Origin of the sequence: Pseudomonas sp. R9.37 (genome assembly GCF_963878885.1) — a bacterium.
Taxonomy (GTDB): Bacteria; Pseudomonadota; Gammaproteobacteria; order Pseudomonadales; family Pseudomonadaceae; genus Aquipseudomonas.
In genome coordinates, this window is sequence record NZ_CAWNZA010000003.1 from 113,762 (window position 1) to 171,432 (window position 57,671).

42 protein-coding genes and 1 pseudogene (2 of these 43 running past the window's edge) are annotated in these 57,671 nt (G+C 59.3%); 20 read left to right on the forward strand and 23 right to left on the reverse strand.

Annotation, left to right across the window (positions count from 1 at the left end; translation table 11 throughout):
- Window positions 1-334, forward strand: the 3' portion of a protein-coding gene (locus tag AACU78_RS02640) for an HNH endonuclease (RefSeq protein ID WP_146151457.1). It extends 398 nt beyond the left edge of the window; 334 of the gene's 732 nt are visible here — the last part of the coding sequence; its start codon lies off the left edge, out of view; its stop codon occupies window positions 332-334.
- A gap of 113 nt (window positions 335-447) precedes the next feature.
- Here AACU78_RS02640 and AACU78_RS02645 read toward each other — a convergent pair whose 3' ends face one another.
- The 10 genes from AACU78_RS02645 to AACU78_RS02690 all read right to left on the reverse strand — a co-directional run bounded on the left by AACU78_RS02645 (window position 448) and on the right by AACU78_RS02690 (window position 10,964).
- A complete protein-coding gene (locus AACU78_RS02645; RefSeq protein WP_106579682.1) occupies window positions 448-639 on the reverse strand; it encodes a hypothetical protein in 192 nt (63 codons plus the stop codon).
- A gap of 221 nt (window positions 640-860) precedes the next feature.
- Complete coding sequence (locus AACU78_RS02650) at window positions 861-1,463, reverse strand: hypothetical protein (protein WP_106579683.1); 603 nt, start codon at window positions 1,461-1,463, stop codon at window positions 861-863.
- Window positions 1,460-1,795 carry a hypothetical protein gene (locus tag AACU78_RS02655; RefSeq protein ID WP_256587031.1) on the reverse strand — a complete coding sequence of 112 codons (336 nt, stop codon included), beginning with the start codon at window positions 1,793-1,795 and terminating at the stop codon, window positions 1,460-1,462. Before AACU78_RS02655 ends, AACU78_RS02650 begins: the two co-directional genes overlap by 4 nt.
- Before the next feature lie 754 nt (window positions 1,796-2,549).
- On the reverse strand, window positions 2,550-3,536 hold the full coding sequence (locus AACU78_RS02660; protein ID WP_106579686.1) for a tyrosine-type recombinase/integrase: 987 nt from the start codon (window positions 3,534-3,536) through the stop codon (window positions 2,550-2,552).
- Window positions 3,537-4,180: 644 nt separating this feature from the next.
- The gene (locus AACU78_RS02665) at window positions 4,181-4,633 is read right to left on the reverse strand and encodes a hypothetical protein (protein ID WP_106579687.1); all 453 of its coding nucleotides are present in this window, start codon (window positions 4,631-4,633) and stop codon (window positions 4,181-4,183) included.
- Window positions 4,634-5,128: 495 nt separating this feature from the next.
- On the reverse strand, window positions 5,129-5,521 hold the full coding sequence (locus tag AACU78_RS02670) for a hypothetical protein (RefSeq protein ID WP_106579689.1): 393 nt from the start codon (window positions 5,519-5,521) through the stop codon (window positions 5,129-5,131).
- Window positions 5,518-5,733 (reverse strand): hypothetical protein, encoded by a 216-nt coding sequence (locus AACU78_RS02675; RefSeq protein WP_146151458.1) that lies wholly within the window; start codon window positions 5,731-5,733, stop codon window positions 5,518-5,520. The genes AACU78_RS02670 and AACU78_RS02675 overlap by 4 nt, the downstream gene beginning before the upstream one ends.
- The gene (locus AACU78_RS02680) at window positions 5,730-7,658 is read right to left on the reverse strand and encodes an integrase (RefSeq protein ID WP_106579690.1); all 1,929 of its coding nucleotides are present in this window, start codon (window positions 7,656-7,658) and stop codon (window positions 5,730-5,732) included. Before AACU78_RS02680 ends, AACU78_RS02675 begins: the two co-directional genes overlap by 4 nt.
- Window positions 7,655-9,556 (reverse strand): integrase, encoded by a 1,902-nt coding sequence (locus AACU78_RS02685; RefSeq protein ID WP_106579691.1) that lies wholly within the window; start codon window positions 9,554-9,556, stop codon window positions 7,655-7,657. Before AACU78_RS02685 ends, AACU78_RS02680 begins: the two co-directional genes overlap by 4 nt.
- A complete protein-coding gene (locus AACU78_RS02690) occupies window positions 9,543-10,964 on the reverse strand; it encodes a site-specific integrase (protein WP_106579692.1) in 1,422 nt (473 codons plus the stop codon). Before AACU78_RS02690 ends, AACU78_RS02685 begins: the two co-directional genes overlap by 14 nt.
- Window positions 10,965-11,989: 1,025 nt before the next feature.
- On the opposite strand from AACU78_RS02690, the gene pncB reads away from it, so the two are divergent.
- Entirely contained in the window at window positions 11,990-13,189 is a 1,200-nt protein-coding gene (pncB, locus tag AACU78_RS02695) for a nicotinate phosphoribosyltransferase (RefSeq protein WP_256587032.1), read from the forward strand.
- 77 nt (window positions 13,190-13,266) lie between these two features.
- A complete protein-coding gene (gene nadE, locus AACU78_RS02700; RefSeq protein WP_106579693.1) occupies window positions 13,267-14,082 on the forward strand; it encodes an ammonia-dependent NAD(+) synthetase in 816 nt (271 codons plus the stop codon).
- 19 nt (window positions 14,083-14,101) lie between these two features.
- Here the strand turns inward: nadE and AACU78_RS02705 are convergent, their stop codons facing one another.
- Complete coding sequence (locus AACU78_RS02705; protein ID WP_106579694.1) at window positions 14,102-14,590, reverse strand: Hcp family type VI secretion system effector; 489 nt, start codon at window positions 14,588-14,590, stop codon at window positions 14,102-14,104.
- Between the two features lie 176 nt (window positions 14,591-14,766).
- Between AACU78_RS02705 and AACU78_RS02710 the strand changes: the two genes are divergently transcribed.
- Together AACU78_RS02710 and AACU78_RS02715 are read left to right on the forward strand one after the other, a co-directional pair.
- A complete protein-coding gene (locus AACU78_RS02710; protein WP_106579695.1) occupies window positions 14,767-15,690 on the forward strand; it encodes an NAD synthetase in 924 nt (307 codons plus the stop codon).
- Window positions 15,687-16,166 carry a hypothetical protein gene (locus tag AACU78_RS02715; RefSeq protein ID WP_256587033.1) on the forward strand — a complete coding sequence of 160 codons (480 nt, stop codon included), beginning with the start codon at window positions 15,687-15,689 and terminating at the stop codon, window positions 16,164-16,166. The genes AACU78_RS02710 and AACU78_RS02715 overlap by 4 nt, the downstream gene beginning before the upstream one ends.
- A gap of 44 nt (window positions 16,167-16,210) precedes the next feature.
- Here AACU78_RS02715 and AACU78_RS02720 read toward each other — a convergent pair whose 3' ends face one another.
- Genes AACU78_RS02720 through AACU78_RS02750 form a run of 7 tightly spaced genes read right to left on the reverse strand, consistent with a single transcriptional unit; the run spans window position 16,211 to window position 22,650 of the window.
- On the reverse strand, window positions 16,211-17,242 hold the full coding sequence (locus AACU78_RS02720) for an ABC transporter substrate-binding protein (protein ID WP_106579696.1): 1,032 nt from the start codon (window positions 17,240-17,242) through the stop codon (window positions 16,211-16,213).
- Between the two features lie 14 nt (window positions 17,243-17,256).
- Entirely contained in the window at window positions 17,257-18,354 is a 1,098-nt protein-coding gene (locus tag AACU78_RS02725; RefSeq protein ID WP_106579697.1) for an NAD(P)/FAD-dependent oxidoreductase, read from the reverse strand.
- On the reverse strand, window positions 18,351-19,694 hold the full coding sequence (locus tag AACU78_RS02730; protein WP_106579698.1) for an FAD/NAD(P)-dependent oxidoreductase: 1,344 nt from the start codon (window positions 19,692-19,694) through the stop codon (window positions 18,351-18,353). The genes AACU78_RS02725 and AACU78_RS02730 overlap by 4 nt, the downstream gene beginning before the upstream one ends.
- Window positions 19,691-19,981: a (2Fe-2S)-binding protein gene (locus tag AACU78_RS02735; protein ID WP_106579699.1), complete on the reverse strand. Its 291-nt coding sequence runs from the start codon at window positions 19,979-19,981 to the stop codon at window positions 19,691-19,693. The genes AACU78_RS02730 and AACU78_RS02735 overlap by 4 nt, the downstream gene beginning before the upstream one ends.
- On the reverse strand, window positions 19,981-20,775 hold the full coding sequence (locus AACU78_RS02740) for an ABC transporter permease (protein ID WP_106579700.1): 795 nt from the start codon (window positions 20,773-20,775) through the stop codon (window positions 19,981-19,983). Before AACU78_RS02740 ends, AACU78_RS02735 begins: the two co-directional genes overlap by 1 nt.
- Window positions 20,776-20,779: 4 nt before the next feature.
- Window positions 20,780-21,625 (reverse strand): ABC transporter permease, encoded by an 846-nt coding sequence (locus AACU78_RS02745; RefSeq protein ID WP_106579701.1) that lies wholly within the window; start codon window positions 21,623-21,625, stop codon window positions 20,780-20,782.
- Window positions 21,622-22,650 (reverse strand): ABC transporter ATP-binding protein, encoded by a 1,029-nt coding sequence (locus AACU78_RS02750; protein WP_106579702.1) that lies wholly within the window; start codon window positions 22,648-22,650, stop codon window positions 21,622-21,624. The genes AACU78_RS02745 and AACU78_RS02750 overlap by 4 nt, the downstream gene beginning before the upstream one ends.
- 241 nt (window positions 22,651-22,891) lie before the next feature.
- Here AACU78_RS02750 and AACU78_RS02755 point away from each other — a divergent pair, with 241 nt between their 5' ends.
- A complete protein-coding gene (locus AACU78_RS02755; RefSeq protein ID WP_106579703.1) occupies window positions 22,892-23,722 on the forward strand; it encodes an IclR family transcriptional regulator in 831 nt (276 codons plus the stop codon).
- A 1,800-nt stretch (window positions 23,723-25,522) separates the two neighbouring features.
- On the opposite strand, the gene AACU78_RS02760 is transcribed toward AACU78_RS02755, so the two are convergent.
- Window positions 25,523-26,188, reverse strand: coding sequence for a response regulator (locus AACU78_RS02760; protein ID WP_106579706.1), 666 nt, complete (start codon window positions 26,186-26,188; stop codon window positions 25,523-25,525).
- Window positions 26,163-29,546 carry an ATP-binding protein gene (locus AACU78_RS02765; protein ID WP_106579707.1) on the reverse strand — a complete coding sequence of 1,128 codons (3,384 nt, stop codon included), beginning with the start codon at window positions 29,544-29,546 and terminating at the stop codon, window positions 26,163-26,165. The genes AACU78_RS02760 and AACU78_RS02765 overlap by 26 nt, the downstream gene beginning before the upstream one ends.
- 311 nt (window positions 29,547-29,857) lie before the next feature.
- Between AACU78_RS02765 and urtA the strand changes: the two genes are divergently transcribed.
- The 11 genes from urtA to AACU78_RS02820 all read left to right on the forward strand — a co-directional run bounded on the left by urtA (window position 29,858) and on the right by AACU78_RS02820 (window position 40,619).
- Window positions 29,858-31,066, forward strand: a complete 1,209-nt coding sequence (gene urtA / locus AACU78_RS02770) for an urea ABC transporter substrate-binding protein (RefSeq protein ID WP_106579708.1) — start codon at window positions 29,858-29,860, stop codon at window positions 31,064-31,066.
- A 167-nt stretch (window positions 31,067-31,233) separates the two neighbouring features.
- A complete protein-coding gene (gene urtB / locus AACU78_RS02775; protein ID WP_177410123.1) occupies window positions 31,234-32,151 on the forward strand; it encodes an urea ABC transporter permease subunit UrtB in 918 nt (305 codons plus the stop codon).
- Window positions 32,152-32,161: 10 nt separating this feature from the next.
- Window positions 32,162-33,325: an urea ABC transporter permease subunit UrtC gene (gene urtC / locus AACU78_RS02780; protein WP_106579709.1), complete on the forward strand. Its 1,164-nt coding sequence runs from the start codon at window positions 32,162-32,164 to the stop codon at window positions 33,323-33,325.
- Window positions 33,322-34,080: an urea ABC transporter ATP-binding protein UrtD gene (gene urtD, locus AACU78_RS02785; protein WP_106579710.1), complete on the forward strand. Its 759-nt coding sequence runs from the start codon at window positions 33,322-33,324 to the stop codon at window positions 34,078-34,080. Before urtC ends, urtD begins: the two co-directional genes overlap by 4 nt.
- 10 nt (window positions 34,081-34,090) lie before the next feature.
- Complete coding sequence (urtE, locus tag AACU78_RS02790) at window positions 34,091-34,780, forward strand: urea ABC transporter ATP-binding subunit UrtE (RefSeq protein WP_106579711.1); 690 nt, start codon at window positions 34,091-34,093, stop codon at window positions 34,778-34,780.
- A gap of 219 nt (window positions 34,781-34,999) precedes the next feature.
- Window positions 35,000-36,229, forward strand: coding sequence for a formamidase (gene fmdA, locus AACU78_RS02795; RefSeq protein WP_106579713.1), 1,230 nt, complete (start codon window positions 35,000-35,002; stop codon window positions 36,227-36,229).
- A 2-nt stretch (window positions 36,230-36,231) separates the two neighbouring features.
- The gene (locus tag AACU78_RS02800; RefSeq protein WP_106579714.1) at window positions 36,232-36,579 is read left to right on the forward strand and encodes an FmdB family zinc ribbon protein; all 348 of its coding nucleotides are present in this window, start codon (window positions 36,232-36,234) and stop codon (window positions 36,577-36,579) included.
- A 15-nt stretch (window positions 36,580-36,594) separates the two neighbouring features.
- Complete coding sequence (locus AACU78_RS02805; RefSeq protein ID WP_106579715.1) at window positions 36,595-37,638, forward strand: aliphatic amidase; 1,044 nt, start codon at window positions 36,595-36,597, stop codon at window positions 37,636-37,638.
- A gap of 3 nt (window positions 37,639-37,641) precedes the next feature.
- Window positions 37,642-38,598 (forward strand): AAA family ATPase, encoded by a 957-nt coding sequence (locus AACU78_RS02810; RefSeq protein WP_106579716.1) that lies wholly within the window; start codon window positions 37,642-37,644, stop codon window positions 38,596-38,598.
- Window positions 38,599-38,665: 67 nt separating this feature from the next.
- The gene (locus tag AACU78_RS02815) at window positions 38,666-39,238 is read left to right on the forward strand and encodes a DUF2239 family protein (protein WP_106579717.1); all 573 of its coding nucleotides are present in this window, start codon (window positions 38,666-38,668) and stop codon (window positions 39,236-39,238) included.
- A 25-nt stretch (window positions 39,239-39,263) separates the two neighbouring features.
- A complete protein-coding gene (locus AACU78_RS02820) occupies window positions 39,264-40,619 on the forward strand; it encodes an MATE family efflux transporter (protein ID WP_106579718.1) in 1,356 nt (451 codons plus the stop codon).
- On the opposite strand, the gene AACU78_RS02825 is transcribed toward AACU78_RS02820, so the two are convergent.
- Window positions 40,603-41,202, reverse strand: coding sequence for a TetR/AcrR family transcriptional regulator (locus AACU78_RS02825; protein WP_106579719.1), 600 nt, complete (start codon window positions 41,200-41,202; stop codon window positions 40,603-40,605). The genes AACU78_RS02820 and AACU78_RS02825 overlap by 17 nt on opposite strands.
- A gap of 141 nt (window positions 41,203-41,343) precedes the next feature.
- Between AACU78_RS02825 and AACU78_RS02830 the strand changes: the two are divergent.
- Window positions 41,344-42,515, forward strand: a pseudogene (locus AACU78_RS02830) (MFS transporter).
- Here the strand turns inward: AACU78_RS02830 and AACU78_RS02835 are convergent.
- Window positions 42,516-42,881: a type II toxin-antitoxin system HicB family antitoxin gene (locus AACU78_RS02835; RefSeq protein ID WP_106579720.1), complete on the reverse strand. Its 366-nt coding sequence runs from the start codon at window positions 42,879-42,881 to the stop codon at window positions 42,516-42,518. It lies immediately after the preceding pseudogene.
- Window positions 42,878-43,129: a type II toxin-antitoxin system HicA family toxin gene (locus tag AACU78_RS02840; RefSeq protein WP_106579721.1), complete on the reverse strand. Its 252-nt coding sequence runs from the start codon at window positions 43,127-43,129 to the stop codon at window positions 42,878-42,880. Before AACU78_RS02840 ends, AACU78_RS02835 begins: the two co-directional genes overlap by 4 nt.
- A gap of 210 nt (window positions 43,130-43,339) precedes the next feature.
- On the opposite strand from AACU78_RS02840, the gene AACU78_RS02845 reads away from it, so the two are divergent.
- Both AACU78_RS02845 and AACU78_RS02850 read left to right on the forward strand, forming a co-directional pair.
- Window positions 43,340-57,388 (forward strand): non-ribosomal peptide synthase/polyketide synthase, encoded by a 14,049-nt coding sequence (locus AACU78_RS02845; protein ID WP_106579722.1) that lies wholly within the window; start codon window positions 43,340-43,342, stop codon window positions 57,386-57,388.
- A 3-nt stretch (window positions 57,389-57,391) separates the two neighbouring features.
- Window positions 57,392-57,671, forward strand: partial view of a non-ribosomal peptide synthetase gene (locus AACU78_RS02850; protein ID WP_106579723.1) — the 5' end (the start) only. It continues 11,573 nt past the right edge of the window; the window shows 280 of its 11,853 coding nt (coding positions 1-280); the start codon lies at window positions 57,392-57,394; the stop codon falls past the right edge of the window.

The following is a 57,671-nucleotide window of genomic DNA, read 5'->3' on the forward strand; positions in this document are numbered from 1 at the left end:
TGATAGGCATCTGGTAGGCAAGATACTGCCGATAATCAATCCATCACTTCCAGGTTTTACTTACTCTGCTCATTTGACGTACGTACAGATCAGCACAGACTCACTTAGCTTTGCAAAATATTCACATTGTTCGCCTGAGGGTGCTAAGACCTACGAAAAACTCTCATTCGAGATGCTTGAAAGGTCTTATGCTATTAATGGAATGCATCCACCTTTAGCTTCGCTGCATGAGAAGATTGAAAGAGCTATCGGAGTTGGGCTTTCGGCGATGGAGGGACAGGGCCTGGCAGAACTGCTATTTGAACTAAAAAAAAGCATATACAAAATTAATTAGTTTTTTGGTTTTTTCGCATATATTGCAAATATTCTATGAAGGAGGTTTGTGGTCTTCAGTTTTTTAGCTGAACTACGCACTTATAGCTCATAGCGGAAGGCCGTTTAGTAAAATTATTTCTCAACCAAATCTTTGTACATTTCTCGTGACTCCAGGATCTGATCCCTGAGCTCTTCAGGATCAATCCTCATCCCGCCACCAGGAGTTGTCTGCAGCGTTTGCAGGCTGTTCACCGCTTTGATGAACTCTCGCTCTTCAGCCTGTACCCAGGCAGGGCGTTTATCTTTCCAAAAGAGCCATGACATAGCCGGCCTCATCTCCGATTGGTGCGAGATCAGTATGTGGGAGGTGCCGGCAATGTCCAAGCAGGGAAGTGATTTCGACCATCATGCAAGCAGAGCGCGCAGACCATGATGGTCGAAGAGCGTAAGGATGGAAGCCCGGAGGGCCGAGACCCGTCATCACGGGGCTCGGTTTACGACAGCCGTCCCCGGAGGGGTACGCCCGACTATTGGAAATGCAAAGATTACCGAACAGTTTGTTGATCAAATGACCGAGGCCCTACTCCCTGCGCGCAAAGATCGTATGTTCTGCGCAATGCCACCTCGTCACCAGACGACACCCGGACATGGGTAAAGATCGTCGACAGAAAGCGCTTCCTTTCGCCGTTGCCGAGCTCAGACCAGATCCTTGGCTGTCCTTGTGCATCAGGGATCGCCAGACGGTCGAGGAAATACTCTTCCAGACTGTGAAGCCGTTGCTGGCCATCAAACAAAATTTCACTGTTTTCGGCCAATGCCCTGCCACCGCTCTCTGATTCGTACCAGTCATTCGTGAGGTAGCTCCCCAGATCCCCGCCCGACCATACTGCAGAGATGAAGCGAGACTTCTGACCGAGGTTCCACTCCAATCCACGCGCCCACGATGGAACGGGCATGCCCATAACGAATCGCGCCGCCCACGGAAACTGCTCACGAACGGAGGAGGGGTCTACCAGATACTTTTCCCAATGGCCGACCAAGACCTCGAGGGGACAATGACTGACGGTCGTGGGCAGAAGACGCTGCGGCATATGGATGTGCCGGTCTGATGTTCCGCCGTCGGCGTAGCGTTTAAAAAAAGAAGTCATGGTTTTCCTGGGTGGTTCAGATAAGGCGAAGCGTTCGATTCAACACGGGCGCATCGCCAGGCGTCGACAGTCTCGATGATCAACACATCTCGTTCGATGGAAATGTCGATCTGGTCGCTGTCGACCAGCGCATGTGCGTAGCCCTCAATATAGGCTGCTGCTTTATCAAATGCAGAAAGGGTTTCTGAAGACTTGATGACGCTGATCAGACGTTGCCAGGCACCGTGCTGGCGGTTGCCCAGGATCGTCTTGGGAAACGGAATGGCGGCACTCAAACGCTGTGCGTAGTCATTGGTTGGTGGGATCAAAGCGATTTGCTCGAAGGGGTACATACCTATGACAAACGGTTGGTTTTGGAAAACCTTGAGCTGGTGCGGAAGATTTTGTCTGCAGTCCAGGTCGAAGGCTCATCGCACCAGCAAGCTGAGCGCGCTGGCGTAAGGATGAAAGTCCGGCAGAGTTAGGACAACGGCGAGCATCGACGGGCCAGGTTCAAGATAGTTGGCGTTACTAGCGCACGGGCTCGGGCACCATCCCGATTACACCGCGCTTAGTACCTACAATCCAAAATTCAGGTGCATCTGCTCTGGCAGGCCTTCCTGACTTGGGATCAAGTCTCTCCAGTGGGGCCTGGTAATACGAGGATCGGGTTTGGCAGCGCCGATCTCGAAGCTGAATGCTTGGTTATTCATGCTCGGGAAAAGCTGCTCCACCGCCGCGCGATAGGGCTTGGCAAGGTTGCTACTGATACCGAGAGCAACGTCACGCCCCCGGAGCATAGCGAACGCCTCAATTGCATTGGGGGTATGCCTCAATGGAGTTGAGCTCGGCCCGCAGAGCGCACTCCATCTCAACTCGCCGAGATTCTGAAAGCAGGATGCCGACGTGCTCGGCGAGCTCATGCAGCTCCAAGTTCAGCGTCATGATGGCGTGTGCATCACCAGGGTGAGGGCGCCGGCCTTGCTTGATGCCTTCCCGCAGCAATTGGCGGTATGGGTTCGTTCTTCGACCTATCCGCACAACCGTCCCGAACGCGTCAAAAATTGCCGTCTTGGTCACCGTCACTCCCACCCTGAACGTCTCGTCTCAATCGCTGAGTTTGGAGTCCAAGCCGCTACTCAGGTAATACTTCGTCATCGACTCCGTTGGCCAGTGGCCCATTTGTTTTGCCACGATTGGGAGCGGACTACTCACAGTGGCCATCTGCATAGCCGCGTTCAACTTTAAGGACATGCGAATCGTGAGTGGACTGACTTTGGCAGGATCAATCCCAGCTTTGTGTGCCCAAGCCTCGCATAGTTTATTAAGCGCCGAAGGCGACATAGGAATTTCTGGGCTCCTTTTGGATTGGAACAGAATGGCGTTTCCCGCCAGATTCGCGGTGATGATGAAGCGGCTGATGGGTGTCCAGTATTTGGGAGGCAATGTGACTCGCGCTTTTTTGGGGCCCCGAGAAACAAAGAGGGTGCGTTCATCATCTTCAGAAAAATCGCTGGGCCTCGCGCTCAAGTATTCCCCTTTTCGAAGGCCGGCCATCATGCAGCTCATCAGTGCCTGATCTCGCAGGCTCTCCGTGTTCTCAACGGCCCGACTGAGAGACTCAAGTTCTTCGTCTGATAACTGGGAGGAGAGCTTCCGTGCAGACTTCGCCATCTGAGTTCTCAAAGCTGACATGTTCGACTCAGTGGACTGTTCCCCATGACGTGGCGGTTGATGAACCTTTTTCGGCATCTTGAATGCTGAGAGAGCGTTAAGGTGCAGCGAGTCGATCATCTGCGCCAGTGCCGCCTGGTCTGAGGCAAACCACTCGCTGGGTGTCATCGCCGCTTTGATTGCGAGCATCAGTGCCTGCCTCACCGCAGACTGGCTTGAGAAGGCACCTGCTGGCATCTGCTCACTCGTGGAAACTGCCAGATCCTTGTAGTCCTTGTAACCAAGTCCCTGGGCAAGAAGCTCCAGGGCTGATGTGTGGGTGAGAGGGCTTGGGCCACACCACTGCTTCTGCAGATTCTTTGCGAGCTTCTTCAGGCTACTGTTGCGGATGAGATCTTTTGGATGTACTGGAACGCGCATTGGCAGTTCTCCAATATCGTCGAGGCGTCGGCTGCCCGCTGACTATTGTCGAAATGCGTGCGTGAAGAAGGGTTTCGAAACCTGTGGCACTAAAGCCTTCGCGAGCCGACCGCCCGATCCAGATACATCGGTCGGCAAAAGCTATCACGTCGATCTTTGAGCTGTCCAGTGAGAAGGATACGTAGGCACTCTGGCGTTCTTGACTGGAAAAGAGCACTCCCATGTGTATACTTCGAAAGGGTCACTATCGGCCTTTACGAGGTCACTACTCGAGGAAGTAGGTGTGAATGTGGGGGAGCTGGGGCTCTACACGTATGTTAGAAGGTGCTTACTACCGGGATTGGAAGAAGTTGGTCAGCGAGTGGAGACGTGGAATGGCCTACCTGGAACTCCACAGGCGTGCACGTAGAACCAGATGAGGGCAAATAGTACATGACGTGTACTTTATAACCTACTCAACCCACATGCCGAACTATGAATGCCTAATGCGTCGTTGTCAGCTTGCACGACAAGCATTCATGGCACATTGGTTGAGTAGGGTGTTCTAGCCTGTACTCTTAGGATTTGCAAGCTGACCGCAGGAGCCAGGTAATCCCGTCCTCGAGGACTCAATAAGGCTATCCGAACATCCGAGTATTTTCAACTCACATGCCCAAATCTTGCTCAAGTTTCCAACCTCTCAAGCGACGCGATGAAAAGCCCGAGTTAAATAGCGTCTCAAAAAGTGCCTCGTTAAAGTCATTCCACTCGCTGTCGAATGGTGGCAGCCTGTCCATCGGCCATTGATCTTTGATCACGTCTCGCAGCATCTCGCTAAGAGCGTACGCTGGGTCGCTAATAGAGCCTGCTGGAGGTACGAATTGAAGTGCCTCTTGTCCTGTAACGCTATACACGTTCCTGTCGAACAGCGCTGACACGGTGGGTTTAGCGAGGATCGTGGAGAAAACATCTCTAATGACTGCTTCTGATAGGTGAAGCGACGATAGCTCCCATACCTCTTGGATCAGTGGAAGCGTCCATCCGCAAGTTACACTCGATCTTACAACCGCCTCACTTACTGCCTTGGTGGTAATGAAAGGCTTCCTTTTACCGCCCATCACAAAGCTCCTTAAGATTCGTCGTCATATGCTTGGACTGCCGACACGAGGTTGGTATGCGAGCCAGGTCATCGCGATTAATGACCTTTACGGCATTGCCCAACGGAGAGTGGATACCTTCCAGCCCATCCTGACAGGTGATAGTGGATGTAAGTCGCTCTGCAGCTACCACGGTACTAAGGCCATTAGCAGACTCGATGAACTCATATCGAGCAGCCGATACACTATCCAGGCGCCTCCATGCATACCGCTGCCTGAGTATTCCAGCCTGTACGATCCCCAAGTGATGACCTACCTGCGGGTGCTTTTTATTCTGCTGAGCGAAGCGGAGGACGGCTGTCCTGGCTTCTTCAGGATCCATCGAAAGCCTACCTTGGTCAGTCAAATAGTAGTCTTCCAACTCGTTGGTAGCGTCGATGGATAAGCGCTCCTGCTTATTCTCCCAGTCACTCCGCTCATCTGGCCACAAGAACTTTAAGATCTTGTACCGAGTGCTCATTTCTCAGCCGCCTTTCTGTTTTTTTCCTTCTGCGTAGCGATATTCGTCACGTTGCTCAATATAGAAAGATCTTTCTCCAGCTCATCAATCTGAGAAATCAGCATCAATTCCCTGGCTAAGCTCTGGTGATAGAGGTCTTTAAACAGCTTTTCAGACGCTTTGTTGGGTTTCGCGCTATTTTCTTTTTTTTGTTTGTCTGCGGCAGCTTTGGTCTTCTCGCGAAGCTCATCAAAGCACTCCCGATCTTTTCTGATAGAGCCTTTCCCGCGCCCAGCTTCCAAGGCCACGTTGTTGATTGTGATCTTGCTGCCCGGCGGCAAGATGTTTGGCTTGTTATCAACCAGTCGTTGAAGTGCTGTTTCATATTGAAGAATGACATCGGAAGTCATGAGGTCGTGTGATCCTTAACCATCTGAGCACGCTGTACTGGATTTATTGGAGCGTGTACTTTGTAGGGGGTATGTTTACCGCCATAGGAACTCGTTTGCAGTGCTGCTTTAGCCACGCCATCGCAGCTGATTTCCACTCCTAATGAAGCAGGCTGGTTGTTAATCAGTCGTTGAAGAGCAGCTTCGTATTGTTGGATAACATCTGAGGTCATGCGATCACCTGTGAGATTTTGTCTTTGAAGAGTTGTAACATGCTGAGTTTGGTCTGCTCGGTGTTGTAGGCAAACGTTCCTTTCGGAATGGTTTCGATAATTTTGACTTGAATTAGGATTGATTGGTCTAGCTTTTTCTCTTTGATGCAGGCATTGGTGCAGTTGAGGCAGGCAACGTAGTTGTGATGAGCCCGCTCATGGCACTCTCCTACCTTTATGCAACCTCCCAGAATGGTTTCTTTGTAAGAAATCAATCCTTGCTTCATTTTTTTTAGCGTTTCAGAAAAATTAGTAGCGATATTTCCTAAGAATGAACTTTTAACGTTGCGCTCATAAAAAGTCCCCGCTGCGCCGTGAAGAGTTGTTTCCTCCATAATGATGTCTTTCAAGAAAAGACTAGCCTCCGCTGGTATCACTTGTTCTTGAAAGTATTTGGCAGTTTCAGGGTTAACGTCCTCGAAAAGGTATTTTGCTGTAGCAAAACCTTTCGTGTAATAAAGTGACATTTGAAGCAACGTGTGTTGCAGCATCCTTTTCAAAGATGGTAGTGATACCAGGCCACTTTGTGCGGCATACACGGCCATTGAGCGTCTAAATTGGTGAGTGGTTAATCGCCAATTTTCACCCGGTTGGAAAGCCGCCTGCGATTGCCATTCTCTCAGTGGGTCAAGCATCATAAGCTCACTGAAGTCTTCGGAGCTGATAAACGTCGGTGGGAACGTTTGCTCAAACTTGAGTGGCAATAAGCTGGCCTGAGTTAATTTTTTTGATTTACATGCACTATTGTGATAGTTGGATGTTGGCAAGTAGGATACAGATAGGAAAAGATAATCCTGAGTGTTGATGCTGTCTGGAATGAATTTTTTTATAAGCCGGGTGATGTTCATGGCCGTCTCATACGGGAAGAGGATATCCGCTGATGTCACCCATTTTGCCGGTCGAGGTGCTTTAGTTAGCTTGATGGTTAAGCCGTGAACTATATATGTGTCAGCGGAGATTTTTTCAATGCAAGATTCTTTCAGTAGGTATGCTTCCCGCTCGCGCATTGCTGTAAACACATGTATGAGCATCTTTGCAGCGTAATAGCACCGATTGATGTAGTTTGCGATATTAGACAACTGATTAAATTTATATTTCTCGCTGATTTCAGTCAGTCCACACTCATTCATGGCTAGGTTGAAAGTAACATTGGGGAGCGTTGGGTCGGTGGATATCTGCTTCATCCTACCGTAGAATGGGTTGGCTCCGACTCTTAGGTTGAGCGTTTCAATATTTCCTGCAATAGAGTTGTATTCAGTGAGAAGCTCTCTGTAATTTGACATTTTCTGGAAAAGAATACGACCAGGAATAACCGGATGTTGCTCTGATTCGTCATTTGACTCTCGAATAAGCTGGTCAGTTAGCTTAAGAATGAGAGGCGAGACTGGGTATATGGAATTCTCAACTACTTTGTTGAGCATTGTCTTAAAGATTCTCAGGTCATTAAGAGCGTTTATATCTTTAATGTAATCTTCAAGTTCAACTGGGTTTGCAAGGATCTGAGCTAAAGTTAAACTCTTTGTTGACGCCAGTGCATGCAGCTTCCGTAGAACTCCAAGCATAGACATAACTCCGTCGTGGCTAGGGTGAGAGCCTGTCCTCTTTGACGGGCGAAAAATCTGTGTGCATATAATCGTTTTTGCTTGCGTCAGGCTTGCGCGCTCGGTCTTATTGTTAGAACTGAACTTGGAAAAGCATATCCAAGATGTCTTGAGATGATGATTGTTGAGCTGAGGGGTGAACCATTTATCGTGAGCGAAGATAGAGCTGATATTTCCATGCTCGTCACGGCTGATCACGGTGTTTTCATTGATCTGAGTTACTTTCATGCCTAGGTAAGCGTCGTTGTCCTTACCAGGGTGCTTTCTTGCGTTTGTCAGATTCATTTCATAGCTCCAATTCTTACTAGGTTGTCTAGAAGCGCTGCCCAGTAGTCAGTCAAAATTTCGCTGGCAAAAACCTCAGTTTCAATAAGGTCTGCAGTGGCATTGAACTCGTTCGAGGTATTTCTCAATCGATCAATAATGTAGTTCACTTTTTGTAGAGTGGCTCCGTTCAGCTTTTCAAATTCTTCTGCAGAAATTGACTGGCTGCGTATCTCCATGAGGAAATAGCGTAAGCTGAGTAATTTTCGGACGTCGTTGGTCGTGGCATGTGCTACAAAGTGTTCACAGAACAGGCAAGTGATAAAATTGCTACAAGTAGGTTCTGCTACATTGTGGTTGATCTGTACCAATAAAATTGCTTTGCCTGGCTCAATACAATGCCCTGAAGGTATACTCGTTTGGTTCCTTCTCTGGATGTTTTTTTTGTGCGCCTCTGAAAGGAGATTGTAGTAAGCGCTGATTTCCTTGGTTGCTACATCGTCAGCGGCGGATGAATACGCCTTGGCGATTGTACCGATGCTGCTCTGCATTATTTGACTAGCTACCACAACACCAAACTCTTTCAGTAAGTAGTTGTATTTATAAAGTCGCAGTTGTCGGTAACTCAGGAATGGGAAGCCTTCATCTATATATCCACGTATCGCATCGCCTAGTTTTCTCAGAGCGGAAGACTGTAACGGCCTCCACCGTTTTTCTATCAGAACGGGGATGTGGATGAAAAGAGTGTTGATTGACCTTTCTCTCGTGAGAAAAGATCTTAGTTTAAGGTACTGTTCAAAATCTTTTACAAAGCGAGTTGCGATTGTAAAACACTGCGTTTTTCGACCGGCACGCCATTTTACAGTCCTGAATCCCTGGGTGCTAGGCACTACTTCGTATTCACCGGTTAGCCATTCCAGATCTCTGATCTGTTGCTCGTTCATACCAGTGTTAGCGGCAAACATCAGGACAAAGCTATCATGGGCCCATTTCCCTAATCGGTTCCGGTGAGTCGTCAGCACCTGGGGGTTCTTGTTCTCTTCCGCAATTGTGTCTATGGCGTTGAAGTAGCGCTTAATACGGAATTCATGCGTTTGAGGCTTCAACGTGCCTGACCTGTAGTGCCATAGACCCGTGCTCACCTCAGGTGGAGTTGCCCTATTGGTATGACATAGCCAGCGATGTGGGACTATCCAAAAATATTCACCCATCAAATTTACCTGGAATGGATATTTCCAGCCGTTCAGTAGCGCCTCTGTGAATCCATTGAAAATCTCAGTGCATAATCCCAGTCCGCGAGCCACATCTTGTTCCCGTGGTACAGAAGTTTGGTTGTAGCCATGTTTCACTGGTACTTTCGGCAGTGCAGGCTTGTAATTAATAGTGCACTCGGGAAAGAACCAGTAAAGCGTGCTGAATGCGACGCTTTGTTTTATGGCGGCGGTGTGGTAGACATACTTACCATCTGTGTATTTATCATAAGCAAGTTTGGAGTATGAAGTGTAGGTTTCGTAATACCTTTCGACACTGTCAAAAAGGTCGGAGTAACCATTTTTGTAACTCCAGCAGAGAAACTGATTAAGTTCGCGGGAATTCGATGTGAATGTCTGTTGGCTTATCATGCCAGTTTTTACGGCTGTGATGGCGTTTCTCGCCCAGCCGTCAAGTGCTTTGCACCTGCTCTCAATCAGATCAAACCTCTGGCATTGATAGAGGGCAGTGCCACCAATGCGATAACGTTTGCGAAAGCAGTGTGATCCAACGTGGAATACTGTTTCGTATTTAGTCGCAAACGCTACTTGATGTATGCCAATCTCATCAATTTTCGCGTTGATTTCTTGCATCGACAGCTTGTCAATCTCGATGATAGTAATTCCCGAGACTTGACGCAGAATGGATTTGATTTTAACTGTATACATAATTTTCGGATATTGATTGTAAATGCTGCTCGAACATGCTCTGCGCCTGGAATTTCAACTCGTTATCCTCGCGATAACTCAGATATCTATTCGTGGTAGAGATATCAGCATGACCCATACGCTGTTGGACTTTTCCCACCGCTCGGGTGTAGGCGAGAGAGTCTTGAGGTAAGCCTTTAAGCTTTTCTTCTAGAAGATTCATGCCGAAGCACGCCCTCAAGTTGTGGAAACGGAACTTGAAAGGGGATTCTAGTTTGTTCAGGGCAGGCTGAAGCGTCTCTGAAATAAACTTACGAACAGAGCTTCCTTCTTGGATCGCCTGGCCCTGCCCCCTTCTCATGTCGCTTTTGGATGTATGAAATGGGTTGCCATGCGATGTTAGGAATACATACTGCTCGCCATCGGTGGGCTGTCCCGCCTTTGCAACTCTACGTTTATAACGTTCGGAGTGTATATAATTATATATCAGGCGGTTTAGCCATGCTGGAATGTAGATTTTCATTTTTTTATTATTTTTGTTGTCTACGCCCGTATTGCGCCCAATTTTAATGGCTACTTCACTGCCTTGAACCGTGTTAGGAATCAATATGTCAGATGTTCGAAGGGTGTAAGTTGCCAGCGAGCGTGCGCCGCTAGTTAGTGCCACTAGAAAGCTGAGTATCATCTCTGTGTTTGTAGTTTTAAAAAGAATTTTTGCAAGCGTGCGTTGCTGTTCTTCAGTGTATGGATATAGTTTTCCACCATCTACGACGTACTCGCCTGTGTTGGTTTCTTGCGATTGTTTGATATGCAAATTCGTTGTAATAACTTCTTTGCCACTGCTGAAGCCTTTTGAGTTGCTAAAACGAACGTATCTTTTAATCTCAGTCCAGAGGTCTTGAGTTGGATGGTAGTCATATCGTTTTTTCATCCATCGATAAAAATTAATTACTGTGCTAATGCGTGAGTTGGCCGTAGATATCGCAAGCTGGTTTTCACTTATTCTTGCTTCTAGCTCGGCTCTGTAGTGGTAGGTAGGTCGAGAGCCTTGTCGAATTGGAGTCGAAAGATAGTCTATTTGGTCAACGGCCAAAGTATTGATGTAATCTACCAGCCCCTTTGCATATGATCTGAGCGTTTGGTCGGAAGGAGGGTTGTACTCAGACGCTCGTGAAAGTAGGTAGAGAGATCCGTGGTGCCATATAGAACCGTCTGGTTTCAATATGACTGGCACATTTCTTAAATCGTCTTTTCCTGACTCGGTTTTGAAAGGCTGAATAACATATTTGCCCTGGATAATGACCGTGCTCGTAGCACATTCATCATTCGCAGCGTTTTCAGTCTTGAACAGGAATATGCGTGGGAGCACCACGTATCGGTACTTTCTGTATGGAGTCTGACGCGGCTTTCGATTGACTACTGCAGGCATTTTCAGGGGGCTTGGTGATCTCGGATAGGAGATTTAAAGTTGTTGATTAGTCGCTGTCAAGCTTAATTCAAAGTATGCTTTAACTATACTTGTGGGCAGTTTGTTTTGAAGTGCTAATAATATTCTATTAATTGACAATATTCATTTTGGTTTGCCTTTCTGTTGTTTTTTTTTTGGGGTGGGTTATTCCCTAGGCCTTATGTATCGAGGTTTTGGGGGGTTATGGGGGAGGGCTCGGATTAAGGAAGATATATGGCGCTGATGTGTAAACAGCAGATATCGAATAATGTAGCTTTGTAGCGGATTTAGATCGTGATGTTCCTTAGGGCAAGGTAATTACTGATGGGCGGTCGCCGAATAGACTGTCAGCGCGAGTGGGCAGACACTCTCTGCTATGAGTTCATCGCTTAAGGCGATACGCGAGACACAATCCGGAGGTCGTCAAATCGCCTCGGGATACCCTCCGGCACCCAGTTTTTTGGAAATGCTCAACGGGGCCCAAGATACGGGCGCCTCGTTTCAGTAGGGTGGAACTGTCAACGATGAATCCCTGAGGGCGTCTGCGCCATCAGGCGAGAGGCGTTTGGGTACGCAGATTGGTATCGGCGTTCCCCGAAGTGTGGGTATCTGGCATTCGCAGCGATTTGCCTCAAATCGACTAAGACATGGTCATTTTGCTATTGCACCTTCCAGACCCACCGCCTCTCTTTCATCTAATAGGTGTGACTCACCTCGGTCTGCGTGAGCTGTGTTCTCAGCAGTTAATTAGCCAAGCGCATTACCTCCGATGACGTTCCTCATTTGCTCCGGAGGGGGGCTGTCATCGCATGAAGCACTTACCAGCCAGTTGACGTTTTTTTAGCTGATTAAAGGAAGTTGGTCGTCCGCCCGTAAACCATCCGTTGGGCTATTTGCGCTGCCTGTCATTGAGGAGAAGCAGGAAGGGGCACCTGGGGCGCATGTTCTAGAAAACGTTGAGACTAGGTTGTCCATTTTTTGCGGAATTCACAGGGATCAGTCAATCGTTGAAAACTCACGGGTGCTACTACACCTTCACCATGATGCAGGCCGTGCTGCACCAGCACCCGAATGTCGACGTGGAATACAACTTCATCGTCCGCGCCAAGGAAAAGCTCGGTCACCTGATTCCGCAATTGCGCGACGAGCTGGAGAAACTCGCCGGCCTGCAGATGCGCGAAGGCGAACTGCGTTTTCTGTTCAACCCACGCTTTCGCGAATACCTGACCCCCGATTACGAGCGCTTCCTGGGCCTGTTCCGCTTCAACCTGCGCTACATCCACGTCAGCGAGGTCGATGGCCAACTGAACATCCGCGTGGTCGGGCCGATGCTGCACTGCATCATGTTCGAACAGCCGGTGCTGGCGTTGGTCAGCGAATTGCGCAACCGCGACAAATACCCCGACGTGAGCCTGGAAGACGTCACGCGCAAGCTCTACCAGAAGTTCGACTGGCTGGAGAAAAACCTCAGCCGTGAGGAGCTGGCCGACCTGCGCGTCTCGGACTTTTCCACACGTCGGCGCCTGTCGTTCAAGGCCCAGCGCGAAGTGGTGGACATCATGCGCCGCGACTTCCCCGGGCAGTTCATTGGCACCAGCAACGCCCACCTGGCCTACGAATTCGACCTGCCGCTGATCGGCACCATGGCCCACCAATGGCTGATGGTGCACCAGCAACTGGGGCGCCTGCGCGAGAGCCAGAACGCCGCATTGGAAAACTGGGTGCGCGAATACCGCGGTCGCCTCGGCATCGCCTTGACCGACTGCATCAGCACCGATTTTTTCCTCAAGGATTTCGACCTGTACTTCGCCAAGCTCTACGACGGCCTGCGCCAGGACTCCGGTGATCCCATTGTCTGGGCCGACAAAGTCCTGGCGCGCTATAAGCAGCTGGGCATCGACCCGATGACCAAGGACCTGATGTTCTCCGACGGCCTGAATTTCGAAAAATGCCTGCCGATCCTGCGACACATCCGTGGCAAGGCCAGGTTCGGTTTCGGCATGGGCACCAGTTTGGCCTGCGATGTCGAGGGTGTGGAGCCGTTGAGCATCGTGATGAAACTGGTGCGTGTGCACGGTGAGCCGGTGGTGAAGTTTTCCGATGACCCGATCAAGAACGTCTGTGAAGACGCCTCGTTTTTGCAGTACGCGGCGAAGGTGTTTTCTGTGGGAGGGGGCTTGCTCCCGAAGGCGGTGGCTCAGCATTGAAGGTGTTGACTGACACGCCGTCTTCGCGGGCAAGCCCGCTCCCACAGGTCAATCCACGTCATATAGAGAGGTGTGATATGCAAACTCAGGCACGTATCGCCCAAGAACTGAACATCAACCGCGCGCTCGTCAAGGGCGGCGAGCCGCAGGAGATTCAACGGCGCATCGACTTCATCAAGACCACCTTGCGCCACTCCGGTTGCAAGGCGCTGGTGTTGGGCATCAGCGGCGGCGTCGATTCCCTGACGGCGGGCCGTCTGTGCCAGTTGGCCGTGGAGCAACTGCGTGCCGAAGACTACGTCGCGCGTTTTATCGCCATGCGCCTGCCGTACAAAACCCAGGCCGATGAAAGCGACGCCCAGGCCTCTTTGGATTTCATCAAGCCGGATCACATCGACACTTTGAATATCGCCGCCAGCGTTGACGGTCTGATGGCCAGCCTCACCGCGACCGAAGCCAGCGCCGCGCATGTGGATTTCATCAAAGGCAACGTCAAGGCGCGCACACGGATGATCGCGCAGTACGCCGTGGCCAACTTGCACAGCGGCCTGGTGGTCGGCACCGACCATGGCGCCGAAGCGGTGATGGGCTTCTTCACCAAATTCGGCGACGGCGCCTGCGACCTCGCACCACTGTCGGGCCTGACCAAGACCCAGGTGCGGCTGCTGGCCAATGCCCTCGGTGCGCCGGGCAACCTGGTGCACAAGTTACCGACCGCCGACCTCGAAGAATTGGCGCCAGGCAAGGCGGATGAGCAGGCTTACGGCTGCACTTATGAAGAAATCGACGCTTACCTGATGGGCGAGCCGGTGAGTGAGCGGGGGCGGGCGATTGTTGAAGGCGCCTACCGCAAGACCGCGCACAAACGTGCGCTGCCCGTGATCCCCGACTAAGTCGGGGATCACTCGTTATCTAGATTTTGATATTTTCGCGAATGTTCCAGCCGAACCGGACAGGTCCACCCTCTTTGCCGCCATCGTCTTTCTGCGGCTGGTAACTGACTTCAATCCTGGCAAAGTTAAGACTGATTTCCTCGGTCAGTACATCATTGGTTGCTGCGGCGCGCGTCTCATAGGAGGCCACCATGACTTCCTTCAAGGTGATCACCAGATACTCCACATTGCTAGCACCTCCCGCTTTGCGCACCACAATTCGAGCTTCCGGATAGTGCTTGCCGGTTGCGCAGGCCATCATCAGGTTGGGTGTGGATTTGTCCAAAGACTTTTCGACAGCAATATTGGCGATATTGACTTTGCCGGCTCCGCCGCCTGTGCCGCTGTGCATCGACCCTGACTGCGTCATGCTCCAACCCCAGCACGATATATCGATTTCATCACGATGTGCCTGGTCCTTGGACTCGCCCTTGATATCGCCAAGCTTCAAAAACATATCCATTGCCATGCTTGCCCCTTGTCTGATCGTTCGCCGGAAATGGCGCGGGCGTACTTTTCCGATTCCTACGATTGTCCACAAGGCTCCAAGGTGACAATAGGAAGCGGCCGTCTAGAAAAAGGAAACTTTCCGACATTCTTGCCGGATACCCTCTGCGCTCTTGTGAAATCAGGAGCAAAAACGGAATGGCTTCCAGCGTATTCAAGGACGGTTTCTCCAGCGCCCACCGCACCACCCGTGAACGGGTAGAAAGCAGCATGGATCTACGTCGGCTGTTCGCCGCCATTGATGCCGACCCGGCGATTGCCGGGGCAGGGGTGGTGTATCTCGATTCACAGTTATGGCCGGTGACGTTGCGCGAGTTTCAGCCGATTTGCAGCGTTTTGCCCAAACGCGTGATTTTGCGCGAGATGCCAGCGTCGATGGCACGATTGGATTTTGTGCGGCGGTTGGAGCATGAGCCGCGGGAGTCGCAGCTCGCATTTGAAGCGATTAATGCATCCTTGTCTTGCGGTGCTGCAGTGTTGGGCTGGCTTGTTGTACTGAGTGGCTCAGTGGCGATGCCATTCACAGGCGGTGTCAGCAGTTTTGTTGTCGCAGCGGGTGTGTCGGCCAGTCTTGCCAGTAGCGCGCAATGCGGTATTGGCGCGGTTCGGACTTTTAACGAACATTACAGGCCGGACGCCAACGACCGTATGGATGATTCCGACTGGTACAACGCTGTTTCTCCGCTGCTTGATGGAATTTCTCTGGTAGGGATTGGAACCGGTACGTTGACGACGGTACGACTGCTAAAAGCGAATAAGAAGACGCTGGGTAAAAGCTGGTATGAGGTACTACGAGGATTATCTCGCCAAGAGCGTAAAAAACTGACCAACGAGTTATTGACCCTGAGAGATCCTCGCCTTACTTCAAAGTTACTGAAACTGCAGCAAAGAGCGGGAGCATTACCTAAAAGCTACAGTGCCCACCAAATCCGTCATGCCACATTGACTCAGTTGAAGGACGTCTTGGGCAGTGCATTGGGGCTGATTGGGAGCTATCGAAACGGCCATGTTGGCAGCGCTACAACCATTGCTATTGGCTTGTACGAGGAAGTTGCAGAGTGAGTGAGTCAGTTGCCGGTTTTCTCATCCGTTACTTTCCAGTGTTCATTGGCACAATATTCATGGGCATCTTTGCAGGTGCCATGGTCACTGTCCTGGTGGACACATCCTATTTGCGTAGCCTCGAGCCATCCCTGCAAGCTGAAGTGTCTGGTTGGGGGCTTCTGTCGATGACCGCTGTTTTGGCGTTTGCCAACTTCATGATTGCGAGAGGTCGCAAATGGGCCGCTAGCCTGTTGATGAGCTATTTCGCTTTCTCCCTGATGCTGGTGCTACCAATGATTCAATACCGACCGCATACACTGGCGTTTTCTCTGGGGATTGCGTTTCCGCTCCTCGGGTTGCTTCTGCTCAATACGCACCGCCATCGAGAAATGCGGCAAAAGCTATTTGAAATCCACATTCAACGGAATGCGACGAGAGTGATCTACAAAAAATACTCAAATAAGCTCAAAGCCAAAGCGCGCAGAGCAAACTAACGTTAGCTCCCACGCAATGCGTGGGAGCGATCCGTTATTTCAAATTACCGCTCGATCGAGCGGCTCCAGCGCGCATTCCACTCCGGTCGCGCCTGATTCACCTGGTCCCAATCAATCGAAATCGCCGTCTGCAAGTAACCCTGCATGGCCTCCACCCGCGCACGGGTTTTATCGGTGGTCGGCGTGGTCGGGTTCGACGGGATTTGGTCGCCTTCTTCCAACGCCGGCGCCTGGGCTTCGGCAGTCAGCAGGAAGGCTGCGAGTTTCTGCGCCAGTTCCGGCTGGTCGTTACGCGCGATCACGCACTCGGCCACGTTCAGCACCACGGCGCCTTCCTTGGGTTGCGCATATTCCATCGGGATGCCCAGCAGTTTCTGCGTGGTCACCTGGGTCGGCGTCAGAGGGAAAATCGCCGCCTCGTCGGTTTGCACCATCTCGGAAATCTTCGCCGAGCTGGCGATGTATTCCAGCACGTTGGGGCCGATGGTTTTCGGCCAGGCCTTGAAGCCCGGTTCTACGTCTGTTTCGGAGCCGCCCTGGATACGGTTGAACATCAAAAAGCCGTGCAGGCCGAAGGTGGAGGAGGCCAGGGACTGGAACACCACCTTGTCTTTGAAGCGTGGGTCGGCCAGGTCCATCCACGAGGTGGGCGCGGCCCAGCCTTTTTCCTTGAACATCTTGGCGTTGTAGCCAAGGCCTGTGACGCCCAGCGTTACCGCCACGGCTTCGTCCTTGATTTTGGCCTTGGCCGGGATCTGGTCCAAGGGCGCGCTCGGTGCAAGTTTGTCGCACAGGCCCATGGAGATGGCGCGGTACATGATGCCGTCGTCGAGGAACATCACGTGCATTTGCGGGTTGTCTTTGTTGGCCTGGACCTTGGCGAGGATGTCCGACGAGGTGCCGGGCACGATCACCACCTTGACGTTATTGGCCTTCTCGAACGCGGGCAGCACCTTGTCGGCGTACACCCGCTCCATGGTGCCGCCGTTCATGCCCAGGTACAGCGTGGGCGCGGCATGCGCGGTGGAGGCGAGCAACGCGAGGGACAAGCAGGACAGCGCGATACGTGTGTGCATGGGTGTTTTTCCTCTCAGGCTTGGAAACGACGGATGGAAAACGCTTCGATGGGTTGCCGGCTGGCCCCGCTGCAGACGATCTCTGCCAGGGCTTCACCGACCGCAGGGCCGAGCTGGAACCCGGCGCCGGCAAAGCCGAAACCGTGAAGCAGGCCAGGCTGGGTGCCGCTGGGGCCGATCACCGGTTCGTGATCGGGTAAGTAACCTTCGGTGCCGCTCCAGGTACGTATCGCCTGGGCACCTTTGAGAAACGGGTACAGTTCGCCTGCGTTGCGCAAAATCTCCAGCACCGCTGCCTGCCCCGGACGCGCCGTCAGCGGGCCAAGGGCAAAGCCCCGGCCGCCGCCAAGAATGCAATTGCCACGGGCGACCTGGCGCGCATAAATGCCGCCGCCTTCAACGCCGGTACTCACGTCCATCACCACCGGCAACGGCTCGGTCACCAGCATCGCCGGGTGCGCCGAGGTGATCGGCACCGGTTCGCCAAATTGCGCGGCGACGGTCCCGGCCCAGGCGCCGGCGCAGTTGAGCAGCCACGGCGCGTGCAGGTGCAGGCCGTTGGCGCAGTGCACCTGGAACCGCTGGCCGTCATGTTCGATGCGCACCACTTCGGCCTGTTCGTATACTTCAGCACCCTGGCGCTGCGCGGCGCGGGCAAAGGCGGGCGACACCAGGCGCGGGTTGGCGTGCCCGTCTTCAGGGCACAATGAGGCGCCGACCGCGATATCGCCGACCCAAGGGAATCGCGCGCGCAGCTGCGCGTGATCCAACAACTGCAAGCTCAGCCCAAAGCCTCGGGTTTGCTCGGCATAGGTGTGCAGCGCGGCAAAATCGGCATGGCTGCGCGCCAACTTCAAATGCCCGGAGCGCACGTACTCGCCGTCGATGCCGATCAGCCCCGGCAAGTCGGCCCACAACTGATGGGCGCGCTGCGACATCGGCAATTGATGCAACGGCCGACCCTGACGGCGTACGCCGCCGTAGTTGACGCCACTGGAATGCGAGCCGCAAAAGTCGCGCTCTACCAACGCCACGCGCTGACCTTTTTGCGCCAGCATCAAGGCCGCCGAAGCGCCGACGATGCCGCCGCCCAACACGATCACGTCGATCATGGCTGCACCTCTACGCCAAACGGCAGCGGCTTGATCGGCGCCTGGCCGCGCAGGCGGCCGACGTGTTCAATCCCGCGGCCACTGCGCTCGGCGACAATTTCCGCCGCTGCCAGCCCGCACATGCGGCCCTGGCAGCGGCCCATGCCGACGCGGCAATGGGCTTTGACCCGATTGATTTCCCAGTGGCCTTCATCCACCACCGCGCGCACCTCGCCGACGCTGACTTCTTCGCAGCGGCACAGCATCAGTTGATCCGGCGCCTGTGCGGCCCAGTGTTCGGGGAAGGGGAATGCGGTTTCCAGGCCGTGGCGAAAGCGCTGGATGCTCGCCAGTTGCTGTTCCAGAACGGCGATGCGGCGATGATCAGTGGCGATACCAGCGTCTTCCAATACCGCCAACGCGGCGCGCTCACCGGCCATCTGCGCCGCGTCGGCGCCCATGATTCCGGCGCCATCGCCTGCCAGGTACACGCCGTGGACACTGCTGCGCCCGGCGCTGTCGCGCTTCGGCAACCAGGCGCGGTTCAAGCTGTTCCAGGCAAACTCACAGCCGAGCAAATCCGCCAGCTGTGTCTCGCTGCGCAAAGCATGGGCGAAGGCCACGGCATCGCATTCCACCGTGTGCTCGCCCCAATGAATACCGTTGACCCGTTGTTCGCCGTCGATCTGCGTGAGCGTCGCGCCCTGGTGCACGGGAATGCCATGGGCCGTGAGCCAGGCGCGGTAATACACACCCTTGGCCAGCGTCGCCGGTTGCCCGAGCAATGCAGGCAAGGCGCGGCATTGCGCGCTGAAGGGTGCGCTGTCGAGCACCGCGACCACCTTGGCCCCAGCCTTGGCGTATTGATACGCCACCAGGTACAGCAACGGTCCGCTGCCACAAAACGCCACGCGCTCACCGATGGCGCAGCCTTGATACTTTAAGGCGATTTGCGCCGCGCCCAGGCTGTAGACGCCGGGCAAGGTCCAGCCGGGCACCGGCAGGATGCGGTCGGTGGCGCCCGTGGCGACGATGAGTTGCGCGTACTCGACGCTCTCGGCACGGCCGTTGTTGAGCATATCCAGGCGCCCGTCCTCGGCGTTCCACACCAGGGTTTGCGGCCGGTAGTCGATCAAAGGTGCCAGCTCATCCATGGTGCGGTGCACGGCCTCGGCCTTGCTGGCGTCAAACCCGTAAAGCTGCTTGGCCGAGCGCTGGAAGTTGGCCGGTTGGCGCCGGTAAATCTGCCCGCCGCCGCGCAGGCTTTCATCCACCAGGCACGGCGTGACGCCGTGGTCGAGCAGGGTGCGCGCCGCGCTGATGCCGGCCGGCCCTGCGCCCACAATCACAATCGGCTTCATGCTTGGCGCCCCGGATCACGGCTGATTGCCTGGCCTTCTTCCAATAACGTCGCACAGGCGCGCACGCGGCGCCCGTCCTGCAGCCGCACCCAACAATCCTGGCAGGCGCCCATCAGGCAGAACCCGGCCCGGCGCTCGGCGCTGAAATCGCTGCCGCGCAGGTGCTCGGCACAGGTCAGCACGGCGGTCAGCAACGTGTCGCCGAGCAAGCCCGTAGCGGGTTGCCCATCCAGGGTGAAGGCCACTGCCGGGCGCTGGGTTTCGGCCAATCTTTTGAACAACGCCATCAATGTTTCCCCACCAGCACGCGGTCCAGGCCGTAGACCCGGTCGAGCAGAATCATGGTTGCTGCGGTCAGCGCAATCACCAGCGCCGACACCGCCGCCATCATCGGGTCGATGGACTCGGTGGCGTACACGTACATGCGCACCGGCAGGGTTTGCGTGGCCGGCGAGCTGACGAAGATCGACAGCGTCACCTCATCGAAACTGTTGATGAACGCCAACAACCAGCCGCCGGCCACACCGGGCAGAATCATCGGCAGGGTGATCTGGCGAAACAGCGTAAAGCGGCTGGCCCCCAGCGACTGCGCCGCCTGTTCGGCGCTGCGGTCAATGCCGATTGCCGCTGCCAGCACCAGGCGCAGCACGTACGGGGTGATGATCACCACGTGGGCGAGCATCAGCCAGGTGAAGCTGCCATTTACGCCCATCAGCGCAAACAAACGCAGCATCGCCACGCCCAGCACCAGGTGCGGGATGATGATTGGCGACAGGAACAACGCACTGAAAAAGTCGCGCCCCGGGAACTGATAACGGCTGATCGCCAAGGCCGCCGGTACTGCAATCAGCGTGGCCAGGGTAGCGGCGGTAAACGCCAGGATCAGGCTGTTATAGAACGCCTGGATAAAGTCGGCGCGCTCGAACACCGCGCGAAACCAGCGCAGCGAGAAGCCCGACGTCGGCAGGCTCAAGGTGTTTCCCGGGGTGAAGGCCACCAGGCACACCACCACCAGCGGCGCCATCATGAACAGCACCACCACACCATGAAAACCGAGGGCCAAAGGACCGTTTCTGGACATGCGCTTAAACCCCCAGGGACTTTTTGTAGCGGCTTTCGACCATGCGGTTCCAGCTCAGCATGATCAGCAGGTTGACCAACAGCAGCACCACCGCGATGGTCGCGCCCATGGGCCAGTTGAGTTCCGAGAGGTACTGGTCGTACACCACCGTGGCGACCATTTTCAGGCGGCGCCCGCCGAGCAGGCCGGGGATCGCAAACGAGCTGGCCGCCAGGCCGAACACAATCAACGTGCCGGACAGCACGCCGGGCATCACCTGCGGCAACACGATCCTGCGCATCACCGTGGCCTGGCTGGCGCCGAGTGACAGCGCCGCCTGTTCTGCCGACGGGTCGAGTTTTTGCAGCGAGGTCCACACCGGAATGATCATGAACGGCAGCATCACGTGCACCAGCGCGATGATCACCGCAAACGGTGTGTACAGCAGTTTCACCGGGCGCCCGCCGAGGGCCTGGATCACTTGGTTGACCAGCCCGTCGGCACCCAGCAGCAGGCTCCAGCCAAAGGCGCGCACCACCACCGAAATCAGCAACGGCGTGAGGATCAGGATCAGGAAGATCGAGCGCCACGGCGTGCCCATGCGGCTCAAAATGTAAGCCTCGGGCACGCCGATCACGACGCACAGCAAGGTCACCAGCGCGCTGATCCAGAAGGTGCGCCAGAAGATTTCATAGAAGTACGCATCACTGAACAGCGACAGGTAATGCGCCAAGGTCCATTCATCCGCCTTCACGCCCACCTGGTAGTCGAACACGTTGAACGACAGCACCAGCGTCATCACCAGCGGCAAAATCAACAGCCCGGTGAACAGCGCCAGGGCCGGCAACGACAGCAGATAACCCCGACTCATGCGCGCACCTCATCCGCCGCCAGTACGCGCAGCAGGCCGGCGTGCCAGTCCAGGCCGACTGCCGCGCCGCAACCGAGCGGCGCGCTGCCGTCGTTGCTGCGCACCACGGTGATTTCGCCAAGCGAGGTGTGGACGCGGTACAGCCATTGGCTGCCGAAGAAGTAGCTGTCGAGGACCTTGCCTTGCACGCGCCCGCTGCCTGCGGCCACCAAGGTGATTTTTTCCGGGCGCAGGCTCAGGGTCAGCTCGCCGTCGCCGCTGGCGTGGCGCACTTGTGGGGTGCCGAGTTCGTCGTAGTCGCCCGGCAGCAGGTTGGCCTTGCCGACGAAGTCCGAGATGAAGCGCGTGCGTGGGTGTTCGTAGAGCTTGTACGGTGCGTCGATCTGCGTGACGCGTCCGGCCTGCATCACCACCACGCGGTCGCTGATCGACAGCGCTTCGGCCTGGTCGTGGGTGACCATCAAGGTGGTGATGCCCACGGCGCACTGGATGCGGCGGATTTCAAACTGCATTTCCTCGCGCAGGTTGGCGTCGAGGTTGGACAACGGTTCATCGAGCAGCAGCACCGGCGGCTCGATCACCAGCGCGCGGGCCAGCGCTACACGCTGGCGCTGGCCGCCGGAGAGCTCACGCGGGTAGCGCTCGGCGTGCGGCGCCAGGCGCACCAGTTCCAGCACGGTCTTGACCTTGCTGGCGATTTCGGCGGCCGGCACTTTGCGCATCTTCAGGCCGAAGGCGACGTTGTCGCGCACGGTCATGTGCGGGAACAGCGCGTAGCTCTGGAACACCACGCCCAGGCCACGGCTGGCGGGTTTGGCGTGGGTGATGTCGCGGCCGTCGAGCAGGATCTGCCCGCCGCTCACGTCGACGAAGCCGGCGATCATTTGCAGGGTGGTGGTTTTGCCGCAGCCCGAGGGACCGAGCAGGGAAACGAACTCGCCTTTTTCTACCGCAAGGTCAGTGGCGACCACCGCGTCGACGGCGCCGTAACGTTTGCTCAAGGCGTTGAGTTGGAGAAAAGCCATGTCTGCGTTCCACCTTTTTGAGTCGCGTCGAAACGCGCTTTTTTGTTTTGGGCAGATGCGAAAAGAGTGTTGCGGGTGCGGTGGCGCTCGATCTCGAGTCGGCTGCCGTTTGTTGTTCATTTCGCCCCTGTGGACGCAGATTAGGACGAAGACTAGGATGGGCGGAAGATGGAATTTCACTCAACGGACTATTATTTTCCAATTTATTCATTCAGCAGAATTTACGCCGAGATTATGTGATATGGATTCCACTGAGCGGAATGGCAGCGGCAAAGAAGTGGGTTCGGGCAGCGTGTCGCGGGTGTTCGCGCTGTTGCGTGCATTGGGCGAGGTGCCTGAAGGCGGCGAACGCGTGACTCAACTGGCGCAGCAGGTGGGCCTGTCGCAGCCCACCACCCATCGCCTGTTGCGCAGCCTGATGGATGAGGGGATGGTCGAGCAGGACGCGCGCAGCAAGCGTTATCGCCTGAGCCTGGAGTTCTTCGCGCTGGCGGCGAACGCGGGCAAGACCGGCAACCTGCGCGACCTGGTGCGGCCGAGCATGTTGCGCTTGAGTGCGTCGTTGGGTGATTCGCTGTTTTTGCTGGCACGCAGTGGTTTTGATGCGGTCTGCCTGGACCGCAGCGAAGGGCCGTACCCGATCCGCACTTTTACCGGGGATATTGGCGGGCGTGTGGCGTTGGGCGTAGGGCAGGGCAGTTTGGCGATTCTGGCGTTCTTGCCGGAGGAGGAGCGTGAGACGGTGATTCGCTACAACTTGCCTCGGCTCAAGGATTTTCACCTGTATGACGAGGTGCTGCTGCGTTCGGAGGTGGAGAATGTGCGCAGCCTGGGGTATGCCGCGCGCAACACCGGCGTGCTGGAAGGCATGGCGGGGTTGGCGGTGCCGATTTTGAATCGCGAGGGGTATGCGGTGGCGGCGTTGAGTGTGGCGACGATCAGTGATCGTCTGGGGCCTAGCCGGTTGCCGATGGTGGTGGAGTTGCTCAAGCGTGAGGCGGCGGCGATCGGGCCGAGGATCAATCCGTTTGATCCGACGTTGCGCCGGCCTTCGCAGACTTTTGGTGGGTAGCTTGGGTGGTTGCCGACGGGAGGCCGTGGGTGGTTTTGGTAGATATGAGTGCGTATCCGTTGCTGCGGTAACGGCGGCTGGCGGTTCCGCTCTTACAGCGGGTCACTTTTGGCAAACGCCCGGAATGCCGGCCCAGCCAAAAGTAACCAAAAGGTCTGTGCCCCACCACTCGGCCCCTCGCTTAGGCTCGGTGTGCCCTCACTCCGGCTTGAATCCGTGGGCCGCCGCGACGGGCCATCCATGGCCCAACGCGGCTAACCCGGCGTCCTGCCGGGTTACCCACGGATTCAAGCCTGCGTTCGGCCAGCGTGGTTGACGGGGCCTGTCAGATCAAAGTCAAAAGCAGATCAAAAGCAGAGCACGGCGGCCTAGTAGCCGACCTGAGTGGTAAAAGCAAAAGCACAGCAACAGCACAGCAACGCGCTTCTATCTGATGCACTGCGATCCAAATGTGGGAGCGGGCTTGCTCGCGAATGCGGTGTGTCAGCTACACATGAGCTGACTGACCCACCGCCTTCGCGAGCAAGCCCGCTCCCACAATTTGACCGAGTGCAGCCTCCACCACCGCGTGCTTTTGCTTTTCTGTGGGAGCTGGCTTGCCTGCGATGCAGGCACCTCGGTCTATCAGCGACACACAGTCGATGCCATCGCAGGCAAGCCTGCTCCCACTTTGACCGAGTTCAGCTGCCAGCACCGCAGTGCTTTTGCTTTTCTGTGGGAGCTGGCTTGCCTGCGATGCAGGCACCTCGGTGTATCAGTAACACCCAGTCGACGCCTTCGCAGGCAAGCCAGCTCCCACATTGACCGAGTTCAGCTACTAGCACCGCAGTGCTTTTGCTGTTCTGTGGGAGCTGGCTTGCCTGCGATGCAGGCGCCTCGGTGTATCAGTAACACCCAGTCGAGCCTTCGCAGGCAAGCCAGCTCCCACATTGACCGAGTTCAGCTACTAGCACCGCAGTGCTTTTGCTGTTCTGTGGGAGCTGGCTTGCCTGCGATGCAGGCGCCTCGGTGTATCAGTAACACCCAGTCGACGCCTACGCAGGCAAGCCAGCTCCCACATTGACCGAGTTCAGCTACTAGCACCGCAGTGCTTTTGCTTTTCTGTGGGAGCTGGCTTGCCTGCGATGCAGACACCTCGGTGTATCAGGCATAACCAGTCGATGCCTTCGCAGGCAAGCCAGCTCCCACATTGACCGAGTTCAGCTGCCAGCACCGCAGTGCTTTTGCTGTTCTGTGGGAGCTGGCTTGCCTGCGATGCAGACACCTCGGTGTATCAGGCATAACCAGTCGATGCCTTCGCAGGCAAGCCAGCTCCCACATTGACCGAGTTCAGCTACTAGCACCGCAGTGCTTTTGCTGTTCTGTGGGAGCTGGCTTGCCTGCGATGCAGGCGCCTCGGTGTATCAGTAACACCCAGTCGATGCCTTCGCAGGCAGGCCTGCTCCCACTTTGACCGAGTTCAGCTGCCAGCACCGCAGTGCTTTTGCTGTTCTGTGGGAGCTGGCTTGCCTGCGATGCAGACAACTCGGTGTATCAGTAAAACCCAGTCGATGCCTTCGCGAGCAAGCCCGCTCCCACAAGTTGACCAAGTTCAGCTGCCAGCACCGCAATGCTTTTGCTTTTCTGTGGGAGCTGGCTTGCCTGCGATGCAGGCACCTCGGTGTATCAGTAACACCCAGTCGATGCCTTCGCAGGCAAGCCAGCTCCCACATTGACCGAGTACAGCTGAGGTTTCAGGGCAATGCAGATCGGCACAGTCTCTACGTGATGTACTGAGGTCCACACAAGCCCCACACCCATTCAGATTGCGGCCAACGCTACTGAGGTGGCGGCTGTTCGAGTCTCCACGCCGAGCTTCACATACACATGCTCCAAATGCTTGTTCACCGTCCTGGGGCTCAACCCCAGGATGTCGCCGATATCCCGATTGGTTTTTCCACACGCTACCCAACGCAGCACTTCCACCTCACGCTCGGTCAGTTGAAATCGGGCGGATAACAGTCGTCGCGCCGGGGCGTCCTCAAGGGTCAGCATGCTCGGCTGCGTCGCGGCACGCGCCGAGAGCAGGATCCGTGACGTACGCAAATGTGCTGCCACCCGCGCCAATACTTCATCCGTCTGGATCGGCTTGGTCACGTAATCGCTGCCACCCACCTCAAACCCCTGCACCACGTGCTTGCTGTCGGTCAGCCCGGTCATGAACACCACCGGGATGTCTGCGCTGGCCGGTTGGGCCTTGAGCCGACGGCAGGTTTCGAAACCGTCCAGCCCGGGCATCATCGCGTCCAGCAGGATCAGGTCCGGGCGCCGGCGTTGCACACGGTTCAACGCGCTGAGGCCGTCCAGCGCCACCAGCACCATGTAGCCCGCGTCATCAAGGGCGTCGGAGAGCATGGCGAGGTTGTCCGGGGTGTCATCGACGATCAGCACCACGCCAGGTTCAGTGCTGCGGGTGAGCGCATTCATCTTCGGCCTCCTTTAAGGTTCGGTTGAGTTCATCCAGGCGGAACCCCTTGAGCAGCCCGCGCACTTTGGCGATGAAAGGCGCGGCGTCCGGGCGATGTTCCAGGATGGTGTCGAGTTTTTCGTGCAAGCCGCGCACGTAGCCGATGGCGCTGAGTTCGGCGAGGGCGGCGAGGTCTTCAGGGCTGGGCAATACGCTGGGCGGTGCAGGCGGCATGGACGTTCGAGTACGCCGCAACCACTGCAGGTCCAAGTGCTGTTGCAGGCACCCGAGCAGTTCCGGGGTGCGCACCGGTTTGGCCAGGTAATCGTTGCAGGCGGCGGCGATGCTGCGCTCACGGTCGTCGGTAAAGGCGTTGGCCGAGATCACGATGATCGGCGCGCTGGACAGCGCATTGCGGCGGATCAAGCGGCTGGTTTCCCAGCCATCCAGAGTTGGCATCGACAGGTCCATCAGGATCAGGTCCGGCGCCAGCAGCGCCACCTGGCGGATCGCGTCCTGGCCATTGCTGGCCTGGATCACTTCAAACCCCAGCGGTGTGAGCATGCCGCTGAGCACCTTGCGATGGTCCACATGGTCATCCACCACCAGGATGCGCCGGCGCACACCGTGATAACCGATGATGTCGTGCTCCACGTGCACCACCGCCTGCGGCGCGCGCACTTGGGAGAGGAATAGCCGCACCTGGAAACACGTGCCTTTGTCCAGCTCACTGGTGACGCGCAATTCGCCGCCCATCAGCGAGGTGAGCATGCGCGTGATGGTCAGCCCCAGGCCCACGCCCTTGTCCTGGCGCATCAGATCGCCGCGCTCGAATGGCTGGAAAATCCGCTCGATCTGCCCAGGGTCGATGCCGATCCCGGTGTCGATGATTTCAAAGTTGGCGGTCTCGCGCCGATAACTGACCCGCAGGCAGACCTCGCCGCTGTCGGTGAAATTCACCGCGTTGCCGAGCAGATTGATCAGGATCTGGCGCACGCGCTTTTCATCGCCACGCACCACGGCCGGGATCTTGCCCACGCAGTCCAGGCGAAAGCGCAGGCCCTTGTCCTGGGCTTGTGGGGTGAACATCTGTTCCAGGTCGTGGATCAATTCGGGGAAGGGGATTTCCGTGAGTTCCAGGCGCAGTTTGCCAGCCTCGATCTTGGCCACGTCGAGCAGGCCATCGATCAGCGACAGCAGGTGCGAGCCGCTGCGCAGGATAGTCGCCAGCGCGTCCTGATGCTGCTCGGGCATGGCGCTGTCGCGCTGCAGGATCTGGGTAAAACCAAGGATGCTGTTCAGCGGCGTGCGCAGCTCGTGAGACAGCCCGGTGACGTAACGGCTTTTGGCGGCGTTCGCGGCTTCGGAGGCCTCTTTGGCGTGTTGTAGGGCTTGGTCGGTGAGGCTGTGGGCGTCGATTTCCTGCATTAAAAGCAGGGTCTGGCGGTTGGATTCTTCCTGGGCGACACGCCGGCTTTCGCGGGTCAGCACTACCCACCAGGCGAGCACGGCGGCCAATACCGATAGGGTGAGGAACGCCTTGAAAAACGCCTGATACAAGGTCTCGGAATGCGGCAACCCTTGGGCGGCCTGTACGTAGATCAGCGCCAGCGCGCCGGCGAGCAGCAGCACCAGCACCAGCAACAACCCCAGGTAGTGCGCCAGCCGCGTATGCAGGCGCGGCATCAGGGTGGTGGGCAGCAGCCAGCGCAGTACGCCTTCGAACTGCGTGACCAGGCGCGCATGAGGTTTGCACCGGTCACCGCAACGCGCATCCAGCGAGCAGCACAGCGAACAGATGGGCGTGCTGTAGGCCGGGCAGAACGCCATGTCGGCGGTTTCGAACGGGTTGCTGCACAGCCCACACACCGCGTGGGTGGCGGGGGCCACCGGGTGAATCAGGGTCACGTCGCTGGTACGCGCGATGTAGTACTTGCCTTGGGTCAGCCAGGCCAACAGCGGCGCCATGATCAGCGCCGTGCCCAGCGCGACGAAGGGTGGCGCGGCCTGGGCGAGGGCGCCGAACAGGCCGAAGTGGGCGAGGATCGACAGCAGCGAGGCAATCAGCATCGAGCCGACGCCCACCGGGTTGATGTCGTAAAGGTGCGCGCGCTTGAACTCGATGTGTTTGGGCGACAGGCCCAGCGGCTTGTTGATCACCAGGTCGGCCACCAGCGTGCCGATCCAGGCAATCGCGATGTTGGCGTAGAGCCCCAGCACCTGGTCGATCACATCGAATACGCCCAGCTCCATCAGCATCAGCGCGATGGCCACGTTGAACACCAGCCACACCACGCGGCCGGGGTGGCTGTGGGTCACGCGGGCGAAAAAGTTCGACCAGGCCAGGGAGCCGGCGTAGGCGTTGGTCAGGTTGATTTTCATCTGTGAGATGAACACGAACAGCACCATCGCGCCGAGCGCCCATTCCGGCGAGCTGAACACATAGCGGAACGCGACCAGGTACATCTGCGTGGGCTCGGCGGCGCGCTCCATGGGGATTTCATGTTGCAGGGCGAGAAACGCCAGAAACGCCCCGGCGAACATTTTCAACGCGCCGGGGATGATCCAGCCGGGCCCGGCGCAGAGCAGGGCGGCCCACCAGCGTTTGCGGTTGGCGGCGGTCTTTTCCGGCAGGAAGCGCAGGTAGTCGACCTGTTCGCCGATCTGCGTGACCAGCGACAGCGCCACGGTGCAGGCGGCGCAGAACGACAGCAAATTAAAACCGCCGCCGTCGCCACTGCGTCCGACAAAGCTGGTCCAGTCGCTGAAGGCGTCGGGGTTTTTCCACCAGACAAAGCCGTAGGGCAACACCAGCAACAGCAGCCAGAGCGGTTGCGTCCACAATTGCAGGCGGCTGATCAGGGTCACGCCGTAGGCCACCAGCGGAATCACCAGCAATGAGCAGATCACATAGGCGATGGCCAGCGGAATGTGGAAATACAGCTCCAGGGCCAGGGCCATGATTGCCGCTTCCAGCGCGAAGAACAGGAACGTGAAGCTGGCATAAATCAACGAGGTGATGGTCGAGCCGATGTAGCCAAAGCCGGCGCCGCGGGTCAGCAGGTCCATGTCCACGCCGTAACGGGCGGCGTAATAGCTGATGGGCAGGCCGGTGAGGAAGATCACCAGGCTGATCGCCAGGATCGCCCAGAAGGTGTTGGTGAAGCCATAGCTCAAGGCGAGCACGCCGCCGATGGCTTCCAGCGCCAGAAAGGACACGGCGCCCAGGGCAGTGTTGGCGATGCGCAGTTCCGACCACTTGCGAAAGGATTTGGGCGTGTAGCGCAGGGCGTAGTCTTCCATGGTCTCGTCGGCGACCCAGGTGTTGTAGTCGCGGCGGATCTTGACGATGCGCTGGGTGCCGGAGGAAGGGTGCACGGTGGTTAACTCCAGAGGAGGGTGAGGTTGGCGAGCAAGTTCCATGCCCTCAAGTGCGCTGAGATGCAAATGTGGGAGGGGGCTTGCCCCCGATCGCAGTGGGCCAATGGCAAATGCACTGACTGCCAGGCCGCTACCGGGGGCAAGCCCCCTCTCACAGTTGATCTCCAGTGTCAGGGCGGGCGTGATCCTGCGCCGAAATGGTGCGCAACGGCATACGTCAAATGACGTACAGGGTTACGTCAGGCTGCGTATACCCGCGATGGCCGGCTGCCGCCATGCTGACCCCCTCATTGCAGAGGAGTCGCCCCATGGCACCACGATTGATCCGCTCCACACCGCTGTTGGCCTTGTCTTTACTGGCGGCCGCTCTGTTCAGCCAGGGCGTGCTGGCCGATAACGAAGGCCTGGCCGTGACCCCGACCGAAGTCACCGTCGGCCAGTTGCACTCGGCCACCGGTACCATGGCGATTTCAGAAACCGGCTCGATCCAGGCCGAGCGCCTGGCCATCGAACAGATCAACGCTTCGGGCGGGATCCTGGGACGCCAGATCAAAGTGATCCAGGAAGACGGTGCCTCCGACTGGCCGACCTTTGCCGAAAAAGCCAAGAAGCTGCTGGTCAACGACAAGGTCGCCGCCGTGTTCGGCTGCTGGACGTCGGCTTCACGCAAAGCCGTGCTGCCGATCTTCGAGAAAGAAAACGGCTTGCTCTATTACCCGACCTTCTATGAAGGCCTGGAACAGTCGAAAAACGTGATCTACACCGGCCAGGAAGCCACCCAGCAGATCCTCGCCAGCCTCGACTGGATTGCCAAGACCAAGGGCGCCAAGACCTTCTACCTGGTCGGCTCGGACTACATCTGGCCACGCACCTCGATGAAGATCGCGCGCAAGCACATTGAAAACGTGCTGCACGGCACGGTGGTTGGCGAAGACTACTACCCGCTGGGCAACACTCAGTTCGGCTCGTTGATCAACAAGGTCAAACTGAAGAAGCCGGACGTGGTGTTTGCGGCCGTGGTCGGCGGCTCCAACGTGGCGTTCTACAAGCAACTCAACGCGGCGGGCGTGAATTCGTCCAAACAAACCCTGCTGACCCTGTCGGTCACCGAAGACGAGCTGCTCGGCATCGGCGGCGAAAACATGGCCGGTTTCTACGCCTCGATGAAGTACTTCCAGAGTCTGGACAACCCGAACAACAAAGCCTTCGTCGAAGCCTTCAAGGCCAAGTACGGCAAGGACGCGGTGATCGGCGACGTGACCCAGGCGGCGTACCTCGGCCCTTGGTTGTGGAAAGCGGCGGTGGAGAAGGCCGGCAGTTTCGACGTGGATAAAGTCGTGGCGGCAAGCCCCGGCATCGAGCTGAAAAACGCGCCGGAAGGCTACGTGAAGATCCACGAGAACCATCACCTGTGGAGCAAATCGCGTATCGGCGAAGTGCAGCCTGACGGCCAGTTCAAGGTGATCTATGAGTCGGATCTGATCGAGCCGAATCCATTTCCAAAGGGTTACCAATAACCCCCAGGCACGTTGAGTTTCAAACTGTGGGAGGGGGCTTGCCCCCGATAGCAGTGGGTCAGTCACAGCCTTATAAGCTGACCCACCCTCATCGGGGGCAAGCCCCCTCCCACATAAAGCAAAACGGCAAAAGCCTGCATTTCATCTCTCTGTAGGAGACCATCATCATGGAATGGCTATCGGAATTTGGAGCCATCGCGGCGATGCAGGGGTTCAACGGTTTGTCCGTGTTCTGCGTGCTGTTGCTGATGGCACTGGGGCTGGCGATCATCTTTGGCCAGATGGGCGTGATCAACATGGCGCACGGGGAGTTCCTGACCATTGGCGCCTACACCACCTACGTGTGTTCCAGCCTCACCGCGCACTTTGCGCCAAGTTTTCAACCCTATTACTTCTTTGTTGCCATTGCCCTGTCATTCCTCGTCGCCGGCGCCATCGGCTGGCTGGTGGAGTGGGCGATGATCAGCCGTTTGTACAAGCGGCCGCTGGACACCTTGCTTGCCACCTGGGGGTTGTCCCTGGTGATGCAGCAAACCTTTCGCTCGGTGTTCGGCGCGCGTGAAGTCAGCGCCGAACCGCCGGCCTGGCTGATGGGCTCGGTGAATTTCACCGATGCCATCGAAATCCCGCGCAACGGCCTGTTCATGATGGGCCTGACCCTGCTGCTGACCGCCGCGATCTTCCTGATGCTGTACCGCTCGCGCTGGGGCCTGCAGGTGCGCGCCACCGTGCAGAACCGTCTCATGAGCCGCGCGGTGGGGATCAATACGCGCAAGGTCGACCGCATGACCTTCGCCCTCGGCTGCGGCGTCGCCGGTGTCGCGGGCGCAGCGTTTACCACCATCGGCTCCACCGGGCCGACGGCGGGTTCGCAGTACATCGTCGACACCTTCCTGGTGGTGGTGTTCGGCGGCGCGCAGAGCCTGTTCGGCACCATCGCCTCGGCGTTCGTGATCGCCCAGACCCAATCGCTGTCGGAGTTTTTCCTCAGTGGCTCGATGGCCAAGGTACTCACGTTGTCCTCGGTAATTCTGATCCTGATGCTGCGCCCGCAAGGGTTGTTCTCCATCAAAGTGCGCAAGTAGAGGCGAGCAGATGAAGGCTTTAGACAAGCTGCTGGGCGGCCAGCAAAACCTGATCGGTATCGTGTTGTTGGCGTTGCTGGTGCTGGTGGTTTTTCCCCTGACGTTGGACGCGTTCCGCCTGAACATGGTCGGCAAATACCTGACCTATGCGTTCGTCGCCGTGGGCCTGGTGCTGTGCTGGGGCTATGGCGGCATTCTCAGCCTGGGGCAGGGTGTGTTCTTCGGCGTCGGCGGTTACTGCATGGCGATGTTCCTCAAGCTGGAAGCCTCCGACCCCGAGAGCACCAAGATCCAATCCACACCGGGCATCCCGGACTTCATGGACTGGAACCAGATCACCGAACTGCCCTGGCTGTGGCAGCCGTTTCACAGTTTCAGCTTCACGCTGGTGGCGGTGATCGCGGTGCCGGTGCTGCTGGCATTTATCATCGGCATGGCGCTGTTCAAACGGCGCGTGGGCGATGTGTATTTCTCCATCGTCACGCAGGCGATTGCGCTGATCCTTACCGTGCTGATCGTCGGCCAGCAAGGGCTGACCGGTGGCGTCAACGGCATCACCGACCTCAAGACCCTGCTGGGCTGGGACCTGCGCACCGACAGCGCGAAAATGATCCTGTATTTCATCAACGCCGGCCTGCTGTTCGGCTGCATCTTTATCGGCCGTTTTATCCTCGCGTCCAAGCTGGGCCGGCTGCTGATGGCGATGCGCGACAAAGAAGAGCGCGTGCGGTTTTCCGGCTATGACGTGGCCAGTTTCAAGATCTTCGTGTTCTGCGTGGCTGCCGCGTTTTCGGCGATTGGCGGGGCGATGTTCGCCTTGCAGGTGGGCTTTATGTCGCCGTCGTTCGTGGGCATCGTGCCGTCGATCGAAATGGTGATTTTCGCCGCGGTGGGCGGGCGCATGTCACTGCTCGGCGCGGTGTATGGCGCGCTGCTGGTGAACTACGGCAAGACGTATTTTTCCGAGTCCTTTCCTGAATTATGGCTGTACCTGATGGGCGGGCTGTTCATCGCCGTGGTCATGTATTTCCCCAATGGCCTGGCCGGGTTGTGGGACAGCCACGGTCGCCAGGCATTGGCCAAGCTGCTGCGGCGCAAACCCGTGGCGGCGCCCCCGGTGAGTCCGGCAATTAAACCCAAAGCCAAAAGCAACATCCTGGAGACCCAGCCATGACCGCCGTCGGCTTTGAAATGAAAAAACCGGTGCTGGCCATCGAAGGCCTCACCGTGTCGTTCGACGGCTTCAAGGCGGTCGACAACCTCAACCTGTACATCGACCGCAATGAAGTGCGCGTGGTGATCGGCCCCAATGGCGCCGGCAAAACCACGGTGCTCGACCTGATCTGCGGCAAGACCCGCGCCACCAGCGGCAGCATCCAGTTCGACGGCCAGGAGCTGACCAGGATGCGCGAGTACAACATCGTCCGTGCCGGTGTGGGGCGCAAATTCCAGAACCCGTCGATCTACGAAAACCTCACGGTGTTTGAAAACCTTGAGATGTCGTACCCCGCCGGGCGCAAGGTCTGGGGCGCGCTGTTTTTCAAGCGCAGCGCTCAGGTGATTGCGCGGGTGGAAGAAGTGGCGCGGGAAATCTTCCTCGGTGATTTGCTGCAGCAACAGGCTGACCTGCTGTCCCACGGGCAAAAACAGTGGCTGGAAATCGGCATGTTGCTGATGCAAGACCCGGAGTTGCTGATGCTGGATGAACCGGTGGCGGGCATGAGCGTCAACGAGCGCACGCAAACTGCCGAGTTGCTCAACCGCATCAGCCAGGGCCGCTCGGTGCTGGTGATTGAGCACGACATGGAGTTCGTCAAAAGCATCGCCCACAAGGTCACGGTGCTGCACCAGGGCAAGGTGCTGGCCGAGGGCAGCATGGAGTCGGTGCAGAGCAACCCTAAAGTTATCGAAGTGTATTTGGGCCACTGAGGAAACCGGCATGTTCAAGATCGATCAGTTGTCCTGTGGTTACGGACAGAGCCAGATCCTCCACGATCTGCAGCTGAATGTGGCCAAGCGCGAGATCGTCGCGGTGATGGGTCGCAATGGCATGGGCAAGACCACGCTGTTCAAGAGCCTGATGGGCATTTTGCCGCAGTGGCAAGGCTTGGTCAGTGTGGACGGGCACGATGTGTCGGCGCTGGAGACCCATGAGCGGGTGGCGCGCGGGATTGCCTATGTGCCTCAGGGCCGCATGATTTTCCCGAGCATGACAGTGCTGGAGAATATCCAGACCGGGTTGCCGGCGTCGGCCCGCGGCAAGGTGCCGGAGGACTTGTATGCGCTGTTTCCGGTGCTGCATGACATGCAGTCGCGCAAGGGCGGCAACCTGTCCGGTGGGCAGCAACAGCAACTGGCGATTGCGCGGGCGCTGGCGACCAACCCCAAGGTGTTGTTGCTCGACGAGCCGACGGAGGGCATCCAGCCGTCGATCATCAAGGACATTGCGCGCACGCTCAAAGAGATTCGCAACCTGCGCGATTTGACCATCGTGGTGTCCGAGCAAGTGCTGTCGTTCACCCTGGAGATTGCCGACCGCTTTTTGGTGATCGAGAAGGGCCGTTTCGTGATCGAAGAGACCCGCGACCGCGTGGATGAAGCGACCATCAGCCGCTACCTGTCCGTCTAAAACAACACAGTTCTAATGTGGGAGCGGGCTTGCTCGCGAATGCGGTGTACCAGTCGACTTATCTGTTAACTGACACACCGCTTTCGCGAGCAAGCCCGCTCCCACAGTTGTTTTGTGTCTGCTCTGAAAATCTCATACGTCATCCAACGTATTTCCCGTTTTCCCTGGCTCCCCGAGACTGGATTCCACGCACCAGACCATCCGCCCAGGAGCCAGTCCATGACCGAAACGCTGATCAAAGTCGACCTCAACCAGCCCGTCACTGAAAACGAAAATATCCATAACCGCTGGCACCCGGATATCCCGATGGCGTGCTGGGTGAAGCCCGGTGATGACTTCATTCTGGAAACCTACGACTGGACCGCCGGCGCAATCAAGAACAATGACGATGCCAGTGATGTGCGCGACGTGGACCTGTCCACCGTGCATTACCTGTCAGGCCCGGTGGGTGTGCACGGCGCCGAACCGGGTGATTTGCTGGTGGTGGACTTGCTCGATATCGGCGCCAAGGCTGACTCGCAGTGGGGCTTCAACGGCTTCTTTTCGCGGCAGAACGGCGGCGGTTTTCTCACCGATCATTTCCCCAGCGCCCAGAAAGCCATCTGGGATTTCAAAGGCATGTTCACCCGTTCGCGGCACATTCCGGGGGTTAACTTTGCCGGCCTGATCCACCCCGGCCTGATCGGCTGCCTGCCCGACCCGGTGATGCTCGCCGACTGGAACCGCCGCGAGCAGGAACTGATCGACACCAACCCGACCCGCGTGCCGCCGCTGGCCAATGCGCCACTGGCCGCCACTGCACACATGGGCAAGCTCAAGGGCCAGGCCCGTGACGACGCGGCTGCGACCGGCGCACGCACGGTGCCGCCGCGTGAGCATGGCGGCAACTGCGATATCAAGGACCTGTCGCGCGGTTCGAAGATTTTCTTCCCGGTCTATGTCAACGGCGCCGGGCTGTCGGTGGGCGACCTGCACTTCAGCCAGGGCGACGGCGAAATCACCTTTTGCGGCGCCATCGAAATGGCCGGCTGGGTGCACATGAAAGTCGAGCTGATCAAGGGCGGCATGGCCAAGTACGGGATCAAGAACCCGGTGTTCAAGCCCAGCCCGATCACGCCCAACTACAAGAACTACCTGATCTTCGAAGGCATTTCGGTGGACGAACAGGGCCAGCAGCACTACCTGGACGTCAACGTCGCCTACCGCCAGGCCTGCCTGAATGCGATCAACTACCTGACCAAATTCGGCTATTCGCCGGCCCAGGGTTATGCCTTGCTCGGCTCGGCGCCGGTGCAGGGGCATATCAGCGGCGTGGTGGACATTCCGAATGCCTGCGCGACCTTGTGGCTGCCGACCGAAATCTTCGAGTTCGACATCAACCCCAACGCCAACGGCCCCACCAAGTTCCTCGACGGCAGCATCGACCTGCCCATTGCCCCGGACCTGTAGCCATGCCGACCTACGAATATGCCTGTGCCACCTGCGGCACGTTCACGATGCTGCGGCCCATCGCCCAGCGCAACGAGCCCAGCCAATGCCCGTACTGCGAAGGGCCGGGCGGGCAGCTCAGGGTCTCGGCCCCGGCTTTGCAAACGCTGTCGGCCAACCAGCGCAAGGCGATCGCCGGCAACGAGCGCAGCGCCCATGCGCCGCAAACCGTCGGCGAATACCAGGAAGGCCGCAAACATCCGGCCGGTTGCAGTTGCTGCGGCACCCGCAAGAAAGTCGAGCCGAGCAAGGCCAACCCCTTGGGCCTCAAGACCAGGACCGGGCCTCGGCCGTGGATGATCAGTCACTAGACCAGGAGCGTTGTTATGCGTCATGGCGACATTTCCAGCAGCCCGGACACCGTCGGTGTCGCGGTGGTGAACTACAAGATGCCGCGCCTGCATTCCAAGGCCGAAGTCATCGACAACGCGAAGAAGATTGCCGAGATTATTCTCGGCATGAAGCAGGGCCTGCCCGGCATGGACCTGGTGGTGTTCCCCGAATACAGCACCATGGGCATCATGTACGACCACGACGAGATGATGGCCACGGCCGCGAGCATTCCCGGCGAAGAGACGGCGATCTTCTCGGCAGCGTGCCGTCAAGCCAACACCTGGGGCGTATTTTCCCTGACCGGCGAGCGCCACGAGGAGCACCCGCACAAGGCGCCGTACAACACGCTGGTGTTGATCAATAACCTTGGCGAAATCGTGCAGCGCTACCGCAAGTGCATTCCCTGGTGCCCTATCGAAGGCTGGTATCCGGGCGATCGCACCTATGTGTGCGATGGGCCCAAGGGTATGCAGATCAGCCTGATCATCTGCGATGACGGTAACTATCCGGAAATCTGGCGCGACTGCGCCATGAAGGGCGCCGAGTTGATCGTGCGCTGCCAGGGTTATATGTACCCGGCGAAGGAGCAGCAGGTGCAGATGTCCAAGAGCATGGCCTGGGCGAATAACTGCTATGTGGCGGTGGCGAATGCGGCGGGGTTCGACGGGGTGTATTCGTACTTCGGTCACTCGGCGATCATCGGCTTTGACGGACGCACCTTGGGCGAGTGCGGCGAGGAAGAGATGGGTATTCAGTACGCGCAACTGTCGGTGTCGCAGATTCGCGATGCGCGGGCCAACGACCAGTCGCAGAACCACCTGTTCAAGTTGCTGCACCGTGGCTACACCGGCATGCATGCCTCGGGCGATGGCGACAAGGGCGTGGCGGACTGCCCGTTCGAGTTCTACCGCACCTGGGTGCTGGACGCGCAAAAGGCTCAGGAAAATGTCGAGAAAATCACCCGCAGCACCGTGGGTGTCGCCGAGTGCCCGGTGGGGCAACTGCCCCATGGCGGTAAAGAAAAAACAGCGGAGTAGGGCATGCGGTTTACCTTTGACCCAGCGCAGATGATGGCGCTGTTGCGCAGCCGCATCGTTGGCCAGGACGCGGCGTTGGCGCAGGTGGAGCGGCTGCTCAAGGTGGTCAAGGCCGATATCGGCGAGCGCGATCGGCCATTGAGCGTCAACCTGTTCATGGGCCCGACGGGCGTGGGCAAAACCGAAATCGTGCGCCTGCTGGCCCAGGCGCTGCATGGCCGGGCCGACGGGTTTTGCCGCATCGACATGCACACCCTGGCCCAGGAGCATTACGCCGCCGCACTGACCGGCGCGCCGCCAGGGTACGTGGGCAGCAAGGAAGGCATCAGCCTGTTCAACAGCGAATTGATCCAGGGCAGCTACAGCCGCCCTGGCATCGTGTTGTTCGATGAACTGGAAAAAGCCAGCCAGGAGGTGGTGCGCAGCCTGCTGGGCATTCTTGAAAACGGCCAACTGACCCTGGCGGGTGGCACGCGCACCTTGGATTTTCGTAACAGCCTGATTTTCATGACCAGCAACATCGGCGCGCACCAGGCGCGTCGTCATCGCCAACGCTTCACTCAGGGCTGGCGGCGGCTGCTACGGGTGTTTGTAAGAAGCGAAGCGGCGGTGTTGGAGGAGGCGTTGCATGGGCATTTCGAGCCGGAGTTTCTCAACCGCATCGATCGTATCCTGATGTTCGAACCTCTCGACAGGCGCTGGCTTGATGCGCTACTGGACGTGGAGCTGGAGAAGCTCAATCAGCGTCTGGCGGCGCACCAGCGCTCATTAAGCGTGGATGCGTCGGCACGGGCATGGTTGTGTCGTCAGCACGACGCTCGGTTTGGCGCGCGTGCGCTGGGCCGCCGCGTGCGGGTGGAACTGGAACCGGCGATTGCGGAGTGCTTGCTGCGCGATCCTGCTGTGCAAGGGATGCGGGTAACGGTGCGGGGTGAACAATTGGATGTTTCGAGACAATAGCCTTGCATGTCGACCCATTACGGCTAATATGATCCGGGTAAAACAAATAACATCCGGGTAATAAGCCATGCCAACGCAACACATGCCTCTGTGCACTGCCTTCTTGCGTCACCAACGGGTGGCGGCCGGCGCCTATTCGGCGGTCGCCGAAACCCTGGCAGGGCTGGACCTGACCGCCGGCACCTTTCTGGTCTTTGATGACGCCACCGGCGCCCAAGTCGATTACCCATGGCCAGGCGGTTATGCGCCCGAGCAACCCGCAGACACGTCACTCGACGAAGAGCTTCGGGCAGCCCCTACGGTGGGCCGCCCGAAGCTGGGTGTGGTCGCGCGGGAAGTCACGCTGCTGCCGCGCCACTGGGAATGGTTGGGCCAACAACCGGGCGGCGCCTCGGCGGCCTTGCGCCGGTTGGTGGATGAAGCGCGAAATGCCAGCGCGGGCCGTGATCAGGCGCGCCAGGCCAAGGAAGCCAGCTATCGTTTCATGAGCGCCATCGGCGGCGACCTGCCTGGGTTTGAAGACGCCTCGCGGGCATTGTTCGCTGAAGATGCGGCGGCCTTCGCCAGCAAGATCGGGCACTGGCCAAAGGATGTGCAGACGTACCTGGCCTGGCTGTCGCGCAATGCTTTCCCCGTCTAACAATAATTCCGGGACTCGAACGACCATGGAAGTCACTCAGCAACGGCCGTTGTGGCAGATCTACCTGATTTTTTTGGCACCGATGGTGCTGTCCAATTTTCTGCAAAGCTTTTCCGGCACCCTCAATGGCATCTATGTCGGGCAAATGCTCGGCACTCAGGCGCTGGCGGCGGTGTCGGGGATGTTTCCCATCGTGTTTTTCTTTATTGCCCTGGTGATCGGCCTGGGGGCGGGCGCTTCGGTGCTGATCGGCCAGGCGTGGGGCGCGCAGGAAACCGGGATGGTGAAGGTGATCACCGGTGCGACGCTGACCCTTGGCGCGCTGGTGGGCCTGATCGCGGCGGTGCTCGGCAGCCTGTTCGCGCGCCCGGCCTTGCAGGGGTTGGGCACCCCGGTGGATGTGCTCGACGATGCCGTGGGTTATGCCCAGGCGATGATGCTGATCATGCCGTTACTGTTGGTCTTCATCCTCTACACCCAGTTGCTGCGCGGCGTGAGTGACACGGTCTCGCCGCTGCTGGCGCTGATGGTCTCGACCCTGGTCGGCCTGTTGCTGACGCCGGCGTTGATTCGCGGCTGGATCGGCCTGCCGCCCATGGGCATCCAGAGCGCGGTGTACGCGGGCCTGGTCGGTAACGCCTTGGCGATGCTGTTCTTGATCCTGCGCCTGCGCCACAAAAACCATGTGATGGCGCCCGACCGCGAGTTGCTGGCTGCCTTGCGCCTGGACCGGGCGATCCTCGGCAAAGTGCTGCGCATCGGCTTGCCGACGGGCTTGCAGATGGTGGTGTTGTCGCTGTCCGAATTGGTCATCCTGGCGCTGGTCAACAGCCACGGTTCCCAGGCCACGGCGGCGTATGGCGCGGTGACGCAGATCGTCAATTATGTGCAGTTCCCGGCGCTGTCGATTGCAATTACGGCCTCGATCCTCGGTGCCCAGGCGATTGGTGCCGGGCGCCTGGAGCGAATCGGGCCGATCCTGCGCACCGGCCTGCTGATCAACACCTGCCTGACCGGTGGATTGATTGTGCTCGGTTACCTGTTGTCGCACTGGCTGTTGGGGCTGTTCATCACCGACGACGCGGCGCGGCTCAATGCCGAGCACTTGCTGCACATTATGCTCTGGAGCGTTTTGGTCTTTGGCTTCCAGGCGGTAGTGGGTGGGATCATGCGCGCCAGCGGCGTGGTGCTGATGCCGGTCGCCATCTCGATATTCTGCGTGCTGTGCGTTGAGCTGCCGATGGCGTATTTGCTCAATGCGCACTTCGGCCTGGAAGGGGTGTGGATGGCGTTTCCGGTGACCTACCTGGCGATGCTGGCGCTGCAGACTGCGTATTACCGGCTGGTGTGGCGGCACAAGCAGATCAAGCGGCTGGTGTAGCGCGGGCTTGTTGCTTCAACCCGCGCAGCAGTAATTCCAGACCTTGCAAACCTTGCTCCAAGCGATCGCCCGGGTGTTCATCGCGGGCGATCCACAGCGCGGTGTTGACCAGGCTGCCATTGATCAACTGCGCCAGCGCGACACTGGAGCCTTGTTCGATAGCTCCGGCCTGCATCAAGCCCTCAAGCAACTGGCCCAGCGACGCGACGCAGTGATGCTGCGACCCGGTATCGCCGAGCACGGCCGGCGCATCCTGCAATACGATGCGTTGGATTTCGTCGTCCTGGGCCATGCGCAAATACGTTCGGCAGCGTTCGCGAAATCCTTCCCACGGGTCCTGGGCCTGATCGGTGATGTGCTGCAGTCGCGCGTCCATTTCGCTGTCGAGTTGGGCGACCACCGCGGCCAACAGGCCTTTCTTGTCACCAAAGTGATGGTACAACGCACCACGGGTCAGGCCGGCGCGTGCAGTGAAGTCGTCCATCGACGTGTTGGCATAGCCCTGTGTGGCGAAGGCTTGGCGGGCGCTGGCAATCAGGCGGGCGCGGGTTTCTTCGATCATTTCGGCACGGGCTCGGCTCATGGGTAGGGCTCGCGAAGGTGTTTGGGTGATTGACATACGCTGCGTATGTTACGCATGATTTGCTACATACGCACCGTATGTATTTTGACTTGATGACTGCCGATAGCAAGCTTCAAGGTCTTGAGGAAGAGGACAAGCAGGATGGCAAATCCCTACGCCGAGTTGTTCCACGCTCCTGGCAGCAAGGCATTTGTGCTGGCCGGCATGCTTGCGCGCATGCCGATATCGATGACCGGTATCGGCCTGATCACCATGCTGTCGCAAGTGCACGGCGGCTTTGGTCTGGCGGGCGCGGTGGCGGCGGTGTTCGCCCTGGCCACGGCGTTTTGTGCGCCGCAGGTTTCGCGGTTAGTGGACCGCTACAGCCAGGGCAGGGTGCTGCCGATCGCGGCGCTGATTGGCGGTGGGGCGTTGTTGCTGTTGCTGCTGTGCACTGGGTTGCAGGCGCCAAGCTGGACGTTGTTTGTGTTCGCCGCCCTGGCCGGTTGCATGCCCAATATGTCGGCCATGGTGCGGGCGCGCTGGACCGAGTTGTACCGCGGCCAGCCCAGGTTGCAGACCGCATTTGCCCTTGAGTCGGTGCTCGACGAGGTGTGTTTCATCATCGGCCCGCCGATCTCGGTTGGCCTGAGTGTGGTGCTGTTTCCGCAAGCCGGGCCCTTGGTGGCAGCGCTGCTGCTGGCGGTGGGGGTGACCACCTTCGTGCTGCAACGCGCAACTGAGCCGCCGGTGCATGAACACGAGGACCATCACGGCGGTTGGCTGATCGCCTCACCGTCGGTACTGATCCTGATGATCCTGTTGCTGGCCATGGGCGTGATCGTCGGCGTGGTGGATGTAGTCAGCGTCGCATTCGCCCAGCATCAGGGCCAACCGGCGGCGGCGAGCATTGTCCTCTCGGTGTATGCCATCGGCTCCTGCCTGGCGGGGTTGGCGTTTGGCACGCTCAAGCTCAAGGCGCCGTTGCCCCGGCAGTTTCTGTTCTGCGGCGTGGCGACGGCGTTGACCACCTTGCCGTTGTTGCTGGTGACAAATATCCCCGGGCTGGCGGTGGCCATCTTCATCTCAGGCTTGTTCTTTGCCCCGACGCTGATCGTGTCCATGGCCCTGGTGGAGCAGATCGTCCCGCCGAGCCGCCTGACCGAAGGCATGACCTGGCTGATCACCGGCCTGAGCATCGGCGTGGCCATCGGCGCCGCCAGCTCCGGTTGGATGATCGACCACTTTGGCGCCCCCAGCGGGTTCTGGTGGCGCTGGTGGCGGGGGCGGTGGTGCTGGGGGCAGCGCTGCTGGGCTATCGGCGGTTGGGCTGATCAGCCGACTGCCGGAAAAGGTTCTGCGCAATGATGTTGCAAAAACTCATGCAGCGCCTGGCGCGTCAGGTCATTGAGCGTCACTTTCTTACGGGCCGCTGCCAGGGCTGCAGCCAGATGCAGGTCATGGCCGACCCGCACGTTGAATGAACCCTTGCACGGTTTCTCCGGTGTTTGCCCGAGGGTGTGGCACGTAGCGAGGTAGTCTTCCACGGCTTCCCGAAAAGCGCTGTCCAGCTCCGCGACGGTTTTGCCTTCATAGCTGACCAGCGCCTTGATAAACAGCACTTTGCCGAACAGGCAGTTGTCTTCGAGGCTGGCTTCGATAGAGCCGATGTAGCCGTTGTGTTTCAGTTGGTTGTTCACTGAATCAGGTCTCCTGATTTCAATTGTTCGATGATCTGGCGCCGAATGTAGTGTTTCAGTTCGTTGCCGGGGTGAGGCTTGTGCAAGGTGATCATTGCACTGGGGTCGCCGATGTCGAATTTGACGCGGCTTCCAGCCCCTTCAATCTGTGTGTAGCCAAGACGCTTGAGCAGCGTTTCGAGCTCTGGCCAGGTAAAGGCCATGCGCTCGTTGAGCAGTTTGGCGAGCAGCTTTTCATTTTTGGACACGGCGTTCCCTGCGTGTAACTAAATGTAGTTGCAAAAAGTGGTGTTCGTCAATGCTAGCCCGGCTTCGTGTGTCTTGGCTGAGATTGATGTAACCCTTGATGACACCTCGCTCCAAGCCTCTCATCCCCCCGCTAATTTTTCCCCGCCCGGTTCGTTTTATAGGGACGACGTGCCTTTGTGCTTCCTGCCTATTGCTCCGGACTCCAAGAAATGAATGCTGAAGACTCCTTGAAACTTGCTCGCCGGTTTATCGGGTTGCCCCTGGAAAAACGCCAAGTATTCCTGCAGGCCTTGCAGAAAGAGGGCGTGGATTTTTCCCGGTTTCCGATTCCGGCGAGCGTGGAGGCAGAGGATCGCCAGGCGCTCTCGTACGCGCAGCAGCGTATGTGGTTTCTGTGGCAATTGGACCCGGCCAGTGGCGCCTACAATCTGCCCGGCGCCGTGCGACTCAAGGGTGCGCTGAGCCTGCGTGCGCTGGAGCAAGCCTTCGCCAGCCTGTTAGCGCGGCATGAAACCTTGCGCACAGTCTTCCAACGCCAGGCCGATGAACGTCTGACCCAGGTTTCGATAGATCCGTCGCTTGTCGTCGAGCACCTGGACTTCAGCGCCATGGCCGCCGTTGAGCAGGAGCAGGCCGTCAACGACGCGGCGACGCGTCAATCGCTGCTGCCGTTCGATCTGGAACACGGCCCGTTGCTGCGCGTGCAATTGCTCAAGCTCGATACGCAGGAGCATGTGTTGCTGCTGACCCTGCACCACATCGTCTCCGACGGCTGGTCGATGAACGTGCTGATCGACGAGTTCATCCGCTGCTACGACGCCCACGAGCGCAATGAAGCGCCGCAATTGCCGGCATTGCCGATCCAGTACAGCGACTACGCCCTGTGGCAGCGCCGCTGGTTGGAAGCGGGAGAGCAGGCACGTCAGCTCGAGTACTGGGAGGCGCGTCTGGGCGACGAGCATCCAGTGCTGGAACTGCCAACCGACCACCCGCGTCCGGCGATGCCGAGTTACCAGGGCACTCGCCATAATTTCGCGATCGACCCAGGCCTGGCTGCGCAACTGCGCGCCTGCGCGCAAAAACACAACGTCACGCTGTTCATGCTGTTGCTGGGTGCTTTCAATGTGCTGCTGCACCGTTACACCGGGCAGGCAGACATTCGGGTCGGCGTGCCGATCGCCAATCGCAACCGTACCGAAGTCGAAGGGCTGATCGGCTTTTTCGTCAACACTCAAGTCCTGCGCACCGAACTGACCGGGCAAACCCGCGTTGGCGAACTGCTGCAAGGCATCAAGGAGCACGCGTTGGGCGCCCAGGCTCATCAGGAATTGCCCTTTGAGCGCCTGGTGGAGGCCCTCAAGGTCGAGCGCAGCCTGAGCCATACGCCGCTGTTTCAGGTGATGTACAACCACCAGCCGGTGGTGGCCGACATTGCCAGCGTCAACACCGCTTCAGGCCTTGAGCTTTCGCTGGTGGAATGGCAAGGGCGCACCACCCAATTCGACCTGACCCTCGATACCTATGAGAAGTCCGGCACCCTGCATGCTGCGCTGACCTACGCCAATGACCTGTTCGAGGCGCCTTCCATTGCGCGCATGGCCCAACACTGGATCAGCCTGCTACAGGCGATGGTGGCCGACGGCGAACAGCGCGTGGGTGAATTGCCGATGCTGGCTGACGATGAGCAGCACGTACTGGTCCATGCGTGGAACCAGACCGGCGAGGCGTACCCGACCGAGCGCGGCATCCACCAACTGATCGAAGACCAGGTGCAGCGCACACCGGACGCGCCAGCCTTAGTGTTTGGCGCAACCACCTTGACCTACGCCCAACTCAATGCCCGCGCCAACCAACTGGCCCATGCTTTGCGCGAGCAGGGCGTGGGCCCGGACGTGCTGGTGGGGCTGTGCGTCGAGCGCTCCGTCGAAATGGTGGTGGGCCTGCTGGCCATCCTCAAGGCCGGTGGCGCTTACGTGCCGCTGGACCCGGAATACCCGCAGGAACGTCTGACCTACATGATCGAAGACAGTGGCATCACGCTGCTGCTCAGCCAGCAAAGCCTGCTCGCCGCCTTGCCGCTCGAGCGTATTCAGGTGATTGCCCTCGACCAGTCGGCCAGTTGGCTGGAAGGCTACAGCAGTGCATCGCCCGACAGCGGCGTCCACGCACTCAACCTGGCCTACGTGATTTACACCTCCGGTTCGACCGGCAAGCCCAAGGGCGCAGGCAACAGCCATCGCGCCTTGGTCAACCGCTTGTGCTGGATGCAGCAAGCCTACGAATTGACGGCCAGTGATGCGGTGCTGCAGAAAACCCCGTTCAGTTTTGACGTGTCGGTGTGGGAATTTTTCTGGCCGCTGATGACCGGCGCGCGCCTGGTGGTCGCAGCCCCTGGCGAACACCGCGAGCCGGCCCGGCTGATCGAAACCATTGACCGCCACGCCATCACCACTTTGCACTTCGTGCCGTCGATGTTGCAGGCATTTATCCATGAGCCCGGCGTGCAGGGCTGTGCCAGCCTCAAGCGCATCGTCTGCAGCGGTGAAGCCTTGCCGCTGGATGCGCAACGGCAGGTCTTTGCCAAGCTGCCAGCAGCCGGGTTGTTCAACCTCTACGGCCCGACTGAAGCGGCCATCGACGTGACCCACTGGACCTGCATCGATGAAGGCGGCGAGAGCGTGCCCATCGGCCGGCCCATCGCTAACCTCGCCACCTACGTGCTCGACGCTCAGCTCAACCCGGTGCCGGCCGGTGTCTGCGGCGAGCTGTACCTGGGCGGTACCGGCCTGGCGCGCAGTTATCACCGGCGCCCGGCGCTGACTGCCGAGCGTTTTGTGCCGAGCCCGTTCGTCAACGGCGAGCGCCTTTATCGCACCGGCGACCGCGTGCGCCAGCGCACTGACGGCGTGATCGAATACCTCGGCCGTCTTGACCACCAGGTAAAGTTGCGCGGCTTGCGCATTGAGCTGGGCGAAATCGAAACGCGCCTGCTCCAACACCCTTCGGTACGTGAGGCAGTGGTGCTGGTGCAGGGTGGCAAGCAGTTGGTCGCCTACCTGGTGCTCGACAGCGAGGAGCCAGCGGACCTCAAGGCCTGGCTGCTCAGCAGTTTGCCGGAATACATGGTGCCGACCCATTTCGTCGTGCTGACCCAGTTGCCGGTCACCGCCAACGGCAAGCTCGATCGCAAAGCCTTGCCACTGCCGGAGGCTGCGCCGCAACAGGCATTCATCGCGCCTTCGAGCGACCTGCAAAAAGCCCTCGCGGCGATCTGGAGTGATGTACTCGGCGTTCCACACGTGGGTGTGGACGACAACTTTTTCGAGCTGGGCGGCGATTCGATTATCTCCATCCAGGTGGTCAGCCGTGCCCGTCAGGCGGGCATTCGCCTGAGCCCGCGCGACGTGTTCCAGTATCAGAGCGTGCGCAGCCTGGCGCTGGTGGCGAGCTTCGAGCACGCAGTGGTTATCGATCAGGGGCCGGTCGCCGGTGAGGTGATTCTGACCCCGGTGCAGCAGGCCTTTTTCAGCCAGGCAATTGCTGCGCGCCACCACTGGAACCAGTCACTGTTGCTGACCCCGCGCGAAACGCTGGAACCGGCGTTGCTGGACGCCGCGCTCACACAGTTGATCAACCACCATGACGCCCTGCGCCTGAGATTCACCCGGCAGGCCGAAGGCTGGCAGCAAGCCCACGCCGCACCGGCCGCTGAATCTGTGCTATGGCAATCGAGCGTCGACACCGAGGCTGAATTGGCCGCGTTGTGCGATGAGGCTCAGCGCAGCCTGAACCTGGAACAAGGCCCGATGCTGCGCGCGGCGTTGGTCACCCTGGCTGATGGCGCCCAGCGACTGCTGTTGGTGGTCCATCACCTGGTGGTCGATGGTGTGTCGTGGCGCGTCCTGCTGGAGGATCTGCAACAGGCTTACCGCCAGGCCGCATTGCCCGCCAAAACCAGCAGCTATCAACAGTGGGCGCAGCAGCTGCAGGCGCACGCGCACACGCTGGATGAGCAACTGCCTTTCTGGCTGGCGCAGTCCGGCGATGCCGAGCTGCCATGCGATAACCCGCAGGGCGGCCTGCACAATCGCCTGGGCGCCACGCTTGAAACCCGCCTTGACGCCGAACACACCCGGCAACTGCTGCAAGACGCGCCAGCGGCTTATCGCACCCAGGTCAACGACCTGCTACTGACGGCGCTGGCGCGCGTGATCAGCCGCTGGAGCGGCCAGGCCGCCGCGCTGATCCAGCTGGAGGGCCATGGTCGCGAAGACCTGTTCGACAGCCTCGATCTGAGCCGCACGGTCGGCTGGTTCACCAGCTTGTTTCCGGTGCGTTTGCAGGCCGCAGGCACACTGTCGGATGCAATCAAGTCGATCAAGGAGCAACTGCGCGCGGTTCCGCAAAAGGGCGTGGGCTACGGCCTGCTGCGCTATCTGGGCAAACCGCAATCGCGTGAAGCCCTGGCCGATTTGGCTGCGCCGCGTGTCACCTTCAACTACTTGGGGCAGTTCGACCGCCAGTTCAATGAGTCAGCGCTGTTTGTCCCGGCCAGCGAAGGCAGCGGCCAGGCGCAGGACCCCCAAGCACCGTTGGCCAACTGGCTGACGGTGGAAGGGCAGGTGTATGGCGGTGAGCTGTCGCTGCAATGGGGTTTCAGTCGCGAGATGTTCAACGCTGCGACCATTGAGCGCCTGGCGGATGACTACGCCACGGAACTCAAGGCGTTGATCGAGCATTGCTGTGCGACGCCTGCCGGGCAGGTCACACCGTCGGACTTCCCGCTGGCGCGTATTACGCAGCAGCAGCTGGATGCGCTGCCCGTGGCCGGGCCGGACATCGCCGAACTTTACCCGCTGTCGCCGATGCAGCAGGGCATGCTGTTCCACACCCTGTACGCGCCCGAGGGCCAGGCTTATATCAACCAATTGCGCCTGGACATTGAAGGCCTTGACCTCCTGACTTTCGGCCGCGCCTGGCAAGCGGCACTGGACCGGCACGACATCTTGCGCAGCAGCTTCCACTGGCTGGGCCTGGACAGCGCCCATCAGGTGATCAGGCGTCAGGTCGACGTGCAGTTGCAGGTGATCGAAGACGTGAATGCCGACCTCGATGCGCTGGCCGATGCCGAGCGCTCAAGCGGCTTTGAACTCAATGCCGCACCGCTGTTTCGCCTGATGCTGGTGCGCAGTACAGGGTCGGCCTGGCACTTGATCTTCACCAGTCACCACATCCTGATGGACGGCTGGAGTAACGCGCAGTTGCTCGGCGAAGTGCTTGCCCATTACGCAGGCCAGACGGTGTCGGCGCCGCTGGGGCAGTTCCGCGATTACCTGGGCTGGCTGCAACAGCAGCCGTCGGGCGAGGCGTTCTGGAAAAATGCCCTGGCGCCTTTGCACGCGCCAACCTTGCTGGCTCAGGCACTGCGTGCGCCGGTTGGTGGCGTGGGCATGGCCGACCATCAAGTGCTGCTGGACGACGACTTTACCCAGGCCCTCAGCGAATTTGCCCGCCAACAAAAAGTCACGCTCAATACTGCGCTGCAAGGCGCCTGGAGCCTGTTGCTGCAACGCTACAGCGGCCAGGCTTGCGTGGTATTCGGCGCGACCGTCGCCGGACGTTCAGCGCCGCTGCCGGGGATTGAGCAGCAGTTGGGCTTGTTCATCAACACCTTGCCGTTGATCAGTGCCGCGTCGCCCGCCCAATCGGCCGGCGCCTGGCTCAATGAGCTGCAAGCCTTGAACCTCAGCTTGCGCGACCATGAACACGTGCCGCTTTACGACATCCAGGCGTGGGCCGGCCAGCAAGGTGCGGCGTTGTTCGACACCCTGCTGGTGTTCGAAAACTTTCCGGTCGCCGAAGCATTGAAGCAAGGCGCGCCGGCAGGCCTGACCTTCGGCCGGATGCATAACCACGAGCGCACCAACTACCCGCTGACCCTGGGCGTCGAGCTCGGTGCCGGCCTGCGCCTAGACTTCAGTTACGACCGCGCGCATTTCAGCGAGCAACAGGTCAAGCAGCTGGGCGCCAACTTGCGTCACCTGCTGGCGCAACTGGTGGCGGACGCCGGTGTGCCGCTGGGTAACCTGCAGTTGCTGGACGCCACGGCACAGCGCGACGTACTCACCCTCAGCCAATCTGCCGGTGCCGCCCAGCGTCCTCAGCGCGTGCATGAGCGCATCGCTGCCCAGGCCCACGCCACTCCTGATGCGCTGGCAGTTCAGGCGGGCGGTGAGCGCCTGAGCTACGCCCAGCTCAACGCGCGGGCCAACCGCCTGGCGCATCGCCTGTTGGCGCTCGGCGTGGGGCCGGGCCAGCGTGTAGGCCTGGCCAGTCGGCGTGGTCCGCAGCTGATCGTCAGCCTGCTGGCGGTGCTCAAAAGCGGCGCTGCCTATGTGCCTCTGGACCCGAAATACCCGGCCGAACGCTTGGCCTATATGCTGGACGACAGCCGTCTGGACCTGCTGCTCAGCGAAACCGGGTTGCTTGCCGATGTGCCGTTGCCACAAGGCTTGACTCGTGTGGACTTCAGCGCATCCGGTGAAGAACTGCACACCTTCGCGGCGACCAATCCACCCAACCAAGCGGCGGCGGCCGACCTGGCCTATGTGATCTACACCTCCGGTTCCACCGGCTTGCCCAAAGGCGTGGCGATCGATCATGCCGCCCTCGGCCAGTTCTGCGACAGCGCGCAGGCCTACAGCCGGCTGAGTGCGCGAGACCGTGTACTGCAATTTGCGACCTTCAGCTTCGACGGTTTTGTCGAGCAGTGCTACCCGCCGCTGTGCGTGGGCGCCGCCCTGATCATGCGCGGCGATGAGCTGTGGGACGCCGGCCAACTGGCCCGCGAGATCGTCGAGCAGGGCGTGACCCTGGCCGACTTGCCGGCCGCTTACTGGTATTTGCTGGCCAAGGAGTGTGCCGTCGACCAGCGCACCTTGGGCAACCTGCGCCAAGTGCACGTGGGCGGCGAGGCCATGTCGGTAGAAGGCGTACGCGCCTGGCACGCCGCAGGACTGGGCGGCGTACGCCTGGTTAACACCTACGGGCCTACTGAGGCGACGGTGGTGTCCAGCGTGCACGATTGCCAACTGGCGGATGCCAGTGATGCGTTTGGCGTGCCGATCGGGCGGGCCATTGCCGGCCGTTCGCTGTACGTGCTCGACAGTGGTTTCGAACTGCTGGCCACTGACGGCGTCGGCGAACTGTGCATTGGCGCCGAAGCGGGCCTGGCCCAGCGTTATTTCGACCGCCCGGCCTTGACCGCCGAACGCTTCCTGCCTGACCCGTTTTCCGCGGTGCCCGGTGCACGCCTCTACCGCAGTGGCGACCTGGCGCGTTACAACGAAGCCGGCGCGCTGGAGTACGTCGGGCGTATCGACCATCAGGTGAAAATTCGCGGCTACCGCATCGAAATGGGCGAAATCGAGGCTTGCCTGCAAGCCTTGCCGCAGGTGCGTGAAGCCGCGGTCATCGCCCAGCCGAGCGCGGTCGGCCTGCAACTGGTCGCCTATGTGGTGCCTGCCCACGGTCAAACCCTGAACGGGCAAGCCCTGGCGGCCAACTTGCGCGAGTCTCTGCCGGATTACATGGTGCCGGGGCATTGGCTGGTACTTGACGCTTTGCCACTGAACAACAACGGCAAGCTTGACCGCCGTGCGCTGCCGGCACCTGACCTGAACCTGCGTCAACAGGCGTATGTGGCGCCACAAAGCACGCTGCAAGTACAGCTGGCGGCGATCTGGCAAGCGGTGTTGCAGGTTGAACAGGTCGGCCTCACGGATCACTTCTTCGAGCTGGGCGGGCATTCATTGTTGGCCACCCAAGTAATTTCCCGCGTGCGCCATGACTTGAAACTGGAAGTGCCGCTGCGCGCACTGTTTGAGCAGCCGACGTTGCAAGCATTTGCCATGGCCTGCCTGGGGTTGCGTGAGCACAGCGCGCCACCGTTGCTGGCCCTGGGCCGTGGGCAGCCGATGGCGCTGTCTTTCGCCCAGGAACGCCAGTGGTTTTTGTGGCAACTGGACCCCGCCAGCGCCGCGTACCACGTTCCCACGGCGCTGCATCTGCGCGGTGAACTCGACATCGGCGCACTGGAGCATGCTTTCCAGGCACTGGTGCTGCGCCATGAACCGTTGCGCACTACGTTTGTTGAAGACGCTGAGCAGACCTGGCAGGTGATCCATCCCACCCTGGCGATGCCGGTACAGCAGGCGAGGGCGCAGGCTGCGCAAATCCAGCAGTGTGTGGAGCAGGAAATCCAACGCCCGTTTGACCTGCGCAACGGCCCGTTGATGCGCGTCAAGCTGCTGGTGATTGCGCCCGAGCACCATGTGCTGGTGATCACCCAACACCACATCATCTCTGACGGCTGGTCGATGCACGTGATGGTGGATGAGTTGGTAGCGCTGTATCAGGGCCAAGCTCAGCGGTCGGCGTTGCCGATCCAATATGCCGACTACGCCGCGTGGCAGCGCAACTGGATGGCGGCCGGTGAAAAACAGCGCCAGCTCGATTACTGGCAAAGGTGCCTGGGCGATGAACATCCAGTACTGGAGCTGCCTCTGGACCACCCGCGCCCTGCGGTGCAGAGCTTGCGTGGCGCGCGTCAACGGGTTCAGCTCGAGCCTGCGCTGTTGGCCGACCTGAAAACCTTGGCCCAGCGCCAAGACGTGACCCTGTTCATGCTCTTGCTGGCCTCGTTCCAGACCTTGCTGCATCGCTACTGCGGGCAAAACAGGCTGCGTGTCGGGGTGCCGATCGCCAACCGCAACCGCCTCGAAACCGAGCGGCTGATCGGTTTCTTCGTCAACACCCAAGTCATCCAGGTCGACCTTGACGGGCAGATGGCCTTCGAGCAATTGCTCGGTCAGGTCAAGCAGCGCGCCCTGGAGGCCCAGGCCCATCAGGACCTGCCGTTCGAACAGTTGGTAGAAGCGCTGCAGCCAGCGCGCAGCCTGAGCCACAACCCACTGTTCCAGGTGCTGTTCAATCACCAGGACAACCTGCGCTCCGCCCCGGTGCAACTGCCGGGCCTGGCGTTAGAGCCGCTGGATTGGGACGGCCACACCACGCAATTCGATTTGAGCCTGGAAACCGAAGAGTCTGCCGACGGCCTGTGGGCCTCGCTGACCTACGCCACCGACCTGTTCGAACCCGAGACGCTTGCGCGCCTGGCGCAACATTGGCAAAACCTGCTGCGCGCTGTGGTGAATGACGCGTCGCAGGCGCTGGATGAACTGCCGATGCTCAGCGAGCAGCAATGGCAACAGACGGTGCACAGCTGGAACGACAGCCACGCCGAGTACCCGCACACGCGGTGCGTGCATCAGTTGTTCGAAGCGCAAGCACTGGCAACACCGGACGCAAGCGCACTGCAATTCAATGGCGACACCCTGAGTTACCGCGAACTCAACCGCCGCGCCAACCGCTTGGCCCATCGCCTGATTGCGGCGGGCGTCGGCCCTGACGTGTTGGTGGCGGTGCATGTCGAGCGCTCGCTGGACATGGTCGTCGGCCTATTGGCGACCCTCAAGGCCGGCGGCGCCTATGTGCCGCTCGACCCGCAGTTCCCGGCGGATCGGCTGGCGTTCATGCTCCAGGACAGCCAAGCGCAGGTGTTGCTGACCCAGCCACACCTCAATGGTCGCCTGGCGCAGCCGCAGGGCCTGCACGTGTTGCTGGTCGATGACGCGGGCGTGGACGAACACAACCCGCAGGTCAGTGTCACGCCGGAGCACCTGGCCTACGTGATTTACACCTCTGGTTCCACCGGCAAGCCCAAGGGCGTGATGGTGCGGCATCAGGCACTGTGCAGCTTTACCTGCGGCATGGCCGACACCCTGCAGATCGGCAGTGATGCGCGGGTTTTGTCGCTGACCACTTTCTCATTCGACATCTTCGCCCTCGAGCTATACGTGCCACTGACCGTGGGCGCCACGGTGCTGCTGAGCGGCCAGGAACTGGCGCTCGACCCGGAGGCGATTCTCGATCTGGTGCACAACCAGAGCGCCAATGTGCTGCAAGCCACGCCTTCGACCTGGCGCATGCTCCTGGAAAGCCCGCGCGCGTCGTTGCTGCAGGGCATCAAATGCCTGTGTGGCGGCGAAGCGCTGCCGGTCGACCTGGCCCAACGGCTGCTCGACCTGCAGGGCCCGGTGTGGAACCTTTATGGCCCGACAGAAACCACCATCTGGTCGGCTGCTCACCGCCTGGAGCAGGCGCAGCCTTTTGTTGGTCGCCCGATTGCCAACACGTCGCTGTTCATTCTCAACGCCGGGCTGACGCCATGCCCACAAGGGGCGGCCGGTGAATTGCTGATCGGCGGCGCTGGTCTGGCGCGCGGTTATCACGCGCGCGCGGCGCTGACCGCCGAACGGTTCGTGCCCAACCCATATGGCGCACCCGGTGAACGCCTGTACCGCACCGGCGATTTGGCGCGCTATCGCCCGGAGGGCGTAGTGGAGTACATCGGTCGCGTGGACCATCAAGTCAAGGTGCGCGGTTTCCGTATCGAGCTGGGTGAGATCGAAGCTTGCCTGCGTGAGAACGCGGCGGTGCGTGAAGCCGTGGTACTGGCCGACAACGACCGTTTGGTCGCCTACCTGGTGACCTGTGCTCCCGAGCAACAGGCGAGCCTGCGTGAGCAGCACAAGGCTGATCTGCGCGCGCGTTTGCCGGATTACATGGTGCCTGCGCACCTGATATTCCTTGAAACCCTGCCGTTGACTCCCAACGGCAAGCTCGACCGCAAGGCGCTGCCCAAGGCGGATGCCGAGCTGTTGCTCAAAGCCCATGTGGCGCCCGTCAGCCCGCGCGAACAGCAAGTCGCGGCGATCTGGGCCGACGTGCTGGAGGTGCCGCAGGTGGGCCTCGATGACCACTTTTTCGAACTGGGCGGGCATTCGCTGCTGGCCACGCGCGTGGTGTCGCGAGTACGTCAGGTATTGGCGTTGGAAGTCGCGCTCAAGACCCTGTTCGAACAGCCTGTGCTCGGTGACTTTGTGCGTGCATTGGGTGAGGAGGGCGTCACCGCGCCTGCACTGCTTAAGGCCGACCGCGCGCAGCCGTTGCCACTGTCTTACGCCCAGGAGCGCCAGTGGTTCCTTTGGCAGCTCGACCCCAACAGCTCGGCGTACCACATCCCCAGCGCCTTGCGCTTGAAAGGCGCGTTGGACGTGGCCGCGCTGCAACGCAGTTTCGACACCTTGCTGGCGCGCCATGAAAGCCTGCGCACGCATCTGCGCCAAGATGCGAGCGGCGCGGTGCAAGTGATTGAAGAGCTGGGCCTGATTGAAATCGAACGTTGCGATACCGATGAAGCCGGGCTCAAGACGCAGGTCGCCGAGGCGGTCGCGCAGCCGTTTGATTTGCTGCGCGGGCCGTTGCTGCGCGTGAAATTGTTGCGCCTGGCCGCGGACGATCATGTGGTGGTGCTGGTGCAGCACCATATCGTCTCCGATGGCTGGTCGATGCAGCTGATGGTCGAGGAGTTGGTGAAACTCTACGCCGCCTTCAGCGACGGCCACACGCCGAATCTGCCGGCGTTGCCGATTCAATACGCCGACTACGCCCTGTGGCAACGCAACTGGATGGAGGCCGGCGAGAAAGCGCGCCAGTTGACGTACTGGCGTGAACAGTTGGGCGGTGAGCAGCCGGTACTGGAGTTGCCGTTTGACTACCAGCGCCCGGCGTTGCCGACCCATTGCGGTGCGCGCCTGGGCATTGAATTGACACCGCAGCTGTTGGCTGGCTTGCGGCGTGTGGCGAAACAGGCCGGGGTCACGTTGCCGATGGTGTTGCTGGCGGCCTATCAGGCCTTGCTGCACCGCTACAGCGGTCAGGAAGATGTGCGCGTCGGCGTGCCGATCGCCAACCGCAACCGCCTTGAAACGGAGGGCCTGATCGGCTTCTTCGTCAACACTCAAGTGCTCAAGGCTGACGTCAACGGCCAGATGAGCGTGGCGCAACTGTTGCATCAGGTGCGCCAACGCTCCCTCGAAGCCCAGGCCCATCAGGACCTGCCTTTCGAGCAACTGGTGGAGGCGCTGCAGCCCGAGCGCAGCATGAGCCTGAGCCCGTTGTTCCAAGTGCTGTTCAACCACCGCGTGACCTCGGCGGGCAGCCATTTGCAGCGTTTGCCGAACCTGCAGGTCGAGGTGTTGAGTTGGGATGAGGGCGTGGCACAGTTCGACCTGGCGTTGGATGTGGAAGAGTCGCGCGAAGCACTGCATGCATCCCTGAGTTACGCCACTGATCTGTTTGCCCCCGCGACCATCGAACGCATGGCCGGGCATTGGCAGAACCTGTTGCAGGCCATGGTCGATGATCAGCAGCAGGCCATCGGGCAGTTGAACCTGCTGAACCCGGATGAGCAGCAGCACATTCTGCACCTGTGGGATTGCACCGGCTCGGGCTTCTCAGCCGCACGCTTGGTGCACGAACTGATCGCCGACCGCGCGCGGGAAACCCCAGATGCCGTGGCGGTGAAATTCGACTCGCACACCCTGACTTACGGCGAGCTTGATGCACAGGCCAACCGCCTGGCGCATGCGCTGATCGCTCGTGGTGTGGGGCCGGAAGTGCGCGTGGCGATCGCCATGCCGCGCAGCGCCGAAATCATGGTGGCGTTCCTCGCCGTGCTCAAAGCCGGTGGTGTGTATGTGCCGCTGGACATTGAGTACCCGCGTGATCGCCTGCTCTACATGATGGACGACAGCCGCGCACGGTTGCTGTTGACGCACACCAGCGCCTTGCAGCAATTGCCGGTCCCGCAGGGGGTGAACACGCTGGCAATCGATCGCACCGAAGACTGGGCCCACTATAGCGATGCCGCACCGCAGGTCGCACTGGATGGCGACAACCTCGCCTATGTGATCTACACCTCCGGCTCCACCGGCATGCCCAAGGGCGTGGCGGTGTCTCACGGCCCGTTGGTGGCGCACATCATCGCCACCGGCGAGCGCTATGAAACCGGCCCGGCCGACTGCGAGCTGCACTTCATGTCGTTCGCTTTCGACGGCTCCCACGAAGGCTGGATGCACCCGCTGATCAACGGCGCCAGCGTGCTGATCCGCGACGACAGCCTGTGGCTGCCGGAGTACACCTACGCCCAAATGCACCGCCACAATGTGACGATGGCGGTGTTCCCACCGGTTTACCTCCAACAACTGGCCGAGCATGCCGAACGCGATGGCAACCCACCGGCAGTGCGCGTCTACTGCTTTGGCGGTGACGCGGTAGCCCAGGCGAGTTACGACCTGGCATGGCGCGCACTGAAACCCACCTACTTGTTCAATGGTTACGGCCCGACCGAAACCGTGGTGACGCCGCTGCTGTGGAAAGCCCGTAAGGGCGACCCGTGCGGCGCGGTGTATGCGCCCATCGGCACGTTGCTGGGCAACCGCAGCGGTTACGTATTGGACGCGCAGTTGAACCTGCAACCCATCGGCGTCGCGGGTGAGTTGTACCTGGGCGGCGAGGGTGTGGCGCGTGGTTACCTGGAGCGCCCGGCCCTGACCGCCGAGCGTTTCGTGCCCGACCCGTTCGGCAAACCCGGCAGCCGTGTATACCGCAGCGGCGACTTGACCCGTGGTCGCCCGGACGGCGTGGTGGATTACCTGGGCCGTGTCGACCATCAGGTGAAAATTCGGGGTTTCCGCATCGAATTGGGTGAAATCGAAGCCCGTCTGCGCGAGCAGGGCAGCGTCGGTGAAACCGTGGTGGTGGCACAGCAGGGCCCGACCGGCAAGCAACTGGTGGCGTATGTCGTACCCGCCGATCCGGCCCTGATCGACCAGGCCGAGTTCCGCGATGCCTTGCGCCGTGCGCTCAAGACCCGCCTGCCGGATTACATGGTGCCCACGCATTTCATGTGCCTGGCGCAGATGCCGCTGACTCCCAACGGCAAGCTCGATCGCAAAGGCTTGCCCGCGCCGGATGTGAGCCTGATGCAGCAACGCTACGTGGCCCCGCAAACCGAACTGGAACAGCAGATTGCGGCGATCTGGGCCGAGGTGTTGCGCCTGCCGCAAGTGGGCCTGGACGACAACTTCTTCGAAGTCGGCGGCCATTCTTTGCTGGCGATCCAGATCACATCGCGGGTCCAGTCCGAGCTGGGCCTGGAAGTGCCCCTGGTTGAAGTGTTCCAGACCGAAACGCTGCGCGCCTATGTGCAGGCCGCAGCCACCTTCCGCGCCGGCAGCGCGGAAGATTTTGATGATCTTCGTGACTTTTTGAGCGAACTAGAGGCGATTTGAACCATGCTTTCCAACCCTAATATCGATCTGGTCTCGCGCTTTCTTCGCCTGCCGCTTGAACAACGTCAGCAGTTTTATCAGCGCCTGCAAGCGCGTGGCATGAGCTTCGCGCAACTGCCGATTGCCCCGACCCGCCACGAGGTCCAGGCACTGCCCTTGTCTTACGCTCAGGAACGCCAGTGGTTCCTCTGGCAGTTGGACCCTGACAGCGCCACCTATCACATCCCTGGCGCGCTGCGCCTGCAAGGCCAGTTGGACCTGGTGGCGCTGCAACACAGTTTCG

Coding starts and splice junctions, on each gene's coding strand:
- AACU78_RS02645 (WP_106579682.1), bottom strand. CDS start 639: ATGTCATGGCTCTTTTGGAAAGATAAACGCCCTGCCTGGGTACAGGCT.
- AACU78_RS02650 (WP_106579683.1), bottom strand. CDS start 1,463: ATGACTTCTTTTTTTAAACGCTACGCCGACGGCGGAACATCAGACCGG.
- AACU78_RS02655 (WP_256587031.1), bottom strand. CDS start 1,795: ATGTACCCCTTCGAGCAAATCGCTTTGATCCCACCAACCAATGACTAC.
- AACU78_RS02660 (WP_106579686.1), bottom strand. CDS start 3,536: ATGCGCGTTCCAGTACATCCAAAAGATCTCATCCGCAACAGTAGCCTG.
- AACU78_RS02665 (WP_106579687.1), bottom strand. CDS start 4,633: ATGGGCGGTAAAAGGAAGCCTTTCATTACCACCAAGGCAGTAAGTGAG.
- AACU78_RS02670 (WP_106579689.1), bottom strand. CDS start 5,521: ATGACTTCCGATGTCATTCTTCAATATGAAACAGCACTTCAACGACTG.
- AACU78_RS02675 (WP_146151458.1), bottom strand. CDS start 5,733: ATGACCTCAGATGTTATCCAACAATACGAAGCTGCTCTTCAACGACTG.
- AACU78_RS02680 (WP_106579690.1), bottom strand. CDS start 7,658: ATGAATCTGACAAACGCAAGAAAGCACCCTGGTAAGGACAACGACGCT.
- AACU78_RS02685 (WP_106579691.1), bottom strand. CDS start 9,556: ATGTATACAGTTAAAATCAAATCCATTCTGCGTCAAGTCTCGGGAATT.
- AACU78_RS02690 (WP_106579692.1), bottom strand. CDS start 10,964: ATGCCTGCAGTAGTCAATCGAAAGCCGCGTCAGACTCCATACAGAAAG.
- nadE (WP_106579693.1), top strand. CDS start 13,267: ATGCAAACTCAGGCACGTATCGCCCAAGAACTGAACATCAACCGCGCG.
- AACU78_RS02705 (WP_106579694.1), bottom strand. CDS start 14,590: ATGGCAATGGATATGTTTTTGAAGCTTGGCGATATCAAGGGCGAGTCC.
- AACU78_RS02710 (WP_106579695.1), top strand. CDS start 14,767: ATGGCTTCCAGCGTATTCAAGGACGGTTTCTCCAGCGCCCACCGCACC.
- AACU78_RS02720 (WP_106579696.1), bottom strand. CDS start 17,242: ATGCACACACGTATCGCGCTGTCCTGCTTGTCCCTCGCGTTGCTCGCC.
- AACU78_RS02725 (WP_106579697.1), bottom strand. CDS start 18,354: ATGATCGACGTGATCGTGTTGGGCGGCGGCATCGTCGGCGCTTCGGCG.
- AACU78_RS02730 (WP_106579698.1), bottom strand. CDS start 19,694: ATGAAGCCGATTGTGATTGTGGGCGCAGGGCCGGCCGGCATCAGCGCG.
- AACU78_RS02735 (WP_106579699.1), bottom strand. CDS start 19,981: ATGGCGTTGTTCAAAAGATTGGCCGAAACCCAGCGCCCGGCAGTGGCC.
- AACU78_RS02740 (WP_106579700.1), bottom strand. CDS start 20,775: ATGTCCAGAAACGGTCCTTTGGCCCTCGGTTTTCATGGTGTGGTGGTG.
- AACU78_RS02745 (WP_106579701.1), bottom strand. CDS start 21,625: ATGAGTCGGGGTTATCTGCTGTCGTTGCCGGCCCTGGCGCTGTTCACC.
- AACU78_RS02750 (WP_106579702.1), bottom strand. CDS start 22,650: ATGGCTTTTCTCCAACTCAACGCCTTGAGCAAACGTTACGGCGCCGTC.
- AACU78_RS02755 (WP_106579703.1), top strand. CDS start 22,892: ATGGATTCCACTGAGCGGAATGGCAGCGGCAAAGAAGTGGGTTCGGGC.
- AACU78_RS02760 (WP_106579706.1), bottom strand. CDS start 26,188: ATGAATGCGCTCACCCGCAGCACTGAACCTGGCGTGGTGCTGATCGTC.
- urtA (WP_106579708.1), top strand. CDS start 29,858: ATGGCACCACGATTGATCCGCTCCACACCGCTGTTGGCCTTGTCTTTA.
- urtB (WP_177410123.1), top strand. CDS start 31,234: ATGGAATGGCTATCGGAATTTGGAGCCATCGCGGCGATGCAGGGGTTC.
- urtC (WP_106579709.1), top strand. CDS start 32,162: ATGAAGGCTTTAGACAAGCTGCTGGGCGGCCAGCAAAACCTGATCGGT.
- urtD (WP_106579710.1), top strand. CDS start 33,322: ATGACCGCCGTCGGCTTTGAAATGAAAAAACCGGTGCTGGCCATCGAA.
- urtE (WP_106579711.1), top strand. CDS start 34,091: ATGTTCAAGATCGATCAGTTGTCCTGTGGTTACGGACAGAGCCAGATC.
- fmdA (WP_106579713.1), top strand. CDS start 35,000: ATGACCGAAACGCTGATCAAAGTCGACCTCAACCAGCCCGTCACTGAA.
- AACU78_RS02800 (WP_106579714.1), top strand. CDS start 36,232: ATGCCGACCTACGAATATGCCTGTGCCACCTGCGGCACGTTCACGATG.
- AACU78_RS02805 (WP_106579715.1), top strand. CDS start 36,595: ATGCGTCATGGCGACATTTCCAGCAGCCCGGACACCGTCGGTGTCGCG.
- AACU78_RS02810 (WP_106579716.1), top strand. CDS start 37,642: ATGCGGTTTACCTTTGACCCAGCGCAGATGATGGCGCTGTTGCGCAGC.
- AACU78_RS02815 (WP_106579717.1), top strand. CDS start 38,666: ATGCCAACGCAACACATGCCTCTGTGCACTGCCTTCTTGCGTCACCAA.
- AACU78_RS02820 (WP_106579718.1), top strand. CDS start 39,264: ATGGAAGTCACTCAGCAACGGCCGTTGTGGCAGATCTACCTGATTTTT.
- AACU78_RS02825 (WP_106579719.1), bottom strand. CDS start 41,202: ATGAGCCGAGCCCGTGCCGAAATGATCGAAGAAACCCGCGCCCGCCTG.
- AACU78_RS02845 (WP_106579722.1), top strand. CDS start 43,340: ATGAATGCTGAAGACTCCTTGAAACTTGCTCGCCGGTTTATCGGGTTG.